The sequence below is a fragment of the Streptomyces sp. NPDC049597 genome (assembly GCF_040675505.1).
Taxonomy (GTDB): domain Bacteria; phylum Actinomycetota; class Actinomycetes; order Streptomycetales; family Streptomycetaceae; genus Streptomyces.
Map to the genome: position 1 here is coordinate 111,427 of NZ_JBFAOY010000012.1, position 57,238 is coordinate 168,664.

General features: G+C 72.0%; 48 protein-coding genes and 2 pseudogenes (1 of these 50 cut by a window edge). 27 read left to right on the top strand and 23 right to left on the bottom strand.

Annotated features, from left to right (window positions below; all coding sequences use genetic code 11):
• The coding region (locus AB0K02_RS16225) for a hypothetical protein (protein WP_365993080.1) at nt 1-234 on the bottom strand (234 nt) is incomplete at its 3' end.
• Nucleotides 235-441: 207 nt separating this feature from the next.
• Nucleotides 442-1,233, bottom strand: a complete 792-nt coding sequence (locus tag AB0K02_RS16230) for an SDR family NAD(P)-dependent oxidoreductase (RefSeq protein WP_365993081.1) — start codon at nt 1,231-1,233, stop codon at nt 442-444.
• 55 nt (nt 1,234-1,288) lie between these two features.
• Here AB0K02_RS16230 and AB0K02_RS16235 point away from each other — a divergent pair, with 55 nt between their 5' ends.
• The 4 genes from AB0K02_RS16235 (at nt 1,289) to AB0K02_RS16250 (ending at nt 5,001) form a co-directional block, all read left to right on the top strand.
• Nucleotides 1,289-2,722: an amidase gene (locus tag AB0K02_RS16235; RefSeq protein ID WP_365993082.1), complete on the top strand. Its 1,434-nt coding sequence runs from the start codon at nt 1,289-1,291 to the stop codon at nt 2,720-2,722.
• A 34-nt stretch (nt 2,723-2,756) separates the two neighbouring features.
• Nucleotides 2,757-3,374 carry a TetR family transcriptional regulator gene (locus tag AB0K02_RS16240; protein ID WP_365993083.1) on the top strand — a complete coding sequence of 206 codons (618 nt, stop codon included), beginning with the start codon at nt 2,757-2,759 and terminating at the stop codon, nt 3,372-3,374.
• 44 nt (nt 3,375-3,418) lie between these two features.
• A complete protein-coding gene (locus AB0K02_RS16245; RefSeq protein ID WP_365993084.1) occupies nt 3,419-4,075 on the top strand; it encodes a M15 family metallopeptidase in 657 nt (218 codons plus the stop codon).
• A gap of 107 nt (nt 4,076-4,182) precedes the next feature.
• Nucleotides 4,183-5,001, top strand: coding sequence for an inositol monophosphatase family protein (locus AB0K02_RS16250; RefSeq protein ID WP_365993085.1), 819 nt, complete (start codon nt 4,183-4,185; stop codon nt 4,999-5,001).
• Nucleotides 5,002-5,023: 22 nt separating this feature from the next.
• Here the strand turns inward: AB0K02_RS16250 and AB0K02_RS16255 are convergent, their stop codons facing one another.
• Nucleotides 5,024-5,818, bottom strand: a complete 795-nt coding sequence (locus AB0K02_RS16255) for a nucleotidyltransferase domain-containing protein (protein ID WP_365993086.1) — start codon at nt 5,816-5,818, stop codon at nt 5,024-5,026.
• An 87-nt stretch (nt 5,819-5,905) separates the two neighbouring features.
• Between AB0K02_RS16255 and AB0K02_RS16260 the strand changes: the two genes are divergently transcribed.
• The 4 genes from AB0K02_RS16260 (at nt 5,906) to AB0K02_RS16275 (ending at nt 10,093) form a co-directional block, all read left to right on the top strand.
• On the top strand, nt 5,906-7,321 hold the full coding sequence (locus AB0K02_RS16260; protein ID WP_365993087.1) for an NAD(P)/FAD-dependent oxidoreductase: 1,416 nt from the start codon (nt 5,906-5,908) through the stop codon (nt 7,319-7,321).
• 44 nt (nt 7,322-7,365) lie between these two features.
• Entirely contained in the window at nt 7,366-7,893 is a 528-nt protein-coding gene (locus AB0K02_RS16265; protein ID WP_365993088.1) for an O-acetyl-ADP-ribose deacetylase, read from the top strand.
• A gap of 866 nt (nt 7,894-8,759) precedes the next feature.
• Nucleotides 8,760-9,356: an ECF RNA polymerase sigma factor SigK gene (gene sigK, locus AB0K02_RS16270; protein WP_365993089.1), complete on the top strand. Its 597-nt coding sequence runs from the start codon at nt 8,760-8,762 to the stop codon at nt 9,354-9,356.
• Nucleotides 9,353-10,093, top strand: coding sequence for an anti-sigma factor (locus tag AB0K02_RS16275; RefSeq protein ID WP_365993090.1), 741 nt, complete (start codon nt 9,353-9,355; stop codon nt 10,091-10,093). Before sigK ends, AB0K02_RS16275 begins: the two co-directional genes overlap by 4 nt.
• A 668-nt stretch (nt 10,094-10,761) precedes the next feature.
• Here the strand turns inward: AB0K02_RS16275 and sbnA are convergent.
• The 5 genes from sbnA to AB0K02_RS16300 are packed head-to-tail and all read right to left on the bottom strand — an operon-like array spanning nt 10,762 to nt 19,556.
• A complete protein-coding gene (gene sbnA / locus AB0K02_RS16280; protein ID WP_365993091.1) occupies nt 10,762-11,781 on the bottom strand; it encodes a 2,3-diaminopropionate biosynthesis protein SbnA in 1,020 nt (339 codons plus the stop codon).
• A 56-nt stretch (nt 11,782-11,837) separates the two neighbouring features.
• Nucleotides 11,838-12,923: a 2,3-diaminopropionate biosynthesis protein SbnB gene (gene sbnB / locus AB0K02_RS16285; protein WP_365993092.1), complete on the bottom strand. Its 1,086-nt coding sequence runs from the start codon at nt 12,921-12,923 to the stop codon at nt 11,838-11,840.
• Complete coding sequence (locus AB0K02_RS16290) at nt 12,920-13,912, bottom strand: TauD/TfdA family dioxygenase (protein ID WP_365993093.1); 993 nt, start codon at nt 13,910-13,912, stop codon at nt 12,920-12,922. The genes sbnB and AB0K02_RS16290 overlap by 4 nt, the downstream gene beginning before the upstream one ends.
• 23 nt (nt 13,913-13,935) lie before the next feature.
• Nucleotides 13,936-17,022: an amino acid adenylation domain-containing protein gene (locus AB0K02_RS16295; RefSeq protein WP_365993094.1), complete on the bottom strand. Its 3,087-nt coding sequence runs from the start codon at nt 17,020-17,022 to the stop codon at nt 13,936-13,938.
• A complete protein-coding gene (locus AB0K02_RS16300) occupies nt 17,022-19,556 on the bottom strand; it encodes a Pls/PosA family non-ribosomal peptide synthetase (RefSeq protein ID WP_365993095.1) in 2,535 nt (844 codons plus the stop codon). Before AB0K02_RS16300 ends, AB0K02_RS16295 begins: the two co-directional genes overlap by 1 nt.
• A 260-nt stretch (nt 19,557-19,816) precedes the next feature.
• Between AB0K02_RS16300 and AB0K02_RS16305 the strand changes: the two are divergent.
• The 3 genes and pseudogenes from AB0K02_RS16305 to AB0K02_RS16315 form a co-directional block, all read left to right on the top strand.
• A pseudogene (locus tag AB0K02_RS16305) lies at nt 19,817-20,374 on the top strand (NAD(P)-binding protein); the annotation flags it as partial.
• A gap of 2 nt (nt 20,375-20,376) precedes the next feature.
• Nucleotides 20,377-20,646: pseudogene (locus tag AB0K02_RS16310) on the top strand (hypothetical protein); the annotation flags it as partial.
• A gap of 44 nt (nt 20,647-20,690) precedes the next feature.
• The gene (locus tag AB0K02_RS16315; protein ID WP_365993096.1) at nt 20,691-21,224 is read left to right on the top strand and encodes an O-acetyl-ADP-ribose deacetylase; all 534 of its coding nucleotides are present in this window, start codon (nt 20,691-20,693) and stop codon (nt 21,222-21,224) included.
• A 28-nt stretch (nt 21,225-21,252) separates the two neighbouring features.
• Here AB0K02_RS16315 and AB0K02_RS16320 read toward each other — a convergent pair whose 3' ends face one another.
• Both AB0K02_RS16320 and AB0K02_RS16325 read right to left on the bottom strand, forming a co-directional pair.
• Entirely contained in the window at nt 21,253-22,260 is a 1,008-nt protein-coding gene (locus tag AB0K02_RS16320; protein ID WP_365993097.1) for a zinc-binding alcohol dehydrogenase family protein, read from the bottom strand.
• A gap of 78 nt (nt 22,261-22,338) precedes the next feature.
• Nucleotides 22,339-23,490: a hypothetical protein gene (locus AB0K02_RS16325; protein WP_365993098.1), complete on the bottom strand. Its 1,152-nt coding sequence runs from the start codon at nt 23,488-23,490 to the stop codon at nt 22,339-22,341.
• A gap of 264 nt (nt 23,491-23,754) precedes the next feature.
• Between AB0K02_RS16325 and AB0K02_RS16330 the strand changes: the two genes are divergently transcribed.
• Entirely contained in the window at nt 23,755-25,230 is a 1,476-nt protein-coding gene (locus AB0K02_RS16330) for an AlkA N-terminal domain-containing protein (RefSeq protein WP_365993099.1), read from the top strand.
• Nucleotides 25,231-25,243: 13 nt separating this feature from the next.
• Nucleotides 25,244-25,738 carry a methylated-DNA--[protein]-cysteine S-methyltransferase gene (locus AB0K02_RS16335; RefSeq protein WP_365993100.1) on the top strand — a complete coding sequence of 165 codons (495 nt, stop codon included), beginning with the start codon at nt 25,244-25,246 and terminating at the stop codon, nt 25,736-25,738.
• 26 nt (nt 25,739-25,764) lie between these two features.
• Here the strand turns inward: AB0K02_RS16335 and AB0K02_RS16340 are convergent, their stop codons facing one another.
• The 3 genes from AB0K02_RS16340 to AB0K02_RS16350 form a co-directional block, all read right to left on the bottom strand.
• On the bottom strand, nt 25,765-26,511 hold the full coding sequence (locus AB0K02_RS16340; protein ID WP_365993101.1) for a Sir2 family NAD-dependent protein deacetylase: 747 nt from the start codon (nt 26,509-26,511) through the stop codon (nt 25,765-25,767).
• Between the two features lie 66 nt (nt 26,512-26,577).
• Nucleotides 26,578-27,735: a hypothetical protein gene (locus AB0K02_RS16345; RefSeq protein ID WP_365993102.1), complete on the bottom strand. Its 1,158-nt coding sequence runs from the start codon at nt 27,733-27,735 to the stop codon at nt 26,578-26,580.
• A 355-nt stretch (nt 27,736-28,090) separates the two neighbouring features.
• Nucleotides 28,091-28,585, bottom strand: coding sequence for an NUDIX hydrolase (locus tag AB0K02_RS16350; protein WP_365993103.1), 495 nt, complete (start codon nt 28,583-28,585; stop codon nt 28,091-28,093).
• 185 nt (nt 28,586-28,770) lie between these two features.
• Here AB0K02_RS16350 and AB0K02_RS16355 point away from each other — a divergent pair, with 185 nt between their 5' ends.
• The 3 genes from AB0K02_RS16355 to AB0K02_RS16365 all read left to right on the top strand — a co-directional run bounded on the left by AB0K02_RS16355 (nt 28,771) and on the right by AB0K02_RS16365 (nt 30,965).
• Nucleotides 28,771-29,904: a glycerate kinase gene (locus AB0K02_RS16355; RefSeq protein ID WP_365993104.1), complete on the top strand. Its 1,134-nt coding sequence runs from the start codon at nt 28,771-28,773 to the stop codon at nt 29,902-29,904.
• A gap of 193 nt (nt 29,905-30,097) precedes the next feature.
• Complete coding sequence (locus tag AB0K02_RS16360; protein WP_365993105.1) at nt 30,098-30,556, top strand: SRPBCC family protein; 459 nt, start codon at nt 30,098-30,100, stop codon at nt 30,554-30,556.
• Between the two features lie 22 nt (nt 30,557-30,578).
• Nucleotides 30,579-30,965 (top strand): VOC family protein, encoded by a 387-nt coding sequence (locus AB0K02_RS16365; protein ID WP_365993106.1) that lies wholly within the window; start codon nt 30,579-30,581, stop codon nt 30,963-30,965.
• A gap of 139 nt (nt 30,966-31,104) precedes the next feature.
• Here the strand turns inward: AB0K02_RS16365 and pssA are convergent, their stop codons facing one another.
• From pssA to AB0K02_RS16410, 9 genes are all read right to left on the bottom strand, one after another.
• Complete coding sequence (gene pssA, locus AB0K02_RS16370) at nt 31,105-31,962, bottom strand: CDP-diacylglycerol--serine O-phosphatidyltransferase (RefSeq protein WP_365993175.1); 858 nt, start codon at nt 31,960-31,962, stop codon at nt 31,105-31,107.
• On the bottom strand, nt 31,955-32,611 hold the full coding sequence (locus tag AB0K02_RS16375; RefSeq protein WP_365993107.1) for a phosphatidylserine decarboxylase: 657 nt from the start codon (nt 32,609-32,611) through the stop codon (nt 31,955-31,957). The genes pssA and AB0K02_RS16375 overlap by 8 nt, the downstream gene beginning before the upstream one ends.
• Before the next feature lie 170 nt (nt 32,612-32,781).
• A complete protein-coding gene (locus AB0K02_RS16380) occupies nt 32,782-33,987 on the bottom strand; it encodes an acyl-CoA dehydrogenase family protein (protein WP_307712602.1) in 1,206 nt (401 codons plus the stop codon).
• Between the two features lie 2 nt (nt 33,988-33,989).
• The gene (locus AB0K02_RS16385) at nt 33,990-34,502 is read right to left on the bottom strand and encodes a MaoC family dehydratase (protein ID WP_365993108.1); all 513 of its coding nucleotides are present in this window, start codon (nt 34,500-34,502) and stop codon (nt 33,990-33,992) included.
• Between the two features lie 16 nt (nt 34,503-34,518).
• The gene (locus tag AB0K02_RS16390; RefSeq protein ID WP_365993109.1) at nt 34,519-35,493 is read right to left on the bottom strand and encodes a CoA ester lyase; all 975 of its coding nucleotides are present in this window, start codon (nt 35,491-35,493) and stop codon (nt 34,519-34,521) included.
• Entirely contained in the window at nt 35,490-37,502 is a 2,013-nt protein-coding gene (locus AB0K02_RS16395) for a protein meaA (RefSeq protein WP_365993110.1), read from the bottom strand. The genes AB0K02_RS16390 and AB0K02_RS16395 overlap by 4 nt, the downstream gene beginning before the upstream one ends.
• 16 nt (nt 37,503-37,518) lie before the next feature.
• On the bottom strand, nt 37,519-38,856 hold the full coding sequence (gene ccrA, locus AB0K02_RS16400; protein WP_365993111.1) for a crotonyl-CoA carboxylase/reductase: 1,338 nt from the start codon (nt 38,854-38,856) through the stop codon (nt 37,519-37,521).
• Nucleotides 38,857-39,245: 389 nt separating this feature from the next.
• Nucleotides 39,246-40,079 (bottom strand): TetR family transcriptional regulator, encoded by an 834-nt coding sequence (locus tag AB0K02_RS16405; RefSeq protein WP_365993112.1) that lies wholly within the window; start codon nt 40,077-40,079, stop codon nt 39,246-39,248.
• A gap of 115 nt (nt 40,080-40,194) precedes the next feature.
• Nucleotides 40,195-41,976 (bottom strand): 3-hydroxyacyl-CoA dehydrogenase family protein, encoded by a 1,782-nt coding sequence (locus AB0K02_RS16410; RefSeq protein WP_365993113.1) that lies wholly within the window; start codon nt 41,974-41,976, stop codon nt 40,195-40,197.
• 306 nt (nt 41,977-42,282) lie between these two features.
• Between AB0K02_RS16410 and AB0K02_RS16415 the strand changes: the two genes are divergently transcribed.
• The gene (locus tag AB0K02_RS16415; protein WP_365993114.1) at nt 42,283-42,867 is read left to right on the top strand and encodes an adenylosuccinate lyase; all 585 of its coding nucleotides are present in this window, start codon (nt 42,283-42,285) and stop codon (nt 42,865-42,867) included.
• A 115-nt stretch (nt 42,868-42,982) separates the two neighbouring features.
• Here AB0K02_RS16415 and AB0K02_RS16420 read toward each other — a convergent pair whose 3' ends face one another.
• Entirely contained in the window at nt 42,983-44,014 is a 1,032-nt protein-coding gene (locus AB0K02_RS16420; RefSeq protein ID WP_365993115.1) for an Rv2578c family radical SAM protein, read from the bottom strand.
• A gap of 137 nt (nt 44,015-44,151) precedes the next feature.
• On the opposite strand from AB0K02_RS16420, the gene AB0K02_RS16425 reads away from it, so the two are divergent.
• The 10 genes from AB0K02_RS16425 to AB0K02_RS16470 form a co-directional block, all read left to right on the top strand.
• Entirely contained in the window at nt 44,152-44,595 is a 444-nt protein-coding gene (locus AB0K02_RS16425) for an SRPBCC family protein (protein WP_365993176.1), read from the top strand.
• Between the two features lie 212 nt (nt 44,596-44,807).
• The gene (locus AB0K02_RS16430; protein WP_365993116.1) at nt 44,808-47,201 is read left to right on the top strand and encodes an MFS transporter; all 2,394 of its coding nucleotides are present in this window, start codon (nt 44,808-44,810) and stop codon (nt 47,199-47,201) included.
• 183 nt (nt 47,202-47,384) lie between these two features.
• Nucleotides 47,385-49,805: a SpoIIE family protein phosphatase gene (locus AB0K02_RS16435; protein WP_365993117.1), complete on the top strand. Its 2,421-nt coding sequence runs from the start codon at nt 47,385-47,387 to the stop codon at nt 49,803-49,805.
• A 184-nt stretch (nt 49,806-49,989) separates the two neighbouring features.
• Complete coding sequence (locus AB0K02_RS16440) at nt 49,990-51,234, top strand: hypothetical protein (protein ID WP_365993118.1); 1,245 nt, start codon at nt 49,990-49,992, stop codon at nt 51,232-51,234.
• Nucleotides 51,234-52,829 (top strand): VWA domain-containing protein, encoded by a 1,596-nt coding sequence (locus AB0K02_RS16445; RefSeq protein WP_365993119.1) that lies wholly within the window; start codon nt 51,234-51,236, stop codon nt 52,827-52,829. The genes AB0K02_RS16440 and AB0K02_RS16445 overlap by 1 nt, the downstream gene beginning before the upstream one ends.
• Complete coding sequence (locus AB0K02_RS16450; RefSeq protein WP_365993120.1) at nt 52,813-53,586, top strand: hypothetical protein; 774 nt, start codon at nt 52,813-52,815, stop codon at nt 53,584-53,586. The genes AB0K02_RS16445 and AB0K02_RS16450 overlap by 17 nt, the downstream gene beginning before the upstream one ends.
• Before the next feature lie 38 nt (nt 53,587-53,624).
• On the top strand, nt 53,625-54,134 hold the full coding sequence (locus AB0K02_RS16455; protein WP_365993121.1) for an Lrp/AsnC family transcriptional regulator: 510 nt from the start codon (nt 53,625-53,627) through the stop codon (nt 54,132-54,134).
• Between the two features lie 139 nt (nt 54,135-54,273).
• On the top strand, nt 54,274-55,104 hold the full coding sequence (gene ddaH / locus AB0K02_RS16460; RefSeq protein ID WP_365993122.1) for a dimethylargininase: 831 nt from the start codon (nt 54,274-54,276) through the stop codon (nt 55,102-55,104).
• Nucleotides 55,101-56,327, top strand: coding sequence for an ornithine--oxo-acid transaminase (gene rocD, locus AB0K02_RS16465; protein ID WP_365993123.1), 1,227 nt, complete (start codon nt 55,101-55,103; stop codon nt 56,325-56,327). Before ddaH ends, rocD begins: the two co-directional genes overlap by 4 nt.
• 357 nt (nt 56,328-56,684) lie before the next feature.
• On the top strand, nt 56,685-57,238 hold the 5' portion of the coding sequence (locus AB0K02_RS16470) for a M55 family metallopeptidase (RefSeq protein ID WP_365993177.1). 283 nt of this gene lie beyond the right edge of the window; the window shows 554 of its 837 coding nt (coding positions 1-554); it begins with the start codon at nt 56,685-56,687; the stop codon falls past the right edge of the window.

The following is a 57,238-nucleotide window of genomic DNA, read 5'->3' on the forward strand; positions in this document are numbered from 1 at the left end:
GTGGCTGGATCTGCCGACGGCAGATCCAGCCCGTCCGGGCGCACTTGCCCTGGCTTCGCCGGTGGCCGCGGCCTGCGCCGCGTCCGCCGCGCGCGCGGCGGACGGCTCGGCGCGCGAATCGGCCGCGGCGGCCTCCTTGGCGCGCTCGGCCGTGACGCGGGCCGCCTCACGCGCGGCGTCCCACGCCGGGGCACCCACACCCACGGCCGCCGGGCCGTAGGGAGTCGAGGACACTGCGCAGAGCGGTGCGGGGCCCGGGGTGACGGCCCAGTCTCGCGGAGCCCCCGCCGCCAGGCCGTTGGGGGTCATGGACACTGCGCGGAGCGCGGTGCGGGTCTGGGGCGAAGCCCCGGTCTCGGGGTTCCTCCCACGGACGCCGGGCCGGGGGAGAGGGCGCGGTGGGGGACTTCTACGGCACCGTGGAGCCGCGGGCGGCCGGTGTCAGCGGCGGTCGCGCTGAGCCGCGACCAGCTGGCGCAGCGTCTTCTCGCCGGGTCCGCCGCGCTGGAGACGTTCCGCGAAACCGGGGAACTGTCCCGCTACGGCGCTGAGGAGCCTCAACTCGAGGGGAGCGACGTTGATCTCGGCGACGTCGCGTTCCACCGCCCGCACCACGCCGGCCACCACCTGACGCGGCGACACCGTCCGTATGCCCACCGGGGGCTTCGCGCCCGTCTCGGCGAACATGCCCGCGTCCCGGACGAAGCCGGGCTGGACGACCGAGACCCCGACGCCGGTGCCGTGCAGGTCCTGGCGCAGCCCGAGCGCGAAGCCGCGCAGCCCGAACTTGGTGCCGCTGTACAGCGACGCCGACTTCGTGGCCGCCTTGCCCGAGATGGAGCCGATGAACGCCAGATGACCCCGGCCCGCCGCCACCATCGAGGGGGCGAGCAGGCGGGCCAGCATGGCCGGCGCGTGCAGGTTCACGGCGAAGGCGCGCTCGACCTGCTCGGGGGTGTAGTCGAGCAGATCGCCGCTGGAGGGCAGCGCGGCGTTGGCGATCAGGACATCCGTGCCGGCGGCTTCGTCGGCGAGGCGGCGCACGTCGTCCGGTACGGCCAGATCGGCGACGACCGCGCGGGCGCCGTGGCGCTCGGCGAGCGGGCGCAAGGCTTCGGCGCGCCTGCCGCTCACGGTCAACCTCGCCCCGCGGGCGACGAGTTCGGCCGCCAGCGCGCCGCCGATACCGCCGGTGGCGCCGGTGAGCAGAACGCTTGCTCCGGTGATCCGCATCTGGTTACCCTCCAGTTCTGTTCGTTCGAACGAACAATAAGGAGGCGGGGGCAGCGTGTCCACAGACCCGTTCGGCGGACTGGCCGAGCATGCAAGGGCGTTGGCGGCGGGCGAGACCACGTCCGAGGTGCTCGTGACGAGTGCGCTCGCCCGTATCGAGGCCACTCAGGGCACCCTCAACGCCTTCCGGACCGTGCGCGGCGAGGCCGCCGTCGAGGAGGCGCGGGCCTCCGACCGCAGGCTCGCCGCGGGGGAGAGGCTGCCGCTGCTCGGCGTGCCGGTCGCGGTCAAGGACGACACCGACGTGGCCGCGGTGCCCACGTTCTTCGGCTGCGCGGGTGACATCCCGCCCGCCGCGGAGGATGGTGAGGCGGTGCGCCGTCTGCGGGCCGCGGGCGCGGTGATCGTCGGGAAGACCAACACGTGCGAGCTGGGCCAGTGGCCCTTCACCGAGGGCCCGGCCTTCGGCGCCGCCCGCAACCCGTGGTCCACCGGCCACACCCCCGGCGGTTCCTCGGGCGGCTCGGCGGCGGCCGTGGCGGCGGGACTGGTGCCCGCGGCGCTCGGCTCCGACGGCGCTGGCTCCATCCGCATCCCCGCGGCATGGACCCATCTCGTGGGCATCAAGCCGCAGCGGGGCCGCGTCTCCGTCCACCCGTACGACGACTGCTTCCAGGGCCTCACGGTCAACGGCCCGCTCGCCAGGACCGTCGCCGACGCCGCCCTGCTGCTCGACGCGGCCGCGGGCGCCCACCCGCGGGAGCGCTTCCGCCCGGCCGCCGTCGACGCGTCGGCGGCGGCCCGCCGGCACCCGGGACGGCTGCGCATCGCCCTGGCCCTGCGTCCGCCGCTCACCCTCACGGGCACCCGTGCCCACCCCGAGGTCCGCCGCGCGGTCACCGCGCTCGCCGAGACACTGGCCCGCCTCGGCCACGACGTCGAGGAGGCCCGTCCCCGTTACGGCCTGATCGGGCTCGCCTTCCTGCCCCGCGCGGCGGCCGGCATCGCCGCGTACGCCGACCGCCACCCCGACCCCGCCCTGCTCGACCCGCGCACCCGGTCCGCGACCCGCTCCGGCCACCGCCTCGGCCCTCTCGTGCCCGCCGCACGCGCCCGCGAGGCCGCGCAGCACCGCAGGATCGGCGCCTTCTTCGACGGCTTCGATGTGCTGCTCACGCCCACCACTGCCGTCCCGCCGCCCCGGATCGGGGCCTTCGACGGACTGTCGGCGCAGCGCACCGACGTGAGGATCGCGGCGGCGTGCCCGTACGCCTGGCCGTGGAACGTGCTCGGCTGGCCGGGGGTGAACGTGCCCGCCGGTTTCACCTCCGCCGGACTGCCCGTCGGCGCCCAACTCCTCGGTCCCGCGGGCAGCGAGGAACGGCTCGTCTCCCTCGCCGCCCAACTGGAGGCCGACCAGCGGTGGTACGAGAAGCGGCCGCCCTCGCCGCACGGGCCGGCGGCCGTCGGCGGCACCCCCACCCCGTGACCAGCGCAAGCGTGCCGATGGGACAATGGCGTCCATGTCCACCGCCGCCCCCCGCTCCGCCGCCACCCGGCAGCGCATCATCGAGGCCGTCCTGCACATCATCGGCGAGGACGGGGTGGCGGCGGTCACCAACCGGCGGATCGCCAAGGAGGCCGGGGTCTCGCTCGGCTCGGTGACGTACCACTTCGCGACCCAGCACGACCTGCTGCGGGAGAGCCTGCTGCACTTCGTCCGCGACGAGACCCGGCGCTTCACCGCACTCGCCGACCAGTGCCGGAGCGAGGGCGTCGACATCGCGGGCGCGGCGGCGCTCGCAGGCCGGGTGGCGGGTGGCATCGGCTTCGACAGCGAGCACATCGCCACGTTCGAGCTGTACGTCGAGGCGGGGCGGGACGAGCGGCTGCGGGAGGCGGCGGCCGAGGCGTTCGCCGCGTACGACAAGCTCGCCGCCCAGATCCTGACCGGTCTCGGCGTCCCGGACGCCGAGCGGTACGCGGCGACGACGGTCGCCCTGGTGATGGGCCTGCAACTGCGCCGGCTGGCCACCGGCGGGCCCGCCGAGGACCTGGTCGACGCGCTGCTGCTGCTGGCGCGGGGCGCGGTCGGTCCGAGCGGCGGAGACTGCGTGCCCGTACCACCTCACGTGCGCTGACGCCGCCTGATGCGGGCCGGACACCACGAAATTACCCTGAAGGGGTGCATATCGCTCGCCGGTGCGCCGCGCTCGCCCTGGGCCTGGGGCTGGCGCTCGGTCTCCTGCCCGGCCGCGCCCTCGCGGCCGAGCCGCCCCGGTTCGCGGCGACCGTGCGGGACGTGCCCAGGGAGAAGCTCGGAGCGAGTCACGGGCCCGGCTGCCCGGTGCCGCCGCAGCGGCTGCGGCTGATCACCATGAACCACTGGGGCTTCGACGGTCGCGTCCACCGCGGCGAACTGATCGTCCATCAGGACGTGGTCCGCCCCGTGCTGCGCGTCTTCCGGGAGATCTTCGACGAACGCTTCCCGATCCGGCACATGCGCGTGATGGCCGAGTACGACGGGAGCGACGCCCGCGCCATGGCGGACGACAACACCTCCGCCTTCAACTGCCGCCGGGTGACGGGCGACGCCGGCCACCTGTCCCGCCACTCCTACGGCGACGCCGTTGACATCAATCCGCTGGAGAACCCGTATGTGGACCGCTCGGGCGCCGTCCACCCGCCCGCCGCCGGCCGCCACCTGGAGCGCGACCCGGCCGCCGAGGGGCTGATCGTGCCCGGCGACGCCGTCACGCGCGCCATGGAGAGCGCCGGCTGGCAGTGGGGCGGCCACTGGTCGCCGCCCGACTACCAGCACTTCTCCGCCGACGGCACCTGAGCGGCCCCGTGAGGGCCCGGCGGGCCGAACCGCGGAGGAACGCGGGGTTACGGGGCGGGGAACCGGCCGCCTCCCGCGATGTCAGAGGGGCGTGGTTGGCTGGTGGCATGATCGATGACTTTCTGACCGGTGATCTCTCCGACGTCGAGGAGGCGCTGCGCAAGGCGGCAGCCGCCGAGATCACGCCGCGCTTCCGGCAGCTCGCCGAGCACGAGATCGTCGAGAAGAACGGCCCGCACGACCTCGTCACCGCCGCCGACCGGCTCGCCGAGGCGCATCTGACCGCCTCGCTGACCACCCTGCTGCCGGGCTCCGTGGTCGTCGGCGAGGAGGCGGTGCACGCGGACCCGGCGGTCTACGAGGCGCTGCACGGCGACGCGCCGGTGTGGATCGTGGACCCCGTCGACGGCACGCGCCAGTTCGTCCACGGCGAGCCCGGCTTCTGCACCCTCGTCGCGCTCGCGCACCGCGGCGAGGTCCTCGCCTCCTGGACGTACGCGCCCGCGCCCGACGAGCTCGCGGTCGCCGTGCGCGGCGGGGGCGCCCGGCTGGGCGGCGAGGTGCTGCGTTCCGGCTCGCCCGCCCCCGGAGCCGTGCTCGACGTGGCCATGTCGCACCCGGACTACACGACCCCCGAGCAGAAGCGGGCGCTGCTCGGACTCACGGCCCCCGGGGTGCGGGCCAGGCCGTGCGGCTCGGCGGGTCTCGAGTACCTGGACGTCGCCAGGGGCGTCCTCGACGGCGTCGCCTTCTCATGGGAGTACGCCTGGGACCACGCGGCCGGGCTGCTGCTGGTGACGGAGGCGGGCGGCGCCCATCTCACCGTCACCGGCGAGCCCTTCCGCATCACGGGCGCCAACAGCCTGCCGTTCACGGCCGCCCGTGACGAGGCGACCGCACAGCGCATACGGGAGCTGCTGATCTGACCGGCCGGCCCCGGCCGATCGGTCAGGTCAGCCGTGACCTGACCTCCCGCACCAGCTCGCCCGCGGCCTCCACGGCCGCCGGGTCCAGACCGGCGAGCGCCGCCGACACGCGCGCGGTGAAGTCACCGGGCACACCCGGGAGCGCGGCGGCGGCCGCCAGCGCGCCCTTCTCGTTGAGGCACCAGACGCGGTGATACGCGTGCAGCGACTGCACCAGCACGCCGAACGCCCGGGACAGGCACAGCGAGACGTGCAGCGTGTCACCCGACCCCGCCGACTTGCGCGCCGCCGCGACGGAGAACTCCGCCTCCCACGCGGCCTCCACCAGCGCCGTGCGCAACGGCTCCGGGTACGTCGCCGTCTGCTCCCGCAGCTCCGCCAACTCGCCCGTCGGATCGGACAGTACGCGGCACAGCGCCACCTCGCCGGCGTAGGCGGGCGACCAGAAGCCCAGGGGATGCCCCGGCTGCGCACCCGTCTCCCAGCGGCCGGCGCGGCAGTCCGCCCATACGCGCCGCACCCGGTCCAGGTCGCGAAGGATCCAGTCCATCGTGGCCCCCTCCACGGTGAGCCAGGCGCTGCCGTCCACCCACGGCCCCCAGCCGCCGGGCCCGGCGATCTCCACCGGCGCACCGGTCAGTTCGGACGCGAGCGCCGCGAGGGCCGCGACATCGGGCTCGCCGCGGTAGTAGACCCCCAGGTCCCAGTCGGAGTCCGGCCAATGGGCGCCGCGCGCCCGGCTGCCGCCGAGCGCCACCGCACGGACACCGGCAACGGCCGTGAGCCGCCGGGCCATCGTCTCGATCGTGGTCTGCATCGGGAGGGAACGGTACCCGGGGCCCCGCTGTCGGTGCTCCGGAATATCCTGGGTCCTCATGGCGTCGGCTGACAAAGGAGTCCGAAGGTGCCGTCGATGCTCGATGCCGTCGTCGTGGGGGCGGGCCCCAACGGACTGACAGCCGCGGTCGAACTGGCCCGCCGCGGCCTGTCCGTCGCTGTGTTCGAGGCCCTGGACAGCGTGGGCGGCGGCGCGCGCACCGAGGAGCTGACCCTCCCCGGCTTCCGCCACGACCCCTGCTCCGCCGTGCACCCGCTCGGCATCGGTTCGCCCGCGTTCGCCGGGATGCCGCTCGCCCGGCACGGCCTGGAGTGGCTGCACCCCGAGCTGCCCCTCGCGCACCCCTTCCCCGACGGCTCGGCCGCGGTCCTCAGCCGCTCGGTCGGTGAGAGCGCCATGTCCCTCGGCGCCGCCGACGCGGGCGCCTACCGCCGCCTGGTCGCTCCGTACCTGGGGCACTGGGACGACCTCGCGGCCGACTTCCTGCGCACGCCCTGGGACGGCCTGCCCCGCGCCCCGTACCGCTTCGCCCGCTTCGGACTGGACGCGATCCGGCCCGCCACCTGGCTCGCCCGCCGCTTCCGGGGCGAGAAGGGGCGGGCGCTGCTCGCCGGGCTCGCGGCGCACGCGATCGCGCCCACGAGCGGCGTCGCCACCGGCGGCATCGCCCTGATGTTCGCGCTGGCCGCGCACGCGGTCGGCTGGCCGGTGCCCCGGGGCGGCTCCCAGGCCATCTCCGACGCCCTCGCCTCCTACCTGCGGGAGCTCGGCGGCACCATCCACACCGGCGCCGAGGTCAGGCGTCTGGACGAGCTGCCGCCCGCCCGCGCGTACGTCTTCGACACCTCGCCGACCGCACTCGCCCGGATCGCCGGACTGGGTCACGCGTACTGGCGCTACCGGTACGGCGCCTCCGCGTTCAAGATCGATTACGCGCTCTCCGGCCCGGTGCCGTGGACCGCGAAGGAGGCCCGCGCGGCCGGGACGGTGCACATCGGGCCGACCGCGGGCGAGATCGACGACGCCCTGCGGCGGGCCGTCGAGGGGCGCGACCCCCGGGCCCCGTTCCTGATCACCGCCCAGCCCAGCCTGATCGACCCGACCCGGGCCCCCGAGGGCCGCCACGTCCTGTGGGCGTACGGCCATGTGCCGGCCGGCTGGGAGGGGGACGCGACAGAGGCCGTCGAGCGGCAGCTGGACCGCTTCGCGCCCGGCTTCCGCGACCTGGTGCTCGCCCGCGCCGTCGCCGGCCCGCCCCAACTGGCCGCGCGCAACGCGAACTACGTGGGCGGCGACATCGCCTGCGGAGCGTTCGCCGGCCTCCAGACCGTGCTCCGCCCCAAGCTGGCCCGCGTCCCGTACGCCACCGCGCACCCCGCCGTGTTCCTGTGCTCGTCGGCGACCCCGCCGGGGCCGGGGGTGCACGGCATGTCGGGGCACCACGCGGCGAAGGCGGTCTGGCGGCGGCTGCGCCGGCGCTGACGCGGCCTGCGGCGTCCGCCGTGCCGAGTGTGCATCATGAGCGCATGACACAGGTCGTCCCGGACATCACCCTCGTACGCGGTGACATCACCGAGCAGCACGCCGATGCCATCGTCAACGCCGCCAACTCCTCGCTGCTAGGCGGAGGCGGAGTCGACGGCGCCATCCACCGCAGGGGCGGCCCGGAGATCCTCGCCGAGTGCCGCGCCCTGCGCGCGTCCCACTACGGCAAGGGCCTGCCCACCGGCGCCGCCGTCGCGACCACGGCCGGCCGGCTGCACGCCGCCCATGTCATCCACACCGTCGGTCCGGTCTGGTCCCGCGAGGAGGACCGGTCGGCGCTGCTGGCCTCCTGCCACCGCGAGGCCCTGAAGGTCGCCGACCAGCTAGGGGCGCGCACCGTCGCCTTCCCGGCAATCTCGACCGGTGCCTACGGGTGGCCGATGGCGGACGCCGCGCGCATCGCCGTAGAGGCGGTGCGGGACGCGAATACCCATGTCGAGGAGGTCAGGTTCGTCCTCTTCGACGAGGAGGCGTACCGGGCGTTCGCGGAGCGGATTCGCTCCTCGTAGTCCGCGGCGGAGATCCCACCTTGCCTGACATCGGCGACATCTTCCGGCACCTGGAGGCCAGTTCCGCCCTGCGCGCCCTTGCCCACGAAATCGAGCCGGGCCGACCACGTCTGGTTCGTCCCTGATGTCGACACCCTCGACTCCCGTCTGAGGCCATGGCCTGAGCATGGCCGGTCAGGACGCGCGCGACGGCGCCGGCGAACCGTTGTCCCGAATGTCGCCCCAGTCGCTGATCACTGCGATCCGCGGGGGCCGCAGCTTCGAATAACCAGTGAGGGCGTTGCCCTGGTTCGCGCCGTCTGCCGTCTGGAGGGCCCATGATGCCTGGCTCCTCCTCCGGGTCCTCGTCGCGCCGGTGCGTCGCCCTGCCGTTCGCAACGCACACGCCGGATGTCGCCCGGCACGTCACGACGCGATGGCTCTGGGGGGGACATGTCGCCCGATCGGCGCGGCGACCCGGTGCTCATCGTGTCCGGGCCGGTCACCGACACGGTGCGGCACGGGCGCAGCCGTTGCACGCCGACCGGCCTGGGCGGGGACCTCGACGTCGCGGCCGCAGACCGTATCGAGGACACCCGCGAGTGCGGCCCGGCCACGTGGCGCCGTTCTCGCCGGCCGGGACCCGGTTCTGGGGCGGCAGCTGGGCGGCCCGCTGATCGTGGTGCCCATGCCGGTAGTGAGGACCGCGCACTCGGCCGTGCACCTGAACGGTCCGGCACAGGTTCGCCGGGGAGCGGCACCGTCCGGCGGCCGTCTGCGGCAGGGAGGTGAATATGTCAGGCGGATGGCTCTCGGCCGGGTGCGCAAAGAGCGCCGACGATGTGAGGTCGAGCCGAGTCGAGGAGCGGCAATGGATTGAGGAACTGATGCCGGACACACGCGGTGACGCCGGGCACCCCGCGGGGCGGTCCCCGGACGACGACCGGGTGGACGGGCTGCTCACCCGGGCGGCCGAGGGTGATCAGCAGGCCTTCGCCGGCGTCTACGACGCACTCGCGCCGTCGGTGATGGGACTGGCCTGCCGCGTGCTGCGGGACGAGGCGCAGGCGGAAGAGGTGACTCAGGACGTCATGATCGAGGTGTGGCGCACCGCGGACCGCTTCCGTCCCGAGCGGGGAGCCGCCCGGAGCTGGGTGCTCACCCTGGCGCACCGCCGGGCGGTGGACCGGGTGCGTTCCGTCGCCGCCGGCAGGGCGCGCGAGCTGCGCTCGGGCGTGCTGGAGCACGAGCCGCCCTTCGACGTGGTCGCCGAAGCGGTGGAGGGCCGCGAGGAGCAGCGGGTGGTCTTCCGCTGCCTGGCCAAGCTGGAGGACGCCCAGCGGGTACCGCTGATGCTCGCGTTCTACCAGGGCCTGACGTACGCGGAAGTGGCCGATGCCCTGGCCGCGCCGGCAGGAACGATCAAGTCACGGATGCGACAGGGGCTGCAGAGCTTGCGCGCGTGTCTGGAGGTGGGCTCATGAACATCGACGACCCACATCTCGCCGTCGGCGCCTACGTGCTGCACGCCCTGCCGCACGCCGAGGAGGCGGCTTTCGAGAACCACTTGGCCTGCTGTGCGTCCTGCCGCCGGGAGGCCGACCGACTGACGCCCACCACCGCCCTGCTGGGCGCGGCCGAGTCGCTCACGCCGCCGGCGGACCTGCGCCGCCGCGTGCTGGCGGAGATCGCCTGCGTCCGTCCGGAGGGGCCTTCCCCCGGAGCGCTGCGACGGCCCCGCCTGCCGCAGCAGCGCCTGCGGCTCGCGGTGGCCGTGTGCCTCGCGGCAGCAGTGGCCCTGGGAGGTGTGGCGGCGTGGCAGCACTCGGGGGCCGACATCGCGCGCCTGCAGCTCGCGGAGGTGCGCTCCGGCACGGCCGCGCTCGCCGACGTACTGGCCGCGCCGGACGGGACTATCAGGGCCGAGGACCTGTCCGACGGCGGCACTGCGAGTGTGATCGCCTCGCGGTCCCAGGGCCGGGCCGCTTTGATCGCCTCCGGCCTGCCGTCGCTCACAGAGGACAAGGTCTACGAACTGTGGTACGTCGAGTCCGGCCGGTACCGGCCCGCCGGTTTGCTGCCCGCCGCAGGCGGCCGCCAGTCTCGCATCCTCGAAGGGCCGCTCAAGGAGGCCACCGCCGTCTGCATCACCGTCGAACCCGCCGGCGGGTCTGCGCAGCCCACCACCGACCCGATGGCCTGCATCCGCGTAACCGCATGATCGCCACCCGCGTCGCGTTCGACGGCGCTCCGGTCGCCGCCCGTACGTCGACGGCTGCCCCATGGCCCGCGGGCACGGAAACGCCGCTGACCGACCAGCCCGGTATCCGGGCCGGTGCGTGTGGCGACGTGCCGAGGTGGTCGGCCTGAAGGTCGCGTCCGAGTCCGGTACCGCGTCCGTTCAGATACGCCTCCTCGTGGGTCCATGCCCGGGCGAACGCCGCCGGCGGGCGGGCCGCGAACTCGGCGGCCTCCCGCACGTCCAACACCGCGGACATCTCCTCGACGACGGCGCAGAAGGCGCCTTTTCCACGTCGGCGCCGACCTCGGTGACCGCGCAGGCGAGGAGCCAGTAGCCCGGTGTGCGGGAGACGGAGAACGGAGAAGTGCGGAGCGGCCTCCCGGACCACGGGGCGGCCGTGCGGGCCCCGGCACTGGGGGCACGGCGCTCGCACAAGCGGCACGTCCGGCGGGTCGCCCCCCAAGTAGGGGCCCAGGAGCAGCCGCAGGCCGACATGGCGACCCGGTAGCCGTCCCGGTCCACCGCCCTGCGCAGCGCCGCCCATGCGCTCTCACCGCCGCCCCGGCACCGAGGCGGTGAGCGGCGAGCTGCGAGCGGTGCGACGCCATCACGCAAGTCGCCGGAGAGAGAGCTCAGGTGACGGTACGTCAGAAGACCATGCCCTTGGACGCGCCTGTTCTGCCTGCCCGGCCGCCCCCTTCCGGCGGCGGTTCCGGAAGGAGGACGTCCTCGCCGTAGAGGCCCTGCACCCAGTTGGACTGGTAGATGGTGTCGAGGTACCGCTCACCCATGTCCGGGGCGATCGCCACCGGAGTGAGCCCGCGGGTGTCGTGCCGGTCGAGCCAGTCCTTCGCACCGCTGACCACCGTGCCGGTGGAGCCGCCGAAGACGAAGCCGCGCATGGCCAGGCCGCGGCAGGTGCGGATGGTGTCCGCCTCCTCCACGCGCACCGCCTCGTCCACGTACGCCTCGTCGAGCAGCGGCGGGCGGACGCTCATGCCGAGACCGGGAATCATCCGGCGCCCGGGCGGGTCGCCGAAGACGGCGGAGCCGACGCTGTCCACCGCCACGATGCGCACCGGCCGGTGCCACTTGCGGAACCAGCGGGCGCAGCCCATCAGGGTTCCGGTGGTACCGACTCCGATGAACAGCACGTCCAGGTGCGGGAATCGGCGGGCGATGGCGGGTGCGGTCCGGTAGTAGTGGGCCTTCCAGTTGTCGGCGTTGGTGTACTGGCTCAGCCACACGCAGTGAGGATCCGCGGCGCACAGGTCACGCACGAACGCGAGCCGTGCGCCGAGCAGACCACCGTCGACGGTCCCCTCGGAGACCACGTGGACCTTGCTGCCCAGTGCTTCCATCATCAGCCTGGTGGCCAGGTTGCAGCGGGAGTCCGTCACGCAGACGAAGCGGTAGCCCTTGCTCGCGGCGATCATGCTGAGAGCCACGCCGAGATTGCCCGAGGAGGACTCGACCAGGATCGAGTCCCGGGTGAGGGTCCCTCTCCGCTCGGCGGATTCCACCATCTCGGTCGCGGCCTTCAGTTTGATCGAACCGGCGAAGTTGAATCCCTCGCACTTGAGGAACAAGGGCTGTCCGAGCATCGGCCGCAGGTCGACGTACAGATCCTCCTCGTTGAATTCGTGGGGAACGGATATGACGGGCACGATGGTCTCCTCGTCTGCGGTGCATCACCGGCCGGGCGGCGCGACGGCGTGCCGTCTCATCCGTACCGGCGCAGTTCGTGGAAGAAGTTGTCGATGACCTGCAGTCCGCCGGACTTGACCACCTCGTCGTAGACATAGCGGCCGACCGCCAGATCGAGAATTCCGAGCCCGAACGGGGAGAACACCGCGGGCCGGTCCGCCGGCACCGTCACCCGGCCGGCCATCACGTCGTCCAGCGTGCCGTGCAGGAAGGCCCGGCTGCCGGTGAGCTGCTCGGTGAGATGGGGTGAGGTGGCGGCCCTGAGGCAGTGGTTGATGTCGTCGACGACATTGGTGGCGGACAGCAGGACCTGCGGTTCGAGGTCGCGCAGTGACACGTGCAGCACCACCGGGTTGTGGCGGAACCAAGAGGGGTCACTGATGTGCGGCCGGGTGGCGACGGTGGCGAAGACCACCAGATCGCTGCAGCGGACCAGTTCCTCGGCGCCGCGGTGCACGGTGACCCGGCCGGTGGCTCCCGACTGCTCCAGGTAGAGGCGGAAGTCCGCCGCGCTGGCCGGGGACACGTCGTGCACACCGATCTCGCCGAACGACCAGCCGGTGCCTGCCAGGTAGGCGTGGATGTAGCGGGCTATCAGACCGGCGCCGACGAACCCGAGGCGGGCGGGGCGCGGCCGTCCCCTGCTGAGCCAGTCGGCCGCCGACGCGGCGGACGCGGCCGTCCGGGCGGCGCTGATGATCGAGCTCTCCATGCAGGCGAACGGATAGCCGGTGTCGTGGTCGTTGAGTATCAGGACCGCCGAGGCCCGCGGGATCCCCGATGACACGTTCTCCGGGAAGCTGGAGATCCACTTGAGTCCGTCCACCCGCGCCCGGCCGCCGAGCGAGGCGGGCAGCGCGATGATCCGCGACGACGGACGGTCGGGGAACCGCAGGAAGGACGACGGCGGGTTGACCGTGCGACCGGCGCCGTGCAGGCGGTACGTCGCCTCGACCACGTCCACGACCGCCTTCTCCCGGCCCTCCAGCACGCTCTTGACCTGCTCGCCCGGGACGACCGCGAAGGGCGGCACGGTACGGGCGTCCGAGCGGGCGTCCCCATGGGTGACTTCTTCGAGGAAGGAGTGGTTCACCGTGGTCATGCCGCTGCCCTCCCGGTCCGGGGTGCGGGTCCGGTCCGGCGCACCGGGTCCGCCATCGCCACCACCACGTCCCTCGGGCCTGCATAGGCCTCCCTGCTGTGCGCGGTACGGATGTTGTCGACGAGCATCAGGTCGCCTGCCTGCCACGGCCGGCGCAGGGTGTGTGCCTCGTAGACCTTGTTGATCTGCTCGACGACGTCTTGGGGGACGGGATCGCCGTTGCCGAAGCGGGTGTTGAAGGGCAGGCTGTCGGGGCCGTACTCCTCGATGAGGAACTCCCGCACCTCGGGAGCCATCGTCCACTCGTTCAGGAAGGCGATCTGGTTGAACCAGCAGCGGCGGCCGGTGACCGGATGGTGCACGACGGCGCCGCGGTGCTGCCGGGTGCGCAGGGAGCCGTCCGTCTGCCAGGCCCATTCCACGTCGTTGGCACGGCAGTACGCCTCGACGGCACGGCGGTCGTCGGTGCCGAACGCCTGGGTGAGCGTGGCGCCGATCTCGTCGTTGTAGGTGCGGGTGAGCAGCCAGCCCTCCCTTTCGAAGCGCTCGACCAGTCCGGTGGGCAGAGCCTCCAGCACGGCGGCCGAGTCGGCCACCGCGGTGGCCCCGCCCTCGGTGGGCGGGCGGAGGCAGGCGAACAGCAGCAGGCCCGGGAACTCGTCCGCGTAGCTCAGTTCGTGGTGCATGCACATCGTCTGGCCGGCCGGCCACGCCGACGACGAGTAGACGCCTTCTGCGTAGCTCTCACGGGCGGCGAAGGCCTCCCGCTCGATCGCCGGACGGGTGGCCACCTGCCGCAGGACGGCCGCGACGTCGGCCGCGGTGCGCAGCCCGAGGCCCTGGACCATGAGCGCGCCGTGCTCGGCGACGAGGCCGTGCAGAGTGTCCCGCTGATCGGCCGCCCAGGCCTCCACGTCGGTGGTGCTGCCGACCTGCAGGGTCGCCGGCTCGGTGGGCGCCCCCTGCTTGCGGAACAGTGCGGACAGCATGTCGGTCTCCTCTCGTACGTGAATCAGGTGTCGGCCGGTGACATGGCCGCACGGACCACGGCCTCGGCCGCCTCGGCCGGGCGGGTGCGCAGGAAGTGGCCTCCCCCGCCGGGTACGTTCCACAGGTCGACGCGCCCGGCCAGGAGCTGCCGGTCACCGAGTGGCCACCGCGTGCCGTGCGCGCCGTCGGGGGTCTCAGGTGCGTGGGCGGCCCCGGATCCGGGCTCGCCGGCGCGGACGAGCAGGGTCAGGGGCGTGGCGAGCCGCTCGGTGGGCAGCGGCGACACGGTGCCGTGGAGGCCAGGGTGGCCGTCCGGTGCGGCGGCGAACACTCTCCGCACGGGCACACATCGCTGCTCCAGCACCCGGGCCGTGTCCACGGCTGTCGCCGCGCCCACGCCGTCTCCCCACAGCAGCACTCCCGCCGGGCCGAGACGGTCGATCTCCGTCGCGAGGTGGAGGACGGTCGGGGGCGCGGCGCCGGAGGCCGTGGTCGCGGCGGCGTACACGCTCAGGCCGCTGTCGCGCAGCGCGTCGGCGAGCGGCCGGAAGTCCGCCGCGTCGCGGCCGGTGTCGGGGAAGCAGACCAGGGCGCCTGCCGCCGGGCCGTCCGGCACCGTGAGCGTCCGCAGCGCTGCGGACGTGCTCCGACGCCGGCCGCCGGTACGGGAGTCGACGAGGTCGGCCAGATCGCTCAGCACCGGGCAGCGGGCGAGGTCGCGAAGGGAGATCACGCGATCCAGCGAGATCGCGAGCCGCACGGCCGACAGAGACGTGCCGCCCAGGTCGAAGAAGTTCTCGCGCCGGCCGATCCGCTCCGGCGCAACGCCGAGGACCGCTGCCCACGCCGCTGCCAATCGCCTTTCCGTCGGCGTTCCCGGTGCCGCGAAGACGTCCGTGGTGGTGCCGAGTTCCTCGGCGAGCGCGGCCAGCGCCTTCTTGTCGATCTTGCCGTTCGCCGTGAGCGGCAGGCTCTCGCGCTGGTGGAAGGCGGCCGGGACCATGTACTCGGGCAACAGTTCGCTCAGCCGCTCACGCAGGTCCTCAGCCGCCAGCGGTCGCGGGCTGGTGCAGAAGGCGACCAGTTGCCTGTCGTGTCCCTCCGGGCCGGTGACCACCACGGCGCCGTCGCGCACGTCCGGCAGGCGCAGCAGGGCGTTCTCGATCTCACCGGTCTCGATACGGAACCCACGGATCTTGACCTGGGCGTCCTTGCGGCCGAGGAACTCCAGCTTCCCGTCGGGCAGCCAGCGGCCGAAGTCACCGCCCCGGTAGAGCCGTCTGCCGGGGCGGTGCGGATCGGCAAGATAGACGGACCGGGTGCGTTCGGGGTCGTTGACGTAGCCGCGCCCGACGCAGACGCCGGAGAACACGATGGCTCCGGGGGCGCCGAGCGGAACCGGTGACAGGTTGTCGTCGACGACGTAGATGTGCACGTTGTTGACGGGCCGGCCGAGGGGGATGCTCCCGCCGGCCGGCACTTCGTTCATCACTTCGTGGTTGGTGTCGTCCGAGGTCTCCGTCAGTCCGTAGGCGTTGACGAGGCGGGTTCCGGGGCCGGCAGTGAACCAGCGCTGGACGAGTTCCCGCTTCAGGGCCTCCCCGGTGACCGAGACGCACTTCAGGTCCGGCAGGTCGCGCGGGCTGCGTTCGAGGGCGGACAGGACGACGTCGAGGTACGAGGGTACGAGCTGCAGCACCTCGACCCGGCCGTCGGCGATCGTGTCCAGGAACCGGTCGGCGTCGAGGATCGCCTCCTGCCCCACCAGCAGCGTACGCCCGCCGACCAGCAGCGCGGAGAAGAGCTGCCAGACCGAGATGTCGAAGCACTGCGAAGCCGTCTGTGCGACGACCTGCCCCTCGCCGATCCCCAGGTCGTCGATCTTCGCGTAGAGGTGGTTGAGCATGCCGGCGTGCTCGCACATCGCACCCTTGGGCTCGCCGGTGGAGCCGGAGGTGAAGCAGACGTATGCGAGCCGGTCCGCCGCCACGTGGAGGCCGAGGTCGCCTCCGTCGATGTCGCTCTCGGCGAGCGTGGGGACGAGGAGCCTGCGCGTTCCGGGCAGCGAGGAGACGGCCCGGTCCAGGTTGGCGGTGCTGCCCGGTTCGGTGAGCACGGTCTCGCACCGGGCCCGGCCGAGCATGGTGGCGATGCGCCCGGGCGGGTACTGCGGGTCGATCGGCAGGTAGGCGCCACCGGCCTTGAGGACGCCCAGCACACCGGCCATCCAGTTCAGGTCGCGTTCGGTCACCACCGCGACGATGTCCTCGGGGCGCAGGCCGCCCGCCAGCAACCCGCGCGCCAGCCGGTTGGCCCGTACGTTGAGTTCCCGGTAAGTCCATCGCCGGTCGCCGTGCACCGCCGCGACGGCGTCGGGATGCCGGCGGACCCGTTCCTCGAAGAGTTCATGGAGGCGGCGGTCGGGCAACTCGCGGCTCGGCCCGGCGAGTTCGTCGATCTGGAAATGCAGTTCCTCTGCGGACAGCAGGCTCTGCCGCTGGTGCGGGGCGTCCGGGTCGGCTGCGATCTGTTCGAGGGCCGCGCGGTGGTAACCGCCTATACGGGCGGCGCAGCCGGCGTCGAGCACGTCGGTCCGGTAGCGCAGTCGCAGAGAAACCGGGTCGTCGTCCTGCCGTACCGCCGTCACGCTCAGCACGACGTCCTCCGGTACGACCGGGCCGGCGCCGGCCGGGGCGAAGACGACCTCCGGCCAGGGGCCTCGGTCCTCCCATGTATGACGTGACGCCAGAAGCCGCGCCTCGGTCCGGTGGGCGTCCACCACCACCTGACGCCAGGGGCCGGGTTCGACCGTCAGCCGACAGGGCAGCGGCCAGGCACCCGACGGCCCGAGGTAGCCGGTGCGGACGACACCGTCGCCTGACAGTGCGGCAAGCACCTTCACGTGCGCGGCCAGGAGCACCGCGGTGAGCGGGACCCCGAGCGCTTCCGCCCGGCTTCGCAGCCCTGCCGTCAGAGGGCGGGGGAGGGCCGTTGTGTGCTCGGCCGTGCCGGGCACCGGCGTCGTGACCCATCGGGGCAGGGCCGTGAACGCGCCGGTGGAGTGGGTGTCGTGCCCGGAGGCCGGGCCGTAGGTCACCGCTGACGCCATCAGAACGCACCTCCGCTGCCGTCCTGTTCCGGACCGGCCGGCCGGGCCGGGTTGCCCGCCCACCGGGCATGTGCGGGGATCGTCTCGCCCTTCATCAGGAAGGAGTCGGCCTCCAGCAGGGCGCCGTCTCCGACCGTCACGCCGTAGTGGACGAAGGCACCGACGCCGAGGGTGCAGCCGGAACCGATCGTGACGCGGTCCGACTTGAAGGTGCCGTCCTCCTGCGAGTGGCACTGGACGACGCTCCCCGCGGCCAGCGTGCAGCCGTCCCCGATGGCGACCATGGGCCGTTCGGTCAGGCTGCAGCCGTCGTCGAACACCCTGCTGCCGATACGGACGCCGAGCATCCGCCACACGACGCTCTTGAACGGCGTGCCGTTGAAGATCCGCACGTACGTCTCCGAGGGGACCTTCCAGTACCGCTCGCGCCGCCAGAAGCCGAGTTCGTAGATCGAGCAGAACAGCGGCTCCGGCCGGTACACGGCGCTGACCGCGCGTTCGACGAGAACGTGGTACAGGACGGTGAACGGCAGCAGGAGGGCGTTGGCGAGCGCGAGTGCCACCACGCCCCACTGCGCGTACAGATCGGCTGCCCCCGCGTAAAGGACCGTGACGCAGAAGAAGTACAGCCATCCCGTGATCAGGAACAACGCCATGGTGACGGCGTTGTGGCGGTTCTTGGCCCGGAGGCCGCTGCGCAGTTCGGCACCACTCTTCAGGTCGTCGAAGGTGCTGTCCCGCAGTACCGAACGGGGGATCTCGAAGCATGGGGAGCCGAGGAGGCCGGTGTTCTCACGGAGCGGTCCGTCGACGGGAACCATGACCTTGGTCGCCAGCAGACAGTTGTCGCCCGTCCGGCCGCGCGACGGGTACGCGATCCGGTTCCCGAGGAAATTGCGCGCTCCTATCGAGGTCGGGGCCAGCCGGAAGGAGGTGCTCGAGTAGTCGGCGTTCATGATCGAGAGCCCGTCCGCGACCATGGTGCCGCTGCCGACGGCACTGGCCGAGGGGCTCTCGTGCTTCACGGCGGTTCCGAAGTTCGAACCGGTCTGCTCCAGCCGGGACAGGTCGTAGCCGATGCCGCGCAGATAGTGCGCGATGCAGCTGCTGTCGCCGAACAGGCGGGTCAGGAAGCGTCTGTTGGTGAGCAGGAAGGTCGCCCGGTGCACCGCGTGGTGGAAGCCGTACAGCGGGTACACCCGACCCGGTCTCACCAGCAGGCTCAGCAGGCGCGGGACGGTGGCCAGTATGAACAGGGTGAGCGGCACGCCGCCGAAGAAGACCACGGCGGTGAACGCCAGCAGGTCGGCGTAGAACACCCATTCCCCGAGGGCAGCCGATCCCGGCTCCAGCACGGTGGTGAACTCCGGGGCCCGGGAGAGCAGCACGTCCAGGCAGCCCACCGTCAGCGGTACGTACACCAGGAGCGCCGTGAGCAGCAGCAGCACACTGTGCACCGCCCGGCGCACCGCGCCGCACCGGGCTGGCTCGACGGCCAGGAAGTCGGCGCCGCCGGGCTGCGCCGGCGATCCGTGCCAGTGCCCGCCGTCAGGTACCGCCTGGCCCGCGTGCAGTGAGGACGCATGGCCGAGCTGCGCCCGGTCGCCCATTGAGGTGTCGATGTCGAGCACCGTGGCCTCGCTGACGACCACGTCCCGGCCGAGGGTGACCGGCCCGGTCTCGATCGCGCCGTCGTGGGCGCGGTAACAGCTGATCAGGACATCCTTGCGGATGACCGTGCCGTCACCGACGGCCAGCAGATCGGTGCAGACGGGCACGTTGCGGGAGAGGATCGTCACGCCCCGCCCGATCCGCGCGCCGAGCGCCTTGAGATAGAGAACGAACAGCGGCGAACCGGCGAACAGGACCAGCGGGTTCGACCTGACGAGTGTCTTGACCAGCCAGAAGCGGATGTACGCCAGGCTCCAGACGCTGACCCTCCCGGGCTTCCACCGGCCGATGAGCAGCCACTTCGCGAGTACGGGCAGGGCGCATACGACGAGCAGTGTCACGGCGCCGAACACCACCGACCGCAGATAGGCGTCGAGGAGGTGCGTCCCGGCGGTGATCCAGTCGTATCCCGCCGCGCCGACGAACGCGACGAGGAAGGCATAGCCGACGAAGCTTGCGGCCTGCAGCACTCCGCACAGCACGTAGTGGGGTCTGCCGAGCGGGGCGGCCGCCGGTGTCGGCGGGCGGGCCTCGGGCACCGGAGCGGCCGGGGCCGGGTCGGACTGTGCGAGCGCTGCTGCCAGATCTCTGACCGTGGGGTGGCGGTAGACGTCCCGCATGGACACCGACGGCAGGTCCGGGCGCTTTCTGACGCGGGCACAGAAGTGGGCCATGACCAGGGAGTCCGCGCCCAGGTCGTCGAAGAAGTGGCTGTCGGGCGGCACTTCGGCGACCTGCGCGACGTCCGCGAGCAGCAGGGCGAACGTCTCCTGTACGCCCGTGGCGGGAACCGGTGCCTCGTCGTGCGGGCGAGCAGGATCCGCGGGTCCGGTGGCCAACACTTCGAGGGACTTTCCCCTCATGAGCGCTCCCTTGGGCTGTGTCCGGTCGGCGGCCCGCGCCTTCAGCGCTGAAGGCCTCACCTGATCCTTATTCGTCGCCGCCGGGAGGACGTATGGACTCACAGCGGAACTTCTCACCTGGTGAGCAACCGTCTCATTGAGTGGCCGGACCCGCGCCTCCGGCCGCGTCTCGCGTGGACCGGAGGCGTAGGCTGGCGAGAACGCCCTGTTCAACTCCACTCGGCACCGCAGAGGGCGACCGGACCGACCCCTTCGGTTTCCTGACGACTCCCCGCCGGCCCGTGGCCGCGCGTCCTTCCGAGGAACGGCTCGGAGACTGGCACGAGGTTCACGCGGGCCAGACCCTGCTGCCAGTGGTCTTGCTGCAGGCAGGGCGCTGCATGGACTGCGGCATCCCGTTCTGCCGCAACGGCTGCCCGCTGGGGAACCTCATACCGGAGTGGAACGTGTACGCGGCCCACAGCGACTGGGGCGCCGCCGGCGAGCGGCTGCACGCCACCGACAATTTTCCGGAGTTCACCGGCCGGCTCTGCCCGGCACCCCGCGAGGCCGCGTGCGTCCTCGCGATCAACTCGGAACCGGTGACGATCAAGAACGTCGAGCAGACGATCGCCGACCAGGCGTGGGAACGGGGGCTCGTGTCCCCGCTCCCGCCGGAGCGGCTCATCGGCTCATCGGTCGCGGTCGGGGGCTCCGGGCCGGCCGGCCAGGCGGCGGCGCAACAGCTGACCCGCGCCGGCCACACCGTGGCGGTCTGCGAACGCGCGGACCGCATAGGCGGCCTGCTCCGTTACGGCATCCCCGCGTTCACGATGGAGTCGGCTTCCGCGACCTGGTGCTCGCCCGCGCCGTCGCCGGCCCGCCCCAACTGGCCGCGCGCAACGCGAACTACGTGGGCGGCGACATCGCCTGCGGAGCGTTCGCCGGCCTCCAGACCGTGCTCCGCCCCAAGCTGGCCCGCGTCCCGTACGCCACCGCGCACCCCGCCGTGTTCCTGTGCTCGTCGGCGACCCCGCCGGGGCCGGGGGTGCACGGCATGTCGGGGCACCACGCGGCGAAGGCGGTCTGGCGGCGGCTGCGCCGGCGCTGACGCGGCCTGCGGCGTCCGCCGTGCCGAGTGTGCATCATGAGCGCATGACACAGGTCGTCCCGGACATCACCCTCGTACGCGGTGACATCACCGAGCAGCACGCCGATGCCATCGTCAACGCCGCCAACTCCTCGCTGCTGGGCGGAGGCGGAGTCGACGGCGCCATCCACCGCAGGGGCGGCCCGGAGATCCTCGCCGAGTGCCGCGCCCTGCGCGCGTCCCACTACGGCAAGGGCCTGCCCACCGGCGCCGCCGTCGCGACCACGGCCGGCCGGCTGCACGCCGCCCATGTCATCCACACCGTCGGTCCGGTCTGGTCCCGCGAGGAGGACCGGTCGGCGCTGCTGGCCTCCTGCTACCGCGAATCACTGCGCGTGGCGGCCGAGTTGGGTGCGCGGACCGTGGCCTTTCCCGCCATCTCCACCGGCGTCTACGGCTGGCCCATGGACGACGGCGCCCGCATCGCCCTCCGCACGGTCTGCGAGGCCGCCGTGCCGCCGGTCGCCGAAGTGCGCTTCGTGCTCTTCGACGAGGACGCGTACGCCCATTTCCAGGCGGCTCTGGCCGCGGAGCGCTGACGTCGCCGGCCCCGGCCGTGCGTGCGGGTCATGGCGCCATGAGCACGGCCACCCCGGTGATCCGTCCCGCCGCCAGGTCCGACAGGGCACGGTCGGCCTGCCGCAGGGGGTAGCGCGTGACCCGCACCGAGGGCCGCAGCCGCGCCGCTTCGGCAAGGAAGGCGCGGCCGTCCTCGCGCGTGTTGGCGGTGACGCTGCGCACCGTGCGTTCCTGGAACAGGTGCGCGTCGTAGTCCAGCGGCGGGACCTCGCTCAGGTGGATACCGGCGATCGCGAGGGTGCCGCCGCGGTCCAGCGCCGCCAGCGCCACCGGCACCAGGCCCCCGGCCGGGGCGAACAGGATCGCGGAGTCCAGCGGCTCGGGCGGGTCGCCCGCTCCCGCGGAGGCCGCTCCCAGCTCCCGCGCCAGACGCTGCGCCCGCGCCGACCGGGTGACCACGTGGACCGTGGCACCCCCGGCGACGGCGAGCTGGGCGGTCAGGTGCGCGGACGCCCCGAAGCCGTAGATCCCGAGCCGGCCGCCGGGCGGCAGCTCCGCCAGGCGCAGGGCGCGGTAGCCGATGATGCCCGCGCACAGCAGCGGTGCGGCCTCCTCGTCACGCCACCCTTCCGGCAGGCGGTAGGTGAACGGCGCGTCCACCACGATGTGGTCGGCGAAACCGCCGTCGATGTCCCAGCCGGTGTAGCGGGAGCCGGGGCACAGGTTCTCCCGCCCGGCGCGGCAGTGACGGCACCGCCCGCAGGTCCCCGCGAGCCACGCCGCGCCCAGCCGGTCGCCCTCCCGCAGGCCGGTGACACCGGGCCCGGCGACGACGACCTCGCCCACGACCTCGTGGCCCGGTGTGCAACGCGGCCTGCGCGGCGGCAGGTCGCCCTCGGCCAGGTGCAGGTCGGTCCGGCACACCCCGCAGGCGCGTACCCGCAGCAGGAGCCGGCCCGGTCCGGGCTCTGGCGTCGGGCGCTCCAGCCACCGCAGCGGGCCCGACGCGACCGGCCCCGGTGACTCGACCGCCCAGGCCGATGTCACTGCGGGCACCGGGGGAGCCATCCTCGTCCTGCCGCTTCCGTCACGTGTCCGGTACCGGACCGGTGAGGGACCGGCCCGGCGGTTCGCTCACATGCTCCAGCGCAGCACCGCCCCCAGCCCGCCGGCCGGGCCGTGCATGCCCTCGGGGACCATCAGGACCTCGCCGCCCGACGCGGCGGCGGAGCGCAGCAGCGCGTCGTCCGCGCGCGCCCGTTCGGGCTTGGCGACACCCATCGCCTGCGCCTGGCCGCGCTGCACCGCGACCTGGTCCACGCCGGGGCCGATCCACACCTCGCGGCCCGCGTCGGACGCGTCCTGCGTGAGGAGCAGGGTCGCCACCTGGTGCTTGCGCACCGCGTCCACGACGGCGGGCATGCCTTCGGCGGCCTCTCCGGGCCCGGTGTCGACGGCGGCGGCCTCACGGTGCTCGCCGGGCCTGCCCCGTCCGACACGGAAGCGGTCGAGCGCGTTCTCGAGCCGGTTGCGCGCGAACGTCTCGCACGCCTCGGCGATCTGCCGGTCCAGCACGCTCGTGGAGGCGCCCGGCGACCTGCTGCCGTTGCCGGCCTCGACGGTGACGGCCTGGACACGCTCGGGGAGCTTGTTGAAGACGGCCCTGCGCTCGCGGGGATCGCCGGTCAGGACGATGAGTTCGGCGTCACTCTCGGGCAGCCTGCGCGCGAGTTCGCGGGCGATGATGTCGGCGGTCTCGTTCCAGCTGTTCTCGACCTTGTTCCGGTAGTGCCACTCGTACCGGTCCGCGGGAATGCTGCGGTGCCCGCGGCCCTGCCACTCCCTGCCGTTCGCCTGGCCCAGGGCCTCGCGGTGGTGTGCGTCGCGCAGCTCGAGATCGGCGCCCGTACGGTCGATGTACGCGACCAGGCACGCCGGCCGGTCGCCCCGCAGGTCCGCGAGGGGAGCGACGTGGGGCAGGATCGACCACGTCGCCGGAATGCCGGCCGGCGGCACCGAGAGCGGAGTGTCGAGCACGACCTCCGCGCCCGCGGCGAACAGGGCCCGTCCGGGCGGTGCGCCGGAGACGGGCTCATGGGCGAGCCGGTCCATGACCGCCCTGACGGTGTAGGCGTCGGCGCCCGCCTCGATGAGCTGGGAGGCGACGGCGCGCTCGCGGAGCTGCTGCACCTTCTGTGCGTCCTCGGTCGCACGCGTGGTCTCGATGTAGACGGAAGCCCATGGGCCTGGCCTGGCGAAGAGCGGTTTGAGGAAGCCGAGTTCCATGATTACCCCCAGGCAATCGTGGATGGTGGATACCACCAGATTATGCCGGTATGCGCCTGTGGAGCGCGTGGCGACCGATGACGTGACGACGCCGTGAGTGCCCCCGTTCGGCCGGTCGAAACGGGCGGCAGGGGCACGATGACCGCGCGCGTCCACCCGGATTCCGCTGGTGTCCGGCCGGCCGTCGGGCCAGTGCTGGCAGTGCGGCGTTGATGTCGGATTTCCGCCAGCCCCCAGGGGCCGGCGTACCCGATGCTTGACCCCATGCACACCGACACCGAGCGCTGCGTACGCGCCGTCCAGTCCAAGGACGGGCGGTTCGACGGATGGTTCTTCACCGCCGTCCTGACCACACGGATCTACTGCCGTCCCAGCTGCCCGGCCGTGCCGCCGAAGGCCGAGAACATGACCTTCTACCCGAGCGCCGCCGCCTGCCAGCAGGCCGGGTTCCGCGCCTGCAAGCGCTGCCGGCCCGACACCAGCCCGGGCTCGCCCGCCTGGAACGCCCGTGCCGACACGGTGGCCCGCGCCATGCGGCTCATCGGCGACGGGGTCGTCGACCGCGAGGGCGTGCCCGGGCTCGCCGCCCGGCTCGGGTACTCCACGCGCCAGATCGAGCGTCAGCTCCTCGCCGAGCTCGGCGCCGGACCGCTCGCTCTCGCCCGTGCCCAGCGCGCCCAGACCGCCCGGCTGCTCGTCGAGACGACGTCCCTGCCCATGGCCGAGGTCGCCTTCGCCGCCGGGTTCTCCTCCGTCCGCACGTTCAACGACACCGTCCGGGAGGTCTTCGCCCTCGCACCCAGCGACCTGCGCACCCGCGCGTCGGCCCGCCGCTCCTCGCCGCCCGTCACGCCCGGGGTGATCACGCTCCGACTGCCGTACCGCGCGCCGCTCAACCCCGGCAACCTGTTCGGGCACCTCGTCGCCACCGGCGTCCCCGGCGTGGAGGAATGGCGGGACGGCGCCTACCGGCGCACCCTGTCCCTCCCGTACGGGCACGGGGTCGTGGCGCTCACCCCGCGGCCCGACCACATCGCGTGCCGTCTGTCCCTGACCGATCTGCGCGATCTCACCATCGCCATCAGCCGCTGCCGGTGGATGCTCGACCTCGACGCCGACCCCGTCGCCGTGGACGACCGGTTGCGCGCCGACGCCGAGCTCGCCCCGCTGGTCGACAAGGCCCCCGGAAGGCGCGTGCCGCGTACCGTCGACGCGGCCGAGTTCGCCGTGCGCGCGGTGCTGGGCCAGCAGGTCTCCACCGCCGCCGCCCGCACCCACGCGGGACGGCTGGTCACGGCGCACGGTGTGCCGGTCGAGGACGCCGAAGGCGGGCTCACCCACCTCTTCCCGGCCCCCGACGCCCTCGCGGCGCTCGATCCCGAGGCCCTCGCCCTGCCGCGCAGCCGCCGCACCACCCTGACCACCCTCGTCGCCGCGCTCGCCGACGGCTCGCTGCGGCTCGACCCGGGCAGCGACTGGGACCGCGCCCGCGCACACCTGGCCGAGCTGCCCGGCTTCGGCCCGTGGACCGTCGAGGTGATCGCCATGCGGGCGCTCGGCGACCCCGACGCGTTCCTCCCCACCGACCTCGGGATGCGCCGCGCCGCCGCCGGACTCGGCCTGCCCGCCACCCCGGCCGCCCTCACGGCACGTGCCGCGGCCTGGCGGCCCTGGCGGGCGTACGCCGTGCAGTACCTGTGGGCCACGGACGACCACCCCGTCAACCACCTCCCCGCGTAAGGAAGTCCCGAGCATGACCAGGCAGCACACCGTCCTCGACAGCCCCTACGGCCCGCTCACGCTCGTCGCCACCGACGGCGTGCTCAGTGGGCTCTACATGACCGGGCAGCGGCACCGCCCGGGGGAGGAGACCTTCGGCGTACCCGACGAGACGCCGTTCGGCGCGGCCGTCGAGCAGCTGGCGGCGTACTTCGCCCGCGAACTCACCGTCTTCGACCTGCCGATGCACTTCGACGGCACACCGTTCCAGCGCAGCGTCTGGGACCAGCTGCGGCGCATTCCCTACGGCGAGACCCGCACCTACGGCGAACTCGCCGAGATCCTCGGCAACAAGGCCGCCTCCCGCGCGGTCGGTCTCGCCAACGGCCGGAACCCGATCGGCATCATCGTCCCGTGCCACCGGGTGATCGGTTCCTCCGGCAGCCTGGTCGGCTACGGCGGCGGGCTCGACCGCAAGAAGCGCCTGCTCGCCTTCGAACAGGGGACGCCGGACGACGCGCTGTTCTAGGAGCGGGCCGCCCGTCCGGTCCGTCCTCAGGACGCCAGGTGCTCCGGCGGCTGGGCGGCCAGGCGGTCGAGCAGCGCCGGAAGCGCCGTGCCGATCGGCTCGCGCACGATCTCGTCGGCCAGGTCGTCGTACGGCGTCGGCTCCGCGTTCACCACGATCAGCCGCGCCCCGTGCTCCACGGCGATCCCCGCCAGGGACGCGGCGGGCTGCACCTTCAGCGTGGTGCCGACGGCGACGAACACCTCGCACGCCTTGGCGATCGCCATCGCCTGGCCCAGCACCTCCGGGTCGAGCCGCTGGCCGAACATCACCGTCGCCGACTTGAGGATCCCGCCGCAGGTGAGGCACGCCGGGTCCTCCTCGCCCGCCTCCACGCGGGCCAGCGCGTCGGCCATCGGCGAGCGCACATGGCAGCGTGTGCACGTCACCGTCCGTGCGGTGCCGTGCAGTTCGAGCACCTTGCGGTCGGGCATGCCGCCGAGCTGGTGCAGTCCGTCCACGTTCTGCGTGATCACCCGGACGGCGACTCCGGGCCGGCGGTCGAGCTCGGCGACGGCGCGGTGCGCGGCGTTGGGCTCGGCGCGCCAGGTCGCGCTCTCGCGGCGCATGATCCAGGAGCGGCGCCGGATGCCGGGGTCGGACATGTAGCAGTCGTACGTGACGAGCTTCTCGGCCTCCGGATCGCGCCGCCACAGCCCCTGCGGGCCGCGGTAGTCGGGGATGCCGGAGTCGGTGGAGATACCGGCGCCGCTGAGAATGGCGACGAGTGTCATACGGCGAGCGTACGCAGCCCCGCGGGCCGGGGGCGACCGATTTGACCACCGGCCGTGAACCAGCCCCTAGGGGGTCACCTTGGAGAACGGCGTCGGTGTCAGACCCGTCCAGCGTTGCTGGACCGCCTTGCCCGACTCCTTCGTCACATCGCCGTCCGGGACCCTCGCCGTCTCGGCCAGGTAGAAGCGCCCGTCGTCGAGCGAGACCAGACCGTACTGCCCCGTCGACTGCCAGCCGTACGTGCCCGAGGGCTCGTGGTGCAGTCCCCCGCGCAGCAGCGGCAGCAGCCGCCCGGTCTCGGGTTCCCGCTGGCCGCGGACCTCGCCCCACCGGGGGCTGCCCTCGCCGTCGACGACGAACAGGGAGTAGTTGGGAAAGCCGGGCTTGGAGCCCTTGTACGCGGCCATCAGCCAGTTGCCGCTGTGCCCGTCGTACTCCAGGTTCTGCACGCCGTATCTCGTGTTGCCGGTGTACAGGAAGAACTTGCCCCCGGGACGCGCCGGGCCGCTGCGGTGCGGCGCCGACTCGGTCAGCGGCCGCTCGTACGTGCGCCAGCGGCGTACGTCGTACTGGAGCAGGACCTGGTGGTCGTTGTCCTGGCGCGTCGTGTCGGCATACACGCCGTAGGCGACGGTCAGCTTCTGCGGCCCGTTCCTCCTGCCGAACGCCGGGCCGAACGCGACGCCGTCGATGCCGCTGCACCCGTAGCGGTGGTCGGCCGTCGCGCCCGTGTTTCCGTCGAAGACGCCGTCGCCGTTCATGTCGGCGGTGTAGTCCTCCACGACCTCCCGCAGGTGGACCGTGGTGACGGCCCCGCTCGTCTGCGCGTCCATGTTCATCCGGTCGATGCGGTCGCCGTCCAGGATCGCGATGTAGAACGCCTCGGCCGCCTTGTACTCCAGCGAGCCGTAGACGCGTCCGTCCTCCGTGTTGAAGTCCAGGTCACCCAGGTGGCCGGTGAACCCGGTCACGGATCCGACCGGCTTGCCGCGCAGGTCCGTCTTGACCAGCAGGTCGGTGAAGGAGAAGTACATGAACCCCTTCCGCCGGTCCAGCGCCATGCCCTGCAGGTGCCCCGACCGCCAGGCGCCGCCGTCCACCGTGAGGGGTGGCTCGACCGCCTTGGCGGGCGGACCGGCAGCGGTCGCGGAGGTGGTGACGCCGATCGTCGCGGCCGCCGTGAAGGCGGCGGCCGTGAGCAAGCCGTACGCGTGTCTGTGCATGATCCCTCCGCTGTCCTCGAAGTCCGGATGGTGCCCAGCGGAGGTGTGCGCGCCGTACCGGACCCGCGCGCACACCCGTGAGCGGCATACCCGGATGTACTGATGCTCTGTCAACAGCGGGACAGTGACGCCACAGTGGGCACCCGGCACGCGGCGGCCGTCAGCCGGTTGCCGCACCGGAACGGGTGAGCGGGGCGAACGGCACGGGGGTGCGGCCGGTCCAGCGGTGCGGCGGCGCCTTCCCCGCCCGGGCGGCGGTGCCGCGCGCCTTCCTCGGCGGCGCGGACAACGTGCCGTGAACGCCCACCACGGTACGGCGTTCACCGGCATGGGGTGCGGAACGCCCGTCGTGGGGTCACGGCTTCGGCGGCAGTCCGTTCTCCAGCTCGACCGCCCCCGTGCCGGCGGCCAGCGCGTCGAGCGACGCCTCGACCCGCAGGCACAGCGAGCCGAGCAGATAACGCGACAGGTCCTCGCGTGCCACCAGTCGCCAGGACAGCAGCTCATCCTCCGGGAGCCTGATGGCCTGGAACTGGGCCTCGGTGAGCGTGCCGCCGTCGTACACGTACGCGGCGATCGGCGGCCGTCCCTCGCCCGGCACCCAGTCCACCGTGAGCAGCGCGCCCAGTTCGAGATCGAGACCGATCTCCTCCAGCGTCTCCCGGCGCGCGGCCTGCCGGGGCGTCTCGCCGATGTCCGACTCCACGGTGCCGCCGGGCAGCGCCCAGCCCTTGCGGTAGCTGGGCTCGACGAGCAGCACCCGCTCCTCGGCGTCCCGGAACAGTGCGGCGGCTCCGGCCAGGATGCGGGGGAGGGACGCGATGTAGGCGGCGTAGTCGGAGGTCGTCACGGCAGGCAGCGTAGGTCATCGGGCACCCGCCGCGGCGGGTGCGCCATGCCCCGGCGGCGCCGCATACGGAGGAAACACCCACGTGCGCGGCGTGACGCTGTGCGATGCCGGGGTAGCAGGGCGCCCGAGGGTGCGGATAGGGTCGGGGGCGGCGCGACTGCCTGTTCGACAGCAAGGGATACACGGTGAGGGACGGAGCAGTTTCTCAGCCTGCGCGGGTGCTCGTCGCAGCTGACAAGTTCAAGGGCTCGCTCACGGCGGTGCAGGTCGCCGAGCGGGTGACGGCCGGGCTGCGGCGGATCGTCCCGGACCTGGAGGTCGACACCCTGCCCGTCGCCGACGGCGGCGACGGCACGGTCGCCGCGGCGGTGGCGGCGGGGTTCGAACGCCGTGAGGTACGGGTGACCGGGCCGCTCGGCGACCCCGTGACCGCGGCGTACGCCCTGCGGGAGGGCACCGCGGTCGTGGAGATGGCCGAGGCCTCGGGTCTCCAGCACCTCCCGGCCGGCGTCTTCGCACCGCTCACCGCCACGACGTACGGCTCCGGGGAGCTGCTGCGCGCCGCGCTCGACGCGGGCGCGCGCACGATCGTCTTCGGCGTCGGCGGCAGCGCGACCACGGACGGCGGGGCCGGGATGCTGGCCGCGCTCGGCGCCCGTTTCCTGGACGCGGACGGCAAGCCGGTGCCACCGGGGGGCGGCGGCCTGGGCGCGCTCGCCACGGCGGACCTGTCGGGCCTGGACGCCCGTTTCGAGGACGTCGACCTGATCCTCGCCAGCGACGTCGACAACCCGCTGACCGGACCGAAGGGCGCGCCCGCGGTCTACGGCCCGCAGAAGGGCGCGACCCCGGACGACGTGGCCGCCCTCGACGAGGCACTCGCCCACTACGCGTCGGTCCTCGGCCCGGACCTGGCGGACGCGCCCGGCGCGGGCGCGGCGGGCGGCATCGGCTACGGCGCGCTCGTCGCGCTCCGTGCCCGCTTCCGGCCGGGCATCGAGGTCATGCTGGACGTGCTGGGCTTCGCGCCGGCGCTGGAGCGGGCGACGCTGGTCATCACCGGCGAGGGCTCGCTCGACGAGCAGACCCTGCACGGGAAGGCACCGGCGGGCGTGGCCTCGGCGGCCCGCGCGCAGGGTATCGAAGTGGTCGCGGTCTGCGGCCGTCTGGCCCTCCCGCCCGAGGCCCTGGGACGCGCGGGCATCCGCCGCGCCTACGCCCTGACGGCGCTGGAGCCGGACCCGGCGGCGTCCATGGCGCATGCCGGCCCGCTGCTGGAGCAGGTGGCGGAGTCGATCGCCCGCGACTTCCTGACGTAGGTGGCCACGCGGGTGACCCCGCTCTGCCACGACGCCGCCCCGGCGGGCCCTGCCCGCCGGGGCGGGTGCGTGTGCGACAGGAGTCGCCTCGCCCGCACGGTTGTAGGAAGGCGGCCACTGGGTACCCGCACGACGTGCACGGCCCGCGCGGCAGTCACTGCCCCGCGGGCACACCCCAGGAGGAGGCGCAGCAATGAGCACGGTGAAGGAGACCGTCGAGGTCGACGTCCCGGTCCGCACCGCCTACAACCAGTGGACGATGTTCGAGGAGTTCCCGAACTTCATGGAAGGTGTGGAGGCGGTCACCCAGGTCGACGACCGCCACAACCACTGGACCACCAAGATCGGGGGAGTCAAGAGGGAGTTCGACACCGAGATCGTCGACCAGCTCCCCGACGAACGCATCACCTGGCGCACCACCAGCGGCGACACCAAGCAGAAGGGCATGGTGCGCTTCCAGCGCCTGGACGACACGCACACGCGGGTGGAACTCGTGATGGACGTCGAGCCCGGCGGCATGGCCGACAAGGCCGCCGACATGACCGGGATGATCGACCGGCGCGTCAAGGGCGACATGCGTCGCTTCAAGGAGTACGTGGAGCACCAGGGCGGCGAGAGCGGAGGCTGGCGCGGCCGCATCAAGCCCGGATGACCGACCGCCTACGCTCTGCCACATGGTGCATGTACTGGGCAGCAGGATTCTGCTGAGCCCCACCGACCCTCAGCGCTCGCGCGACTTCTACGGTCGCGCTCTGGGGCTGGCGGTCTACCGTGAGTTCGGGACCGGCGAGGAGCGGGGCACGGTGTACTTCCTCGGTGGCGGATTCCTCGAACTCTCGGGCCGCTCCGACACCCCGCCCTCGCCGGCCGTGCGGCTGTGGCTGCAGGTGCCCGACGTGCGGGCCGCACACGACGAACTGCGTGAGCGGGGCCTGGAGGTGCTGCGTGCGCCGCGGAAGGAGCCGTGGGGGCTGGTCGAGATGTGGATCGCCGACCCGGACGGGGTGCGCATCGCGGTGGTCGAGGTGCCCGAGGACCATCCGCTGCGCTATCGCCCGTGACGGGACGCGGACGCGGGACACGCGCACCGCGCCCACCCGGAACGGGCCGGCGGGGCGGGGGGACACCCGGCACGCCGAGGGCCCCGGATGCTGCGCATCCGGGGCCCTCGGCTTCTGTGACTCGCGCGCCTTCGGCGTGCTACGGCACCTGCGCCGCCCGCGCCTCACGGCTCTCGCGGCGGTTGTCGCGGAACGTGTTCACGCGACGGGCGGTGGCGAAGAGGGGGATCGTCGCCGCCATCACGATCTGCAGCGCGCAGCCCATCTGGAGCAGCACCTGGCCGCCCGGCGCGTCGAACGCCCACGCCGCCAGCATGCCCATCGCCGCGACGATCCAGCCGAGCATCGCCACCGCGAGGACACCCCGCGGCTTCGGGTACTCGACGCGGCTCACCATCAGCCACGCCGCGCCGATGATCGCCAGCAGCGTCGGGATGAAGGGCAGCTCCAGCAGCACGATCGAGACGACCGTGAGCGCTCCGAAGGGGCTCGGCATGCCCTGGAACATGCCGTCCTTCATGGTCACGCACGAGAATCTCGCAAGCCGCAGCACCACCGCCAGCAGCACCACGATCGCGGCCACGGCCGAGACCCGCTGGTGGGCGTCGTCCGCGACCATGCCGTAGACCAGCACGAAGTACGCGGGCGCGAGACCGAAGCTGATCAGGTCCGAGAGGTTGTCCAGCTCGGCGCCCATCGGCGACGACCGCAGCTTGCGGGCAACGAGCCCGTCGCAGAGGTCGAAGATCGCCGCCAGCAGCATCAGGATCACGGCCGTCGCGGCGCTGTGCCGCGCCATGCCGGTCTCCTGGCTGCCCTGGAGGTGCGGGATGAGGATGCCGGTGGTGGTGAAGTACACCGCCATGAAACCGCACGTGGCGTTGCCGAGCGTGAGGGTGTCCGCTATCGACAGCCGCAGAGAGAGCGGCATCTCCTCCGCGTCGTCCTCTTCGTCGGACTCGGCCACCCAGTTCGCCTGCGTGTCGGGATCAATCACGGTCAATGCGAGTCACCCCCGCCGTAGTGGTCTGGCCCACCTCGACAGCGACCTCGACACCCTCGGGAAGGTAGATGTCGACGCGCGAGCCGAAGCGGATCAGACCGATGCGATCGCCCTGCTCGACCTTGGTGCCCTGCGGGATGTAGGGGACGATGCGCCGTGCGACCGCACCGGCGATCTGCACCATCTCGATGTCGCCCAGTTCGGTGTCGAAGTGCCAGACAACGCGCTCGTTGTTCTCGCTCTCCTTGTTGAACGCGGGCACGAAGCCGCCGGGGACGTGCTCGACCGACGTCACGGTGCCGGCGAGCGGCGCGCGGTTCACGTGGACGTTGAGCGGGCTCATGAAGATCGCGACGCGCGTGCGTCCGTCCTTCCACGGCATGATGCTCTGCACCACTCCGTCGGCGGGCGAGATGACCCGTCCGGACGCGATCTCGCGCTCCGGGTCGCGGAAGAACCACAGCATGCCCGCCGCGAGCGCGGTGGTGGGCACGGCGATCGCCGCGGCCCGCCGCGAACGGCGGGCACGGGCCAGGCTGAGTGCAGCGGTGGCGACGGTCGGCAGAAGCCACGGCGATGCTCCGCGAGCGATCCGTACGCCAAAGCGGCTGTCGCGTGGTGCAGAGGTTTGGCTGTGGGGCATGGATGACCTTCGTAGCGGATGATGCCGCGCTGGTAACGGGGGACGGCGGCTTTCCGGCCGATGGTATCGGGTACGGAGCACAACTGGGAAAGCCTGAAACCGAGTCGGCGGCCGGAAGATGATGACAGGGTGTGATCTTCTTCGCGGCCGTACCGACTCAAATGCGGCAATCAACCCTGGAAGCGGTACTCCTCGAGCAGCCGACGCCCAATGATCATTTTCTGGATTTCGGCGGTACCTTCACCGATCAGCAGCATCGGAGCCTCGCGGTAGAGGCGCTCGATCTCGTACTCCTTGGAGAAGCCGTAGCCGCCGTGGATACGGAAGGCGTCCTCGACGACTTCCTTGCAGTACTCGGAGGCGAGGTACTTCGCCATCCCTGCCTCCAGGTCGTTTCGTTCCCCGGAGTCCTTTTTGCGTGCCGCGTTCACCATCATGGCATGCGCGGCCTCGACCTTGGTAGCCATCTCGGCCAGCTTGAACTGGATCGCCTGGTGGGAGGCGATCGGCTTGCCGAAAGTGTGACGCTGCTGGGCATACGAGACGCCCAGCTCGAAGGCACGCTGCGCGACACCGCAGCCACGTGCCGCGACGTTCACGCGGCCGACCTCCACGCCGTCCATCATTTGGTAAAACCCTCGGCCGGTGACCCCGCCGAGCACCCGATTGGCCGGAATGCGCAGTCCGTCCATGATGAGCTCGGTCGTGTCGACGCCCTTGTAGCCCATCTTGTCGATCTTCCCGGGGATGGTGAGGCCCGGACGGACCTCGCCGAAGCCCGGCTCCTTCTCGACGAGGAAGGTCGTCATCGACTTGTGCGGGGCCGTGCCCTCGGGGTGTCCTTCGTCACTCCGGCACAGGACCGCGACCAGGGTGGACGTGCCGCCGTTCGTCAGCCACATCTTCTGGCCGTTCAGGACGTACTCGTCGCCGTCCTTCACGCCCTTGGACGTGATCGCCGAGACGTCCGAGCCGAGGCCCGGCTCCGACATCGAGAACGCGCCGCGCACCTCGCCGAGCGCCATGCGCGGCAGGAAGGTGTCCTTCTGCTCCTGCGTGCCGTGCTGCTTGAGCATGTACGCGACGATGAAGTGGGTGTTGATGATGCCCGAGACGGACATCCAGCCGCGGGCGATCTCCTCGACGCACAGCGCGTACGTGAGAAGGGACTCACCCAGGCCGCCGTACTCCTCCGGGATCATCAGGCCGAACAGGCCGAGCTCCTTGAGGCCGTCGACGATCTCTTGCGGGTACTCGTCCTTGTGCTCCAGCTCCGTGGCGACAGGGATGATCTCCTTGTCGACAAAGTCACGGACGGTGGACAGGATCTCCTGCTGGACATCGGTCAGACCTGCGGTCTGGGCGAGTCGGGCCATGACTACTTCTCCTGCGACTTGAGTTCGGGCCGGCCGGGCTGCTCGCCGCCGCGCTCCTTGATGTACGTCTCGGTCGGGACCATCACCTTGCGCCGGAAGACGCAGACGAGGGTGCCGTCCTGCTTGTAGCCCTTGGTCTCGACGTAGACGATGCCGCGGTCGTTCTTCGACTTCGACGGGGTCTTGTCGAGGACCGTGGTCTCGCCGTAGATCGTGTCGCCGTGGAAGGTCGGCGCCACGTGCCGCAGCGACTCGATCTCCAGGTTCGCGATGGCCTTGCCGGACACGTCCGGCACGGACATGCCGAGCAGCAGCGAGTAGATGTAGTTCCCGACGACGACGTTCTTGCCGAAGTCCGTCGTCTTCTCCGCATAGTTCGTGTCCATGTGGAGCGGGTGGTGGTTCATGGTGAGCAGGCAGAAGAGGTGGTCGTCGTACTCGGTGACCGTCTTCCCGGGCCAGTGCTTGTAGACGGCCCCGACCTCGAACTCCTCGTAGGTGCGTCCGAACTGCATGTCGCTCAGGGCCTTTCTAGTTGGCGGGGATTTCGAACTTGGTGGTGCGCTGCATGCCGGCCGCGCGTCCCTTGCCGGAGATGACCAGCGCCATCTTGCGGCTGGCCTCGTCGATCATCTCGTCGCCGAGCATCGCCGAGCCCTTCTTGCCGCCCGCCTCGGACGTGTAGTAGTCGTACGCGTCCAGGATCAGCTCGGCGTGGTCGTAGTCCTCCTGGGAGGGCGAGAAGATCTCGTTGGACGCCTCGACCTGGCCCGGGTGCAGCACCCACTTGCCGTCGAAGCCGAGCGCGGCGGCGCGCTGGGCGACCTCGCGGTAGCCGTCGATGTTGCGGATCTGGAGGTAGGGGCCGTCGATCGCCTGGAGGTTGTTGGCGCGGGCGGCCATCAGGATCTTCATCAGGATGTAGTGGTACGCGTCGGCCGGGTAGCCGGGCGGCTGCTCGCCGACGACCAGGGACTTCATGTTGATGGAGGCCATGAAGTCGGCCGGGCCGAAGATGATCGTCTCCACGCGCGGCGATGCCTGCGCGATGGCGTTGACGTTGTTGAGGCCCTGCGCGTTCTCGATCTGCGCCTCGATGCCGATCCTGCCCAGCTCGAAGCCCATGGTCTTCTCGATCTGGGTGAGCAGCAGGTCGAGCGCGACGACCTGCTCGGCGTTCTGCACCTTCGGCAGCATGATGCAGTCGAGGTTCTGGCCGGCGCCCTCGACGACGGTGACGACGTCGCGGTAGGTCCACTCGGTGGTCCAGTCGTTGACGCGCACGACCCGCGTCTTGCCCGTCCAGTCACCCTCGTTCAGGAACTTCACGATGGTGTGCCGGGCCTCCGGCTTGGCGAGCGGCGCGCAGGCGTCCTCCAGGTCGAGGAAGACCTGGTCGGCCGGCAGTCCCTGGGCCTTCTCCAGGAAGCGGGGGTTCGAACCGGGCACGGCCAGGCAGGAACGGCGCGGGCGGAGACGGTTGACCGGGTGCACAGGCGTGCTCATGCGGGGACCTCCAGGGGGTCGAGCTTGTTCGCGTGACGGATCTCGTCGACGATACGGCCGATGATCTCCGTGATTCCGAAGTCCTTCGGGGTGAAGACGGCGGCCACACCCGCCGCCTTCAGTTCGGTGGCGTCGGCGTTGGGGATGATGCCACCCACGATCACCGGGATGTCGGCCGCACCCGCCTCGCGCAGCCGCTTCAGCACGTCCGGCACCAGCTCGGCGTGCGAGCCGGACAGGATCGACAGACCGACGCAGTGCACGTCCTCCGCGAGGGCGGCGGAGACGATCTGCTCGGGGGTCAGCCGGATGCCCTGGTAGACCACCTCGAACCCGGCGTCGCGGGCCCGAACGGCGATCTGCTCGGCGCCGTTGGAGTGGCCGTCCAGGCCGGGCTTGCCGACGAGCAGCCGCAGCCGCCCCGCACCGAGCTCCTCCGCCGTACGGGCCACCTTCTCGCGGACGAGGGCGAGCGGGGTGCCCGCCTCGGCGGTGACCGCCACCGGGGCGCTGCTGACGCCCGTCGGCGCACGGAACTCGCCGAAGACGTCACGCAGCGCCCAGGCCCACTCGCCGGTGGTGACGCCCGCACGCGCGCACTCGACGGTGGCCGCCATCAGGTTCTCGGTGCCCGCAGCGGCTTTCTTCAGCGCCGCGAGGGCTTCCGCCGCGCGGGACTCCTCCCGGCCGGCGCGCCACTCGTGCAGCTTGGCGACGACGCGGGCCTCGTTCGCCGGGTCGACCGTCATGATCGCCGTGTCGAGGTCCGCGGTGAGCGGGTTCTCCTCGGTCGTCTCGTAGATGTTGACGCCGACGATCTTCTCGTCGCCCGCCTCGATCCGCGCCCGCCGCTCGGCGTGCGAGGAGACCAGCTGCGACTTGAGGTAGCCCGACTCGACGGCCGCCATCGCGCCGCCCATCTCCTGGATGCGGTCGATCTCGGCCAGGCACTCGGCGACGAGGGCGTCGACCTTGGCCTCGATGACGTGGGAGCCCGCGAAGATGTCCTCGTACTCCAGCAGGTCCGACTCGTGGGCCAGCACCTGCTGGATGCGCAGCGACCACTGCTGGTCCCAGGGCCGGGGCAGACCCAGCGCCTCGTTCCAGGCGGGCAGCTGCACGGCACGCGCGCGGGCGTCCTTGGAGAGCGTGACGGCCAGCATCTCCAGCACGATGCGCTGGACGTTGTTCTCCGGCTGAGCCTCGGTCAGGCCGAGGGAGTTGACCTGGACGCCGTAGCGGAAGCGGCGCTGCTTCTCGTTCTCGATGCCGTAGCGCTCGCGCGTGACCTTGTCCCAGATGCGGCCGAAGGCGCGCATCTTGCACATCTCCTCGATGAAGCGGACGCCCGCGTTCACGAAGAACGAGATCCGGGCGACCACGTCGCCGAACTTCTCGGCCGGCACCTGGCCCGAGTCCCGCACGGCGTCCAGCACGGCGATCGCGGTGGACATCGCGTACGCGATCTCCTGCACCGGCGTGGCCCCGGCCTCCTGCAGGTGGTAGCTGCAGATGTTGATGGGGTTCCACTTGGGGATGTTGGCCACCGTGTACGTGATCATGTCGGTGGTCAGGCGCAGCGAAGGACCGGGCGGGAAGACGTGCGTCCCGCGCGACAGGTACTCCTTGACGATGTCGTTCTGGGTCGTGCCCTGGAGCCTGGTGATGTCCGCACCCTGCTCCTCCGCGACCACCTGGTACAGCGCCAGCAGCCACATGGCCGTGGCGTTGATGGTCATCGAGGTGTTCATCTGCTCCAGGGGGATGTCCTGGAACAGCCGGCGCATGTCGCCCAGATGGGAGACCGGCACGCCGACCCGGCCGACCTCGCCGCGGGCGAGGATGTGGTCCGGGTCGTAACCGGTCTGTGTCGGCAGGTCGAAGGCGACCGACAGTCCCGTCTGGCCCTTGGCGAGGTTGCGCCGGTACAGCTCGTTGGACGCCTCGGCGGTCGAGTGACCGGCGTACGTCCGCATGAGCCAGGGCCGGTCCTTCTTGCGCTCAGTCATCTTTGGACCTCAGCCCTCAGACGTTCCGGAAGCGGTTGATGGCGTCGATGTGCTTCTCGCGCATCTCCTGGTCCTTGACGCCCAGACCCTCCTGGGGGGCGAGCGCGAGGACGCCGACCTTGCCCTGGTGGAGGTTGCGGTGCACGTCGTACGCGGCCTGGCCGGTGTCCTCCAGGGCGTACGTCTTCGAGAGCGTCGGGTGGATCTTGCCCTTGGCGATCAGGCGGTTGGCCTCCCACGCCTCGCGGTAGTTGGCGAAGTGCGAGCCGATGATCCGCTTCAGCGACATCCACAGGTAGCGGTTGTCGTACTCGTGCATGTAGCCCGAGGTCGAGGCGCAGGTGGTGATGGTGCCGCCCTTGCGCGTGACGTAGACGGACGCGCCGAACGTCTCGCGGCCGGGGTGCTCGAAGACGATGTCGATGTCCTCGCCGCCGGTGAGTTCGCGGATGCGCTTGCCGAAGCGCTTCCACTCCTTCGGGTCCTGGGTCTGCTCGTCCTTCCAGAACTTGTAGCCCTCGGCGTTGCGGTCGATGATCGCCTCGGCGCCCATCGCGCGGCAGATGTCCGCCTTCTGGTCGCTGGAGACGACACAGATCGGGTTGGCGCCGCCGGCGAGCGCGAACTGCGTGGCGTACGAGCCGAGTCCGCCGCTCGCGCCCCAGATCAGGACGTTGTCGCCCTGCTTCATCCCGGCGCCGTTGCGGGAGACGAGCTGGCGGTACGCGGTGGAGTTGACGAGTCCGGGCGCCGCCGCCTCCTCCCAGCTGAGGTGCTTCGGCTTGGGCATCAGCTGGTTCGACTTGACGAGCGCGATCTCCGCGAGGCCGCCGAAGTTGGTCTCGAAGCCCCAGATGCGCTGCTCGGGGTCGAGCATCGTGTCGTTGTGGCCGTCGGAGGACTCCAGTTCGACGGACAGGCAGTGCGCGACGACCTCGTCGCCGGGGTTCCACGCGTTCACGCCCGGACCGGTGCGCAGGACGACGCCCGCGAGGTCGGAGCCGATGATGTGGTACGGCAGGTCGTGGCGCTTGGTGAGCTCGGAGAGCCTTCCGTAGCGCTCCAGGAAGCCGAAGGTGGAGAGCGGCTCGAAGATCGAGGTCCACACGGAGTTGTAGTTGACCGAGGAGGCCATGACGGCCACCAGGGCCTCACCGGGACCCAGCTCGGGGACCGGGACGTCGTCCAGGTGGATCGACTTGCGAGGGTCCTTCTCCCGGGTCTCGAGGCCCGCGAACATCTCCGTCTCGTCCTTGTGCACGGTGATCGCGCGGTACGACTCGGGGAGCTTCAGTGCGGCGAAGTCGGCGGACGTGCTGTCCGGCGACTGGATCGCGTCCAGGATTTCCTTCACGGTGTTGCCTCCGGCGAGAAGCGTCCATGGGCGGACGCTGAGGGGTACGTCGGGGTGGTGCTGCTGCTGTGGAGGTGTGCCGTCGGTTCGGCGGATGGTGCTGCTGGCAGCGCTGGTGGGCGCGGAAGTTGCCTGTGACGCAGGCGTCCGGGCGGGGCAACCGCGAAGGGTTGCTGGGACAGCCGGCGTACGAGTGTGCTCTGCACGCCGGCCGCCCGGACAACATCAACGTATGGCACGCCGTGCCAGCTGGCAAGACACTCCGTGCCAAGAATTTCTCTCAGATGCCATTCGCCGGACACATATGAGCGATGATCGATCGAATGGGGGCGTAAAAATGGCGAAGACCGCCCGAACCGGGCGGTCTTCGCCTGAGTGTCCCGGGAGGCTCAGCCCTCCTTGAGCGCCTGTTCGATCGTGCGCATGACCTCGCTGAGCGGTGCGTCGGTGCGGGCCACGGCCACCAGGACCTCGCCCTCGGTGCGCACGGCCGCCGGCGCCGGCTCGGCGGCCGGCGCGTTGTGCGCCGCCTTGCGGCCGGCTCCTATGCCGGTGCCGAACGTGTCGCGGACGATGGCGAACGCGTGGTCCAGCTGGGCCTCCACGTCGCCCTGGCCGCCCGCCCGCAGCCAGCGGCGCAGCACGTGGTTGTGCGCCGTCACCACCGCGGAGGCGGCCACCTCCGCCAGCAGCGGGTCGTCGTTGCCGTCGTGGTGGTCCCGCTCGTCGAAGTGGGCCAGCAGATAGCGCGTGAACAGCCGCTCGTAACGCGCCACGGAGGCGATCTCGCGCTCCCGCAGCGTCGGCACCTCACGGGTCAGGCGGTACCGCTCGACCGACACGGCCGGAGAGGCCGCGTACATCCGCATGACCTCCTTGATGCCCCGGCACACCGTGTCGAGCGGGTGCTCGTGGGGCGGGGCCGCGTTCAGGACCGCCTCGGCCCGCACCAGGGTGTCGTCGTGGTCGGGGAAGATGGCCTCTTCCTTGGAGCGGAAGTGGCGGAAGAAGGTCCGGCGCGCCACTCCGGCCGCCGCGGCGATCTCGTCGACCGTCGTCGCCTCGTACCCCTTGGTCGCGAACAACTCCATGGCGGCCGCCGCGAGTTCGCGGCGCATCTTCAGGCGTTGCGCGGCGGCGCGGGAGCCTGCGGCACTTTCCGGAGCGTCGGACGCGGCGCCGGCGCGGCCGGGCCGGCGGGCGGGATCAGCGGGCTGGGGCATGACCTGAACGTACTGCATTCGCACAGCGGGGCGCGCCCGCGGGTCGGGCCCGGCCCGCTCCGACGCGGAGGGCGGGCTCCCCGGACCGAGCAGCCCGCCCCACGCGCCGTCGGGATCAGCGCCGGGCATATTCGCGGAAACCGCGACCCGTCTTGCGCCCCAGGCACCCCGCGGCGACCAGGTGCTCCAGCAGCGGCGCGGGCGCGAGGCCCGGGTCGCGGAACTCCTGGTGCAGAACCTTCTCGATGGCCAGCGAGACGTCGAGGCCGACCACGTCGAGCAGCTCGAACGGGCCCATCGGGTAGCCGCCGCCCAGCTTCATCGCGGCGTCGATGTCGTCGAGGGAGGCGTAGTGCTCCTCGACCATCTTGATCGCGTTGTTCAGGTACGGGAAGAGCAGCGCGTTCACGATGAATCCGGCGCGGTCGCCGCAGTCGACCGGGTGCTTCCTGATCCTCGTCGTGACCTCGCGGACCGTGGCGTGGACGTCGTCGGCGGTCAGGACCGTCCGCACGATCTCGACCAGCTTCATCGCCGGGGCAGGGTTGAAGAAGTGCATCCCGATCACGTCCTGCGGCCGCGAGGTGGCGCGTGCGCAGGCCACGACGGGCAGTGAGGAGGTCGTGGTGGCCAGCACCGCGCCCGGCTTGCACACCTTGTCGAGGGTGGCGAACAGCTGCTGCTTGATCTCCAGGTCCTCGGCGACGGCCTCGACGGCCAGGTCGACGTCGGAGAAGGAGTCCAGCGAACCGGCGGGCGTGATGCGCGCGAGCGTGGCGTCGCACGCCTCCTGCGTCATCCGGCCCTTGCTCACCGAGCGGTTCAGCGACTTGGTGATCAGGCCCTTGGCGTTCTCGGCCTTCTCCAGGCTGCGGGCCGCGAGGACGACGTCGTAGCCGGCCTTGGCGAAGACCTCCGCGATGCCGCTCGCCATGGTGCCCGAGCCGGCGACGCCGACCGAGCGGACCTCACGGCCCGTCGCGGCGGCGGCCGCACCGAGCGGCGTGAGCGCGTCCGTGACGACCTCGGCCGAGCCGGGGGCGGCGTACGTGTAGAAGCCGCGGCCCGCCTTGCGGCCGGTCAGGCCCGCCTCGCTCAGCTGCCCCAGGATCGGCGCGGGGGCGTGCAGCCGGTCGTGTGAGGCGGCGTACATCGCGTCCAGCACGGTGCGCGCGGTGTCGATGCCGATCAGGTCGAGCAGGGCGAGCGGTCCCATCGGCAGACCGCAGCCCAGCTTCATGGCGGCGTCGATGTCCTCGCGGGAGGCGTACCGGGCCTCGTACATGGCGGCGGCCTGGTTGAGGTAGCCGAACAGCAGGCCGTCCGCGATGAAGCCCGGCCGGTCGCCGACCGCGACCGGCTCCTTGCCGAGGTCACGGGCGAGCGCGGTGACGGCCTCGACGGCCTGCGGCGACGTCAGCACCGAAGAGACGACCTCGACCAGCTTCATGGCCGGTGCGGGGTTGAAGAAGTGCAGGCCGATGACGCGCTCCGGGCGCTGGGACTCCGCGGCGAGCCGGGTCACCGACAGGGCGTTCGTGCCGGTGGCGAGGACGGCGTCCGGGCGGACGACGGCGTCCAGCTCGCGGAAGACCTGCTGCTTGGCCTCGTACGACTCCGGCACGACCTCGATCACGAGGTCGGCCTCCGCCGCGGCCTGCAGGTCGGAGAAGGTGCGGAAGCGTGCGAGGGTGTTGCGGCGCTCCTCCTCGGTGATCCGCTCGCGCTCCACGGAGCGGGCGGTGGAGGCCTCGAGCGCGGCGACCGCCTGGCGGGCGGCGGCTTCGCTGACGTCGATGCCGATGACCTCACGGCCGGCGCGGGCGAGGACCTCGGCGATGCCGGTGCCCATGGTGCCGAGGCCGACCACGGCGATGGTGTGCAGAGGGATGTCCATCGGGGGACTCCAGGGATGAGTGACGACTGATGAGGAGCGCGCGCGGAGAAAGCCGTACAGGCGTGGGAACGCCAAAGGGCGCATGGCGCACGGGTATTCGCGTGGGCCGACGGACCTGTCCCGGGTCACGTCGTACTGATGGCAGGACTGCCGAACCGACTGCTCCCGCCGACAGCTGCGTCACCAGGCCGCGGCGGGTGCGGGGGTTACCCGCTCACATGAGATTAACTCCCGGGTAACGAGCGCGCCACCCCTCGGGTGGTGTGATCTGGATCGCCGTGCCGGCCCGCCGATACCCTGACCGCCATGGACGAGGAGTTGCGGTCACTCGCGACACGGCTGCGCGACGAGGCGGGCGGCGGTCCGGCGTACGAACGGCTGCTGGCCACCTCGGACCGGGAGGAGCTCGCCGCGGTCCTCACCGAGCACGAACGCCCCCTGTGGGCGCGCGAGATGGCCGCCTTCCGCCTCGGCTGCGCCGGTGACCGGCGGGCCTTCGAGTCCCTCGTCCTCCTGCTCAACCACCGCGATCCCGAGCGCTGCGTCTCCGCCGCCCACGCGCTCGGCCGGCTCGCCGACCCCCGCACGCCGCGCGCGGCGGCCGCACTCGCCACCAACGAGCTGCGGGTCGCGTACGCGCTGGTGCCGGTGCGGCTGCTGACCCGGCTGCGGGCGCCCGAATCCGTGCCGGCGCTGATCACGGTCCTCGGGCGGCGCCTGGCGCCCGGCGATCCGCACTGGCGGGTCGCCCTCGCCTGCGTGGAGGGCCTCGGTGCCCTCGGCGACCCGCGTGCCGGCGAGGTGCTGCGCGGGGCCCTGTCGCACCCGCGCCTGACGGCGGCGGCGTCGGCGGCTCTGGCCCGGCTGCCGGACCCGGCACCGGGCGCCTGACACCTCCCGCCCCGCGCGAGGCGGCCCGGCCGGTGGCCGCCGGTCGCGGGCGCGTCGTCCGAGGTGCGGCGCATGCGGTCTGCGGGGGCACACGCCTGTTTCGAGCCCCCACGGCTCACAGCAGCGTCAGCTGAGTGGGCTCCGGGACCGCCGGCTCCGGGCGCACCGGCAGGCGGCGGTGGCCGCCGGGCCGGGACGAAGGGCCGATCCCGAACTCGGCGGCGAGCTCGTGCACATGGCGGGTGATACGGCGCTGGTACCACTTCGGGGCGTACGCGCCCTCCGCGTACAGCCGCTCGTAGCGGGCGACCAGGTGCGGATGGTGTTCGCGCAGCCAGGCCATGTACCACTCGCGGGCGCCCGGCCGCAGATGCAGTACGAGCGGGGTCACCGAGGTGGCGCCGGACGCGGCGATCGCGCGGACGGTCGCCCGCAGCTGGTCCGGGTGGTCGCCGAGGAACGGAACGACCGGCGCCATCAGCACGCCGCAGCCGATCCCGGCGTCGGTCAGGGCGCGTACGACGTCGAGCCGGCGCTCGGGCGAGGGCGTGCCCGGCTCCACGGTGCGCCACAGCTCGCGGTCGGTGAAGCCGACCGAGACGGAGATGCCGACCTCGGTGACCTCCGCGGCCTGCCGCAACAGGTCGAGGTCCCGCAGGATCAGCGTGCCCTTGGTCAGGACGGAGAACGGGTTCGCGTGGTCGCGCAGCGCCGAGATGATGCCCGGCATCAGTCGGTAGCGGCCCTCGGCGCGCTGGTAGCAGTCCACATTGGTGCCCATGGCGACGTGTGCGCCCTGCCACTGGCGGGAGGCGAGCTGGCGGCGCAGCAGCTCGGGGGCGTTGACCTTCACGACGATCTGGGAGTCGAAGCCGAGTCCGGTGTCGAGGTCCAGATAGCTGTGGGTCTTGCGGGCGAAGCAGTAGACGCAGGCGTGCGTGCAGCCCCGGTAGGGGTTCACCGTCCATTCGAACGGCATCCGGGACGCTCCGGGGACCCGGTTGAGGATCGAACGCGCGCGGATCTCGTGGAAGGTGATGCCCCGGAACTCGGGGGTGTCGAAGGTCCGTGTGGTCACCGCCGACGCCCCGAACAGGGCGGCTTCCCTGCTGGTGGCGGGGCTCTCGGCCAGATTGTCCCAGCGCATGGGGCGCCTCCTCGCTCGCTCTGAGCTCAGAATAGAACACCTGTTCCCATGATCGCCGCAACTCCGATTTGGGAGGGGCCGCGGGAGGTGATTGGCTAGCGCGCATCCCGATGGAGCGACTGCTGGAGGAACAGGACATGGCGCAGGTCGAGGCCACCACGGAACGGATCATCTCGGCTGACGCGGAGACGGTGTTCGACGCGCTGGCCGACTACGAGGGCACCCGCGCGAAGCTCCTGCCCGAGCACTTCAGCGAGTACGAGGTGCGCGAGGGCGGCGACGGCGAGGGGACCCTCGTCCACTGGAAGCTCCAGGCCACCAGCAAGCGCGTCCGCGACTGCCTGCTGGAGGTCAGCGAGCCCACCGAGGGCGAGCTCGTCGAGAAGGACCGCAACTCCTCCATGGTCACGACCTGGCGGGTCACCCCGGCCGGTGAGGGGAGGTCCAAGGCCGTCGTCACCACCGTCTGGACCGGCGCCGGCGGCATCGGCGGCTTCTTCGAGAGGACCTTCGCGCCCAAGGGGCTCGGCCGGATCTACGACAGCGTGCTGGACAGGCTCGCCGCGCACGTCGAGAAGTAGCCTCACCGGATCGGGTGGTCTTCCCCGCGGCCCGCACGCGCGCCCCCGGCGCACCGGGCCACGGGAAAGCCCCAGATGAGCGCCCCAAGTGCGCCTTGTGCGCTGCCTGTTGGGGCCGTCTCGAACGCCCTGCCGGGAGCGCGCCCGACTTGCTCCCCCTTCATGCGCAATGCGAAGAATGACGCCGCGCAGCGTGACGAGGGGAGCAGGACGTGAGCGGCAGCACTCTGGTGAAGGACGAGCGGGCCGCCGCCGGTCCGGCGGACCCGCCGCCTCCCGTACCCGCCGCGCCGGAGCCGCTGAGCCCCCGCCGCGTACGGCTCGTCTTCACGGGCCTCATGCTCGCGCTGCTCCTGGCCGCGCTCGAGCAGATGATCGTCGCCACCGCGCTGCCCAAGATCGTGGGGGAGCTGCAGGGCCTGGACCGGATGCCCTGGGCGATCACCGCGTACCTGCTCACGGCCACGATCGGCCTGCCGGTCTACGGAAAGCTCGGTGATCTCTTCGGCCGCAAGGGCGTGTTCCAGTTCGCCATCGTCGTCTTCGTGATCGGGTCCGCACTGGCCGGCTGGTCGCGCAGCATGAACGAGCTCATCGCCTTCCGCGCCGTCCAGGGCGTCGGCGCGGGCGGCCTCATGATCGGTGTGCAGGCGATCATCGCCGACATCGTCCCGGCACGCGAACGCGGCCGGTTCATGGGACTCATCGGCGCCGCCTTCGGGCTCGCCTCCGTCGCGGGGCCCCTGCTCGGCGGCTTCTTCACCGACCATGCGTCCTGGCGCTGGTGCTTCTACTTCAACGTCCCCTTCGGGCTGATCACGCTGGCCGTGGTCTCCCTCGTGCTCAAGCTGCCGAAGCCCGCCGCCCGGGCCCGGCTCGACGTCCTCGGCACCCTGTTCCTCGCCGCGGCCTCCACCTGCCTGGTGCTGCTGACCAGTTGGGGCGGTACCGAATACGCCTGGGACTCGCGCGTCGTCCTCGCCCTGGCCGCGGGCGCCGCCGCGAGCACCGTCCTCTTCCTCGTCGTCGAGCGCTTCGCGCCCGAACCGCTCATCCCGCTGCGGCTGTTCCGCGACTCCGTCTTCACGCTCACGTCCCTCGTGGGAGCGGTCGTGGGTATCGCGCTCTTCGGGGCGGCGAGCTACCTGCCCACGTTCCTGCAGATGGTCGACGGCGCCAGCGCCACCGAGTCCGGCCTGCTCATGCTGCCGATGATGGGCGGCATCGTCGTCGCCTCCATCGTCTCCGGCCGGCTCATCAGCAGCACGGGCCGCTACCGGCTCTACCCCGTCGCCGGCAGCGCGATCTCGGTCGTGGGCATGTGGCTGCTCTCCCGGCTGGAGGCGGACACGCCGCGCCTCGAGTACAGCGTCTGGCAGGCGGTCCTCGGCATCGGCATCGGACTCGTCATGCCGGTGCTGATCCTCGCCGTCCAGAACGCCGTGCCGCCCGCCGACCTCGGCACCGCCACCAGCGCCCACAACTACTTCCGGCAGATCGGCGGCAGCGTCGGCGCCGCGGTCTTCGGCACCCTGTTCGCCGACCGGCTCACCGACGCGCTCGTCGGCCGCGTCCCGGCCGGCGCCGGCCTGCCCGACCCCGAATCGATCACCCCGCAACTGGTCCACGCCATGCCGCCCGCGCTGCGCGAGGGCTACATCCAGGCGTACGCGGACGCGATGCCGCGGATCTTCCTGTACCTCGTGCCGGTGCTCGTCCTCGGCCTGTTCCTCGCCTTCTTCCTCAAGGAGAAACCGCTGGTGTCCCACAACGCCTCCACCGCCGAGACCGCCGCCGTCCCGCACGCCCGCACCGCCGTGCGGACCGGACCGGCCCCCGCCCCCGTCGCGGGCGTCCCGGTCTGCGGCACCGTGCAGCACCACGACGGGAGCACCGTCCCGCGCGCCGCGCTCACGCTCATCGACATCCAGGGGCAGCAGATCGGCCGCGGCGCGAGCGGCGAGGACGGCCGGTACGCGCTGAGCGTGCCGGGCTCCGGCTCGTACGTGATGATCGCCGCCGCGGGCGGCCACCAGCCCCAGGCCGTGACGGTCACCGTCGGCGAGCGGCCCGTCGAGCTCGACGTCGTGCTCGGCGGAGCGGGCCGGCTCGCGGGCGTCGTCGTCACCGCCGACGGCTCCCCGGTCCGCGACGCGGCCGTCACGCTCACCGACGTGCGCGGCGAGGTCGTGGCCTCCACCCGCAGCGGCCGGGAGGGCGGCTACGTGATCGGCGAACTGGTGGCGGGGGAGTACACCCTCGCCGCCAGCGCCCCCGCCTTCCGGCCGGCCGCGCACCCCGTGAGCGTGCAGCCGTCCCGCGAGACCCGCCAGGACATCGAACTGGCCGGCGGGGCGGTGCTGCGCGGCACCGTGCGCGCCGGGGACGGCCGGCCGGTCGACGACGCCCGGGTCACTCTTCTCGACGCGGCCGGCAACGTGGTCGACACGCTCACCACCGGACCGGACGGAACATTCCGCTTCGTGGACCTGTCGTCCGGCGAGTACACGGTCATCGCGGCCGGTTATCCGCCGGTCGCCACCGTGCTCCAGGTCGCGGGCGGCGGACGCACGGAACGCGACCTCCAGCTCGGCCACGCCGACTGAACCGGTCCCGGCCTCGGCAGGGGGCGCATGAGAGCCGCGCGCGCCGCCGCCGACACCGGCAAACAGCTGCGGATCGTCAATTGTGCGCGGGCGCACGACCGGTTGGGCCATTGCCCGGCGCGTGAACCACGCAGCGCCGTACCGTGGTGACAAGGCCCCGCATCCGGAAGGAGCGCTCCGCCCATGAACAGTGGTGTTCCGTCGGCGCACTCGCGGGAGTACGCCGCCCCGGGCCGGATTCCGCTTGCGGTCGTCGTCGTGGACGGCGACGGTCTCGTGTCGCACTGGTCGACCGGCGCCCGGCGCCTCTTCGGCCCGGCGCGCGAGGCGGCGATCGGCCGTCCCGCCGTCGAACTGCTGCCGGTCTTCGGAGCGTTGGCGTCCGACGCCGCCGACGACTTCGTCGACGGCTACGGCGGACAGGCCCTGCACGGCGCCCTCGACGCCCTCGGCGGCCTCACCGACTACCCGGCGGCGGGCCGCGCCCGGCTGTCCGACCCCGGCCGCGACCGGGTCGACGTGCTGTGGTGGGCCTACCCCATGGTGGGACCCGGCAGGGAACGGCTGGTCGTCCTCGCGGCGGACGCCGGCCAGTTCGCCGGAGCGGACGAGAGCGTCGAGCGCATCGCACCCGGCTTCGCCCTGCACACCGACTTCCCCGGATTCGGCGAACTGGCGCGCGGACTGCCCGAGATCCTGCCCAGCATGAGTGTGCGCGAGTCGAACCGGATCGTCTCCCAGATCCTCGATCTCGGGTATCCCGTACTGGAGTTCAGCCATCACGACCGGGTGCCCGTCACCCCTGACTGGGGAGTGCCGCGCCGGGCCGAGCGCCTCGCGCGCCGCCGGGCCGCCGAGGAGGCCGTCGCGGCCGGCCACCCCGTGGACCCCGCGGATCTGGAGCAGGACCTCGAGTACGCCGCGGTGCGCGAGCGCCTGGAGTTCCTGAACGAGGTGAGCGGACGCATCGGCTCCTCCCTCGATCTCACCCGCACGATCCACGAGGTCAGCGCGGCGGTCGTGCCCCGGTTCAGCGACGTGGCCTGCACCTACCTGCGGGAGGAGGTCGTCGCCGGCGAGGGCCTGTCGGAGGGGGAGCCCGACGCGACGACCATGTGGCACCGTGTCGCCTTCGAGCACGTCGACGAGCCGGGGCGCTGGGACGACGTCGTGCCGGTCGGCGAATCCATGCCGTTCCCCGCACACACGCCCTTCTTCCAGTGCATGATCACCGGCGAGCCGGTCCTGGTGCCCCGCATCACCGAGGAGATGGGCACCGCGATCGCCGAGCAGTTCGACAAGCGCGACATGCGTCCGCTGATCAACGGCCGCTCGATGCTCATCGCACCGCTCAAGGCGCGCAACGTCGTCCTCGGGTGCATGATCCTGCTGCGCCACCCCGAGCGGCCCGAGTTCCACGACATGGACCGCGTCACCGGCGCCGAGCTGGCGGCCCGCGCCGGACTGGTCATCGACAACGCACGCATGTACACCTACCAGGAGAACGTCGCGGAGACCCTCCAGGACTCGATGCTCCCGCAGGTCACCCCGCGCATGGCCGGCTGTGACACGGCCACCCGCTATCTGCCGGGCACGCTGCTGGGCCGGGTCGGCGGCGACTGGTTCGACACCGTCAAGCTGCCCGGTTCGCGCACCGCGCTCGTCGTCGGCGACGTCATGGGCCACGGCCTCAACTCGGCCGCGATGATGGGGCAGCTGCGTACCGCCGTGCAGACCATGGCCGCCCTCGACCTGCCGCCGGAGCAGCTGCTGCGGGGCCTCGACGACCTCGCCCAGCGCATGGGCGAGCACTACCTCGCCACATGCCTCTACGCCGTGTACGACCCCATCCGCGGCGAACTGCACCTGGCGAACGCGGGCCACGTGCCGCCCGTGATCGTCCGCGCCGAGGACGGCCGCAGCGAACTTCTCGACCTGCCCACGGGAGCACCGATCGGCGTCGGCGGGGTGCCGTTCGAGAGCGTTCGCGTGCCCGTGTCGCCCGGGGACCGGCTGGTGATGTGCACGGACGGCCTGGTGGAGGTGCGCGGCGAGGACATCGGCGTGGGCCTCGCGACGCTCTGCGAGTCCGCCGCGCACCCGGCCGCGTCCATGGACGACGCCTGCGACACCATCATCCGCGCCCTCGCCGCGTCGTTTTCAGAAGCGGGCCGGGGCGGCCGCAAGGACGACGTCGCGCTGCTGATGGCGCGTCTGAACGGCATCGACCCCGGCTCCGTCGCCACCTGGGAGCTGTCGATCGAGCCGCGCGAGGCCGCCCGCGCCCGCCGTCTCGTCCGCGCACAGCTCGCCGGCTGGGGGCTCGCCGCGCTCACGGAGGCCGTGGAACAGCTCGTAGGCGAGCTCGTGGCCAACGCCGTGCGCCACACCGACGGGCGGCGCGCCGAGCTGCGTCTGGTGCGGGCCGGGACGCTGCTGTGCGAGGTCGCCGACGAGGACCACACCCTGCCGACGCTGCGCGGCGCACGGCCGGAGGAGGAGAGCGGGCGGGGCCTGCGCGTGGTCAGCGCCCTCGCGCGGGAGTGGGGCACGAGCCGTACGGCGCGGGGCAAGACGGTCTGGTGCGAACTGTCCCTGCCGTGAGCGGGCGGGGTGCCCGGGTCGCGTGGACCGGGTGTGCTCGGACAAGCCGTCATCTCGGGCAACCGCCTTGCCCGCGACGGGAGTCGGGCTGTTCACCTGACGGTGGCCGTGAGGCCCCCGAAGTGTCACCCGAAGGTGAAAGGATGGTGCCTGAGGTGACACCGGGGACGAGGGGGAGGGGCCCGTGGAGGTCGGGGAGAGACGGACCGCCGAGGAACCGCGGCTGGGGATCAGGCGGGAGTCGCGCTCGTCCTGGTCGCGGCGCAGCTTCCTCCTGACGGTCCTCCCGCTGCTGGCCGCCGTGCTGACGGGCACGACGGCACTGGCCGTGTCGGGGAACATCCTGCTGCCCCTCGAACGGGTCGTCACACTGGAGGGCAAGATGGCCTCCAAGCGTGACTTCTTCGAGGACGAAGAGGTGCAGCGCATCCTGATGAAGCATCACTTACGCGTGCACATCACGAGTTCGGGTTCCCGCGAGGTCGCCGTCCACGACATCTCCTCGTACGACTTCGTCTTCCCCTCCGGGCAGCCGGCCGGCGACCTGATCACCGGCGAGCGCGCGGCGGCGAACCAGTACGCCAAGGTCCACCGTCCGTTCGTCAGCCCCATCGCACTCGCCACTTATCGCGAGTACGCCGAGACGCTCGTGGACGCCGGCATCGCCACCGCACAGCCGGGGTCCGGGCCGGACCAGCCGTTCTACTACGTGCTGGACATGCGGAAGTTCCTCCAGCACATCCACGACAAGCGCCGCTGGAACGACATCGGGGTCCGGCGGCACGGCATCACCAACGCCAACCGGATCGTCGCCCAGACCCCCGACGTCTGCGGCTCCAACTCCGCGGGAACCTACCTCGCGCTGGTCGCCTTCACCTGGAACGGCGGAGGCGACGAGGTGCCGGACACGGACCGGGAGGCCGACGAACGCGGCCGGGACATCCGGCACCTCATGGAGCAGGGTCTGCCCGCTGCCGACGTCTTCCGCACCTACCTCTCGCCCGAGGGCAAGAACATCGCCCCGGTGGTGGTGGGCTACGAGCACCAGTACCTCGCCTACCAGGTGAAGTACCGCAGCCAGTACGGCAAGCCGGACGCGCAGCGCGTGCTGCTCTACCCGTCCGGGCAGTTCGTCACCCAGCCGCAGTTCATCGCCCTCACCAAGGACGGCGACCGGCTCGGCGAACTGATCACACGCGATCCGGAGCTGCGGCGCCGCGCCATGGAACTGGGTTTCCGCATCCTCGACACCGCGGGCCTCGTCGCGGGTGACCAGCTGACGGGCTTCCTCCAGGAGCGGGAAGTCCCCGCGCCCGCCATCGACGGCGACGACACCAGGACGGCCATGCCGCGGCTGCGGTACCTGGAGCGCATGATCTCCGCCGTCGGGGACTGCCCCGCCGCCGACGGCGCGTCCGGGCAGCGCTGATGGCGGCGCCCCGCGGCGCGACCAGGCTGGTCGCCCTGTGCCTGGCGGGCCTGTGGCTCGCCGCGGCCACCGCCTGCTCCACGAACCGCCCCGACCCGGTCACCCTCAGCGTGCTGGCCAGCACCGAGCTCGCCGACATGGCGCCCCTGCTGGAGGACCTGCGCCGCGAGACCGGCATCAGGCTGGAGATGGACCACCGGGGGACGGTGGACGCCAGCAACGAGCTGGCCGGACCCGGGCCCCGCCGGCACGACCTGGCGTGGCTGTCGTCCGACCGGTACTACCTGCTGCGGTCCAAGGCGAACGGCGCGAGCGGCGAGAGGCCGCTGGCGACCAACACCATGCGCTCGCCCGTCGTCATCGGCATGAAGCGCGCCGTCGCAGACCGGCTGCGCCGCAACGCCCCGGACGGCCAGATCTCCTGGTCCGACGCGGCCGACGCCGCGGCCGACGGCTCGCTGCGGTTCGGGATGGCCGACCCGCGCCACAGCAACAGCGGCCTCGCGGCGCTCGTCGGCGTGGCGACCGCCGCGGCCGGCACCGGCACCGCCCTGCGCCCGGCGGACGTCTCCTGCGACCGGCTGCGCGGCTTCTTCGCCGGACACGTGCTCACCAGCGACGCCTCGGGCTCGCTCGCCGACGGCTACGTGGCCCGGCAGGGCGAGCTGAACGCCCTGATCACCTACGAGTCCGAACTGCTCGTGCTCAACAGGAGCGGCCGGCTCCGCGAACCGCTGGAGATCGTCCACCCCAAGGACGGGATGGTCCTGTCCGACTACCCCCTGCTCCTCCTCGACCCGGCCAAGCGCGCCGCGTACGACCGGCTGGTGGAGTGGCTGCGCAGCGAACCCGTCCAGCGGCGGATCATGGAACGCACCATGCGCCGCCCGATCGATCCGGCGGTGCCGCGCATCGCGCCGCTGCGCGAGGACGTCGGCAACGCGCTGTACTTCCCCGACGACCAGAGGGTCGTCGACCGGCTCCTCGACGACTACGGGGACCCGCATCGCGACCGGACCGCCCAGGTGATCTTCCTCCTCGACTTCTCCACGTCGATGCGCGGGGAACGCATCGAACGGCTGCGTGCCACCTTCGACGGACTCGCCGGCGCGGACGACTCGCCCTCGGGCAAGTTCGTGCGGTTCTACCGGGGCGAGACGCTGACCGTGATGCGCTTCGGCGGCCGCGTACTGGACGAGCGCAGCGTCACGTACGAGGACCGGGGGGACCTGGACCGCCTGCGCGGCTTCGTCGGGTCCGACGACTTCGACGACAGCACCGCCGTCTGGTCCTCCCTGGAGGCCGCCTACCGCAGCGCCTCCGCAGCCCTGCGGGAGCGGCCGGGGCGCAGCGTCTCCATCGTGCTGATGACGGACGGCGAGAACAACACCGGCATCGGTCTCGACGCCTTCGTCCGCCGCCACGCGCGGCTGCCGGAGGAGACCCGCGCGGTGCGCACCTACACCGTCCGCTACGGCGAGGCGGACGACGAGGAACTGGACCGGGGGGCACGGGCGACGGGCGGCCGCATGGTCGACGCCACCGGCCGTTCCCTCCTCAGCGCATTCAAGGAGATCCGTGGGTGTGTTCAGTGAGGCATGGTGGGGCGTGTGGTACCCCTGGATGCTCCTGTGGCTGATGACGGCCGCGGGCGCCGCGGCGCTGCTCGTCCTGACCGTGAGGCGTCTGGTCCGGGGCGGACGCGGCGGCCGGGACCTGACGTACAGCATCTGCTTCTACCTGCACGACCGGTCCGTCATGGACCACTACCAGATGCGCGGCTACGCGGCGGCGCTGCGCAAGGAGGTCGAGCAGCGCACCAGTGACAGCAAGGACGGCAGCGTACGGGCGAAGGTCTTCGGGCTGAGCGCGGGCGGCGGGCGCAAGGACAACAGCGAGATCGTCAGCAAGTACATGGAGGTCGCCGAACCGATCTCCGTCATCGGCGTCATCATGGACGTCCTGGAGAAGAAGGACGTCATCGTCCACGTCGACCTCGTGGGCGAAACGGTGCGGCGCAACGCCGCGCTCGCCCGCGCGCTGGCGAACGGTCCCCGGTCCGGTGCCTCGTCGGCGCAGACCGTGCGGCTGCGCGACATCGAGGACTTCGTGCTCATCCGCGGCCGGTTCCGCAAGATCGGCGAATCGCCCGAGTCCACGGTCTTCCTCGCCCCCTACGGCGACACCGACGACCCGTCGTCCGGTCCGCGGGTCCGCGTCACCTGCGCGACCGAGGGACTGCGCAACGAGGTCCCGCAGGGCACGTTCTCGGCCCGCTGCCTGGGCAAGGTGCAGGACTGGAACGCGGCCGACTCGGTGCTCGAAGTGCAGGCCATGGCCATCTTCCGATAGGGTCCGCGCGCAGCAGGGCCGTCCGGAGGAAATGCGCCATGACCAACAGATCCGCGCCGTTCGACGATCTGGACCGCAAGATCGTCGCCGCTCTCGTCGCGAACGCGCGGACGAGTTTCACCGAGATCGGCGCCGCGATCGGCCTCTCGGCGACCGCCGTCAAACGGCGCGTCGACCGCATGCGCGAGGCCGACATCATCACCGGGTTCACCACGACGGTCCGCCCCTCCGCCCTCGGCTGGCGCACGGAGGCGTACGTCGAGGTGTACTGCGACGGCGCGGCGCCGCCGCGCCGTCTCGCCGAAGTCGTGCGCGACTACCCCGAGATCATGGCCGCGATGACCGTGACCGGCGGCGCGGACGCGCTGCTGCACGTACGGGCCACCGACGTGGAGCACTTCGAGGAGGTGCTGGAGCGCATCCGGGCGGAGCCGTTCATCCGCAAGACGATCAGCTACATGGTGCTCTCCCACCTGCTCACCTCCAGTCCGGAGGCCGGTGCGGGCAGGGCCGCGACCATGGAGGAACCCCCTTCCGGCGAGGCGTGAAGCGAACTGCTGCCGAGGCACCCGAAAACGCAGCATTCCTGCGCGTACACGCAGCTCTTGTTTCTTGTCGCCGCTCCGTCCCGATTCCTACCGTGGAGACCTCCACCGGACATCGAGACGAAGCGGGAGGAATCCCTCGGTGCCACAAAGACGTGTGCTCCGGCCCAGGCGTTACCTGGTCTGTGAACCCCGGTACTACGACGTGCAGTACGCCATCAATCCCTGGATGCGCGAGGGCGTCGAGGTCGACCACGACCTGGCCCGCGCCCAGTGGCAGACCCTCGTCAGCACCTACCGAGACCTCGGCCACACCGTCGAGCACGTCAAGCCGGAGCCCGGCCTCGTGGACATGGTGTTCGCCGCGAACTCGGCGCTCGTCCTCGGCGGCCGGGTCTTCGGCTCCCGGTTCCACGCGCCGCAGCGCAGGCCCGAGGAGGCCGCGTACGAGACCTGGTTCAAGTCCGCCGGATTCGAGGTGCACCGGCCCGAGTCGGTGTGCGAGGGCGAGGGCGACCTCGTGCCCGTCGGCGGCTTCGTCCTCGCCGGCACGGGCTTTCGCACCACGCCGGCGGCGCACCGCGAGGTGCAGGAGTTCTTCGGCGTCCCGGTGATCGGCCTCCAGCTGGTCGACCCGTACTTCTACCACCTGGACACCGCGCTGTTCGTGCTCGACGACGGAAGCGGCGACGGCGAGGCGAACATCGCCTACCACCCCGAGGCGTTCTCGCCCGGAAGTCGCGAGGTACTGGCGCGCCTGTTCCCCGACGCCATCACCGCGACCCGTGAGGACGCCATGGCCTTCGGGCTCAACTCCGTCTCCGACGGCCGCCATGTCTTCGTCGCCCCGCAGGCCGAAGGGCTCATCGGCCGCCTCGAAGCCCACGATTACGTCCCCGTCCCCGTCGACCTGTCGGAGTTCCACAAGTCCGGCGGCGGCATCAAGTGCTGCACCCAGGAGATCCGCGCATGACCCTCACTCCCCAGCGCACCGAGCGCTCCTCCGCCGAGCTGATCCGCGCCGAGGAGACCACCCTCGCGCACAACTACCACCCGTTGCCGGTCGTCGTCGCCCGGGCCGAGGGCGTCTGGGTGGAGGACGTCGAGGGCCGCCGCTACCTCGACATGCTGGCCGGCTACTCGGCCCTGAACTTCGGCCACCGCCACCCGGATCTGATCGCCGCGGCCCACCGCCAGCTCGACGAGGTCACCCTCACCTCGCGCGCCTTCCACAACGACAGGCTCGCGGGCTTCGCGGAGCGCCTCGCCGCCCTCACCGGCCTCGACATGACCCTGCCGATGAACACCGGGGCCGAGGCCGTCGAGAGCGCCGTCAAGGTCGCCCGCAAATGGGCGTACGAGGTCAAGGGCGTCGCGCCCGACCGGGCCACGATCGTCGTCGCCGACGGCAACTTCCACGGCCGCACCACCACGATCGTCAGCTTCTCCACCGACGAGACCGCGCGCGGCGGCTTCGGTCCCTTCACGCCCGGCTTCCGCGTCGTCCCCTACAACGACCTCGCGGCGCTCGAGGCGGCGATCGACGAGACCACCGCGGCCGTGCTCATCGAGCCCATCCAGGGCGAGGCGGGCGTCGTCATCCCCGACGACGGCTACCTGACCGGCGTGCGCGACCTGACGCGGCGCGCGAACTGCCTGTTCATCGCGGACGAGATCCAGTCCGGCCTCGGCCGCACCGGCACCACGCTCGCCGTCGACCACGAGTCCGTCGTTCCCGACATGCTGCTGCTCGGCAAGGCGCTCGGCGGCGGCATCGTCCCCGTCTCCGCGGTCGTCGCCCGGCGCGAGGTGATGTCAGTGCTGCGCCCCGGCGAACACGGCTCCACGTTCGGCGGGAACCCGCTGTCGGCGGCCGTCGGTTCCGCCGTCGTCGACCTGCTGGCCACCGGCGAGTACCAGCGCAGGGCGGCGGACCTCGGCACCGTCCTGCGCGACGGCCTCGCCGCGCTGACCGGGCGGGGTGTCGTCGGCTTCCGCGCCCGCGGTCTGTGGGCGGGCGTCGACGTCGACCCGGCGGTCGGCACGGGGCGCGAGATCAGCGAACGGCTGCTGGCCGAGGGCATCCTGGTCAAGGACACCCATGGCTCCACCATCCGGATCGCCCCGCCGCTCACCATCACCCGCGAGGAGCTGGAGGCCGCGCTCGCCTCCCTGGAAAAGGTGCTCGGCCGATAGCCGCGGACACCTCCTGAACAGTCACTATCCGGTGCAGGTCCGCTCTTTCGGATCAGTCCGGATCAGTGAGTGTGCCCACGCCCGCAGGGCGTAGGGGGAGGGCCTGGTGCATGAGGTCTCCCCAGGCCCGCAGGGGCCTGGGGGCGCATCGCACGGCGGAGGACGGGGCACCTCCCGGCCGAAGTCCCCCAGCCACCGCTGGGAGGCGCCCCCCAGGGGAGAGTCCACGCGGAGCGTCGGCGACTGACGACACCGCAGCGGGGGGACCTTCCGTGCCCGAAGGGCCACGGGGGAGAGGTGCGGAGGGCCTAAACTCGCGCCCCTGGGCACCCCGCACCCGTGGAACGGAGAGTGGCTGTGAAGATCCTGATCAGCGCCGACATGGAGGGCGCCACGGGGGTGACATGGCCCGCCGACGTCCTGCCCGGCACCCCCCAGTGGGAACGCTGTCGTTCCCTGTTCACCTCCGACGTCAACGCCGCCGTCCTCGGCTTCTTCGACGGCGGCGCCGACGAGGTCCTCATCAACGAGGCGCACTGGTCCATGCGCAATCTGCTGCTCGAACAGCTCGACGAGCGCGCCCAGATGCTCACCGGCCGCCACAAGTCGCTGTCCATGGTGGAGGGCGTCCAGCACGGCGACGTCGACGGCATCGCCTTCGTCGGTTACCACACCGGCGCCGGCTCGGAGGGCGTCCTCGCCCACACCTACCTCGCCAACTCCATCACCGGCGTATGGCTGGGCGGAGTACGCGCAAGCGAGGGACTGCTCAACGCCCATGTCGTCGCCGAGTACGGCGTCCCCGTCGTCCTCGTCACCGGCGACGACCTCACCTGCGAGGACGCGCTCGGCTACGCGCCCGGCGCCCTCAAGGTCGCCGTCAAGGACCACGTCTCGCGTTACGCGGCCGT

Bases quoted from the DNA above. Each gene is read 5' to 3' on its own strand.
- AB0K02_RS16230 (WP_365993081.1), bottom strand. From the start codon at position 1,233: ATGCGGATCACCGGAGCAAGCGTTCTGCTCACCGGCGCCACCGGCGGT.
- AB0K02_RS16240 (WP_365993083.1), top strand. From the start codon at position 2,757: ATGTCCACCGCCGCCCCCCGCTCCGCCGCCACCCGGCAGCGCATCATC.
- AB0K02_RS16250 (WP_365993085.1), top strand. From the start codon at position 4,183: ATGATCGATGACTTTCTGACCGGTGATCTCTCCGACGTCGAGGAGGCG.
- AB0K02_RS16255 (WP_365993086.1), bottom strand. From the start codon at position 5,818: ATGCAGACCACGATCGAGACGATGGCCCGGCGGCTCACGGCCGTTGCC.
- AB0K02_RS16265 (WP_365993088.1), top strand. From the start codon at position 7,366: ATGACACAGGTCGTCCCGGACATCACCCTCGTACGCGGTGACATCACC.
- sigK (WP_365993089.1), top strand. From the start codon at position 8,760: ATGCCGGACACACGCGGTGACGCCGGGCACCCCGCGGGGCGGTCCCCG.
- AB0K02_RS16275 (WP_365993090.1), top strand. From the start codon at position 9,353: ATGAACATCGACGACCCACATCTCGCCGTCGGCGCCTACGTGCTGCAC.
- sbnB (WP_365993092.1), bottom strand. From the start codon at position 12,923: ATGACCACGGTGAACCACTCCTTCCTCGAAGAAGTCACCCATGGGGAC.
- AB0K02_RS16290 (WP_365993093.1), bottom strand. From the start codon at position 13,912: ATGCTGTCCGCACTGTTCCGCAAGCAGGGGGCGCCCACCGAGCCGGCG.
- AB0K02_RS16295 (WP_365993094.1), bottom strand. From the start codon at position 17,022: ATGGCGTCAGCGGTGACCTACGGCCCGGCCTCCGGGCACGACACCCAC.
- AB0K02_RS16300 (WP_365993095.1), bottom strand. From the start codon at position 19,556: ATGAGGGGAAAGTCCCTCGAAGTGTTGGCCACCGGACCCGCGGATCCT.
- AB0K02_RS16315 (WP_365993096.1), top strand. From the start codon at position 20,691: ATGACACAGGTCGTCCCGGACATCACCCTCGTACGCGGTGACATCACC.
- AB0K02_RS16325 (WP_365993098.1), bottom strand. From the start codon at position 23,490: ATGGAACTCGGCTTCCTCAAACCGCTCTTCGCCAGGCCAGGCCCATGG.
- AB0K02_RS16330 (WP_365993099.1), top strand. From the start codon at position 23,755: ATGCACACCGACACCGAGCGCTGCGTACGCGCCGTCCAGTCCAAGGAC.
- AB0K02_RS16335 (WP_365993100.1), top strand. From the start codon at position 25,244: ATGACCAGGCAGCACACCGTCCTCGACAGCCCCTACGGCCCGCTCACG.
- AB0K02_RS16340 (WP_365993101.1), bottom strand. From the start codon at position 26,511: ATGACACTCGTCGCCATTCTCAGCGGCGCCGGTATCTCCACCGACTCC.
- AB0K02_RS16345 (WP_365993102.1), bottom strand. From the start codon at position 27,735: ATGCACAGACACGCGTACGGCTTGCTCACGGCCGCCGCCTTCACGGCG.
- AB0K02_RS16360 (WP_365993105.1), top strand. From the start codon at position 30,098: ATGAGCACGGTGAAGGAGACCGTCGAGGTCGACGTCCCGGTCCGCACC.
- AB0K02_RS16365 (WP_365993106.1), top strand. From the start codon at position 30,579: ATGGTGCATGTACTGGGCAGCAGGATTCTGCTGAGCCCCACCGACCCT.
- AB0K02_RS16375 (WP_365993107.1), bottom strand. From the start codon at position 32,611: ATGCCCCACAGCCAAACCTCTGCACCACGCGACAGCCGCTTTGGCGTA.
- AB0K02_RS16380 (WP_307712602.1), bottom strand. From the start codon at position 33,987: ATGGCCCGACTCGCCCAGACCGCAGGTCTGACCGATGTCCAGCAGGAG.
- AB0K02_RS16385 (WP_365993108.1), bottom strand. From the start codon at position 34,502: ATGCAGTTCGGACGCACCTACGAGGAGTTCGAGGTCGGGGCCGTCTAC.
- AB0K02_RS16390 (WP_365993109.1), bottom strand. From the start codon at position 35,493: ATGAGCACGCCTGTGCACCCGGTCAACCGTCTCCGCCCGCGCCGTTCC.
- AB0K02_RS16395 (WP_365993110.1), bottom strand. From the start codon at position 37,502: ATGACTGAGCGCAAGAAGGACCGGCCCTGGCTCATGCGGACGTACGCC.
- AB0K02_RS16405 (WP_365993112.1), bottom strand. From the start codon at position 40,079: ATGCCCCAGCCCGCTGATCCCGCCCGCCGGCCCGGCCGCGCCGGCGCC.
- AB0K02_RS16410 (WP_365993113.1), bottom strand. From the start codon at position 41,976: ATGGACATCCCTCTGCACACCATCGCCGTGGTCGGCCTCGGCACCATG.
- AB0K02_RS16415 (WP_365993114.1), top strand. From the start codon at position 42,283: ATGGACGAGGAGTTGCGGTCACTCGCGACACGGCTGCGCGACGAGGCG.
- AB0K02_RS16420 (WP_365993115.1), bottom strand. From the start codon at position 44,014: ATGCGCTGGGACAATCTGGCCGAGAGCCCCGCCACCAGCAGGGAAGCC.
- AB0K02_RS16425 (WP_365993176.1), top strand. From the start codon at position 44,152: ATGGCGCAGGTCGAGGCCACCACGGAACGGATCATCTCGGCTGACGCG.
- AB0K02_RS16435 (WP_365993117.1), top strand. From the start codon at position 47,385: ATGAACAGTGGTGTTCCGTCGGCGCACTCGCGGGAGTACGCCGCCCCG.
- AB0K02_RS16445 (WP_365993119.1), top strand. From the start codon at position 51,234: ATGGCGGCGCCCCGCGGCGCGACCAGGCTGGTCGCCCTGTGCCTGGCG.
- AB0K02_RS16455 (WP_365993121.1), top strand. From the start codon at position 53,625: ATGACCAACAGATCCGCGCCGTTCGACGATCTGGACCGCAAGATCGTC.
- rocD (WP_365993123.1), top strand. From the start codon at position 55,101: ATGACCCTCACTCCCCAGCGCACCGAGCGCTCCTCCGCCGAGCTGATC.